This is a genomic window from Paenibacillus guangzhouensis (genome assembly GCF_009363075.1).
In the GTDB taxonomy this organism is placed as follows: Bacteria; Bacillota; Bacilli; order Paenibacillales; family Paenibacillaceae; genus Paenibacillus_K; species Paenibacillus_K guangzhouensis.
Genome location: NZ_CP045293.1, coordinates 2,249,185 through 2,306,855 on the forward strand (window position 1 = coordinate 2,249,185; position 57,671 = coordinate 2,306,855).

48 protein-coding genes and 1 pseudogene (2 of these 49 only partly in view) are annotated in these 57,671 nt (G+C 42.2%); 10 read left to right on the plus strand and 39 right to left on the minus strand.

The genetic code is table 11. From position 1 onward, the window contains the following. From GCU39_RS10045 to GCU39_RS10145, 19 genes and pseudogenes are all read right to left on the minus strand, one after another. On the minus strand, positions 1–1,270 hold the 5' portion of the coding sequence (locus GCU39_RS10045; protein WP_152393382.1) for an ATP-binding protein. Its footprint begins 4,646 nt before the window's first position; only the first 1,270 of its 5,916 coding nucleotides appear in the window; it begins with the start codon at positions 1,268–1,270; its stop codon lies off the left edge, out of view. A 166-nt stretch (positions 1,271–1,436) separates the two neighbouring features. Further along, positions 1,437–1,751: a hypothetical protein gene (locus GCU39_RS10050; RefSeq protein ID WP_152393383.1), complete on the minus strand. Its 315-nt coding sequence runs from the start codon at positions 1,749–1,751 to the stop codon at positions 1,437–1,439. Positions 1,752–2,890: 1,139 nt separating this feature from the next. Then, entirely contained in the window at positions 2,891–3,532 is a 642-nt protein-coding gene (locus GCU39_RS10055) for a DUF3885 domain-containing protein (RefSeq protein ID WP_193726856.1), read from the minus strand. Positions 3,533–3,585: 53 nt separating this feature from the next. Then, positions 3,586–4,194 (minus strand): GNAT family N-acetyltransferase, encoded by a 609-nt coding sequence (locus GCU39_RS10060; protein ID WP_152393385.1) that lies wholly within the window; start codon positions 4,192–4,194, stop codon positions 3,586–3,588. A gap of 176 nt (positions 4,195–4,370) precedes the next feature. Then, complete coding sequence (locus GCU39_RS32500) at positions 4,371–4,532, minus strand: DUF3888 domain-containing protein (protein WP_193726857.1); 162 nt, start codon at positions 4,530–4,532, stop codon at positions 4,371–4,373. Between the two features lie 299 nt (positions 4,533–4,831). After that, positions 4,832–5,590, minus strand: a complete 759-nt coding sequence (locus GCU39_RS10070) for a hypothetical protein (protein ID WP_152393386.1) — start codon at positions 5,588–5,590, stop codon at positions 4,832–4,834. A gap of 29 nt (positions 5,591–5,619) precedes the next feature. After that, positions 5,620–7,539, minus strand: coding sequence for a UvrD-helicase domain-containing protein (locus GCU39_RS10075; protein WP_152393387.1), 1,920 nt, complete (start codon positions 7,537–7,539; stop codon positions 5,620–5,622). Positions 7,540–7,543: 4 nt separating this feature from the next. Continuing rightward, positions 7,544–9,568 carry an ATP-dependent nuclease gene (locus GCU39_RS10080; RefSeq protein WP_152393388.1) on the minus strand — a complete coding sequence of 675 codons (2,025 nt, stop codon included), beginning with the start codon at positions 9,566–9,568 and terminating at the stop codon, positions 7,544–7,546. A gap of 274 nt (positions 9,569–9,842) precedes the next feature. After that, positions 9,843–9,965 (minus strand): annotated as a pseudogene (locus GCU39_RS10085) (SDR family oxidoreductase); the annotation flags it as partial. 338 nt (positions 9,966–10,303) lie between these two features. Continuing rightward, complete coding sequence (locus GCU39_RS10090; protein WP_193726858.1) at positions 10,304–12,160, minus strand: hypothetical protein; 1,857 nt, start codon at positions 12,158–12,160, stop codon at positions 10,304–10,306. 505 nt (positions 12,161–12,665) lie between these two features. Next, positions 12,666–12,938, minus strand: coding sequence for a GNAT family N-acetyltransferase (locus GCU39_RS32505; protein ID WP_152397175.1), 273 nt, complete (start codon positions 12,936–12,938; stop codon positions 12,666–12,668). Between the two features lie 16 nt (positions 12,939–12,954). Beyond that, the gene (locus GCU39_RS10100) at positions 12,955–13,155 is read right to left on the minus strand and encodes a hypothetical protein (RefSeq protein WP_152393390.1); all 201 of its coding nucleotides are present in this window, start codon (positions 13,153–13,155) and stop codon (positions 12,955–12,957) included. A 613-nt stretch (positions 13,156–13,768) separates the two neighbouring features. Next, the gene (locus GCU39_RS10105) at positions 13,769–15,085 is read right to left on the minus strand and encodes an S-layer homology domain-containing protein (protein ID WP_152393391.1); all 1,317 of its coding nucleotides are present in this window, start codon (positions 15,083–15,085) and stop codon (positions 13,769–13,771) included. Between the two features lie 262 nt (positions 15,086–15,347). Continuing rightward, positions 15,348–16,721 carry a TIGR02677 family protein gene (locus GCU39_RS10115; RefSeq protein ID WP_152393392.1) on the minus strand — a complete coding sequence of 458 codons (1,374 nt, stop codon included), beginning with the start codon at positions 16,719–16,721 and terminating at the stop codon, positions 15,348–15,350. A gap of 455 nt (positions 16,722–17,176) precedes the next feature. Further along, positions 17,177–17,398, minus strand: coding sequence for a DUF7695 domain-containing protein (locus GCU39_RS32575; protein WP_152393393.1), 222 nt, complete (start codon positions 17,396–17,398; stop codon positions 17,177–17,179). Positions 17,399–17,822: 424 nt separating this feature from the next. Beyond that, positions 17,823–18,872, minus strand: a complete 1,050-nt coding sequence (locus GCU39_RS10130) for a TniB family NTP-binding protein (RefSeq protein ID WP_152393394.1) — start codon at positions 18,870–18,872, stop codon at positions 17,823–17,825. Next, positions 18,873–20,945: a hypothetical protein gene (locus GCU39_RS10135; protein WP_152393395.1), complete on the minus strand. Its 2,073-nt coding sequence runs from the start codon at positions 20,943–20,945 to the stop codon at positions 18,873–18,875. Then, a complete protein-coding gene (locus GCU39_RS10140; RefSeq protein WP_152393396.1) occupies positions 20,939–21,598 on the minus strand; it encodes a TnsA endonuclease N-terminal domain-containing protein in 660 nt (219 codons plus the stop codon). Before GCU39_RS10140 ends, GCU39_RS10135 begins: the two co-directional genes overlap by 7 nt. A 158-nt stretch (positions 21,599–21,756) precedes the next feature. Next, positions 21,757–23,469: a TniQ family protein gene (locus tag GCU39_RS10145; protein ID WP_152393397.1), complete on the minus strand. Its 1,713-nt coding sequence runs from the start codon at positions 23,467–23,469 to the stop codon at positions 21,757–21,759. Between the two features lie 582 nt (positions 23,470–24,051). Here GCU39_RS10145 and GCU39_RS32510 point away from each other — a divergent pair. Continuing rightward, positions 24,052–24,204, plus strand: coding sequence for an integrase core domain-containing protein (locus GCU39_RS32510; RefSeq protein WP_407671660.1), 153 nt, complete (start codon positions 24,052–24,054; stop codon positions 24,202–24,204). A gap of 191 nt (positions 24,205–24,395) precedes the next feature. Here the strand turns inward: GCU39_RS32510 and GCU39_RS10150 are convergent, their stop codons facing one another. From GCU39_RS10150 to GCU39_RS10165, 4 genes are all read right to left on the minus strand, one after another. Then, on the minus strand, positions 24,396–24,995 hold the full coding sequence (locus GCU39_RS10150; RefSeq protein WP_152393398.1) for a TetR/AcrR family transcriptional regulator: 600 nt from the start codon (positions 24,993–24,995) through the stop codon (positions 24,396–24,398). Continuing rightward, entirely contained in the window at positions 24,970–25,752 is a 783-nt protein-coding gene (locus tag GCU39_RS10155; protein WP_152393399.1) for an alpha/beta fold hydrolase, read from the minus strand. The genes GCU39_RS10150 and GCU39_RS10155 overlap by 26 nt, the downstream gene beginning before the upstream one ends. A gap of 469 nt (positions 25,753–26,221) precedes the next feature. Beyond that, a complete protein-coding gene (locus GCU39_RS10160) occupies positions 26,222–26,995 on the minus strand; it encodes a metallophosphoesterase family protein (RefSeq protein WP_152393400.1) in 774 nt (257 codons plus the stop codon). 33 nt (positions 26,996–27,028) lie between these two features. Then, positions 27,029–27,478, minus strand: a complete 450-nt coding sequence (locus tag GCU39_RS10165; RefSeq protein ID WP_152393401.1) for a hypothetical protein — start codon at positions 27,476–27,478, stop codon at positions 27,029–27,031. A 558-nt stretch (positions 27,479–28,036) separates the two neighbouring features. Between GCU39_RS10165 and GCU39_RS10170 the strand changes: the two genes are divergently transcribed. Next, positions 28,037–29,386: a lytic polysaccharide monooxygenase gene (locus tag GCU39_RS10170; protein ID WP_152393402.1), complete on the plus strand. Its 1,350-nt coding sequence runs from the start codon at positions 28,037–28,039 to the stop codon at positions 29,384–29,386. 60 nt (positions 29,387–29,446) lie between these two features. Here GCU39_RS10170 and GCU39_RS10175 read toward each other — a convergent pair whose 3' ends face one another. The 6 genes from GCU39_RS10175 to GCU39_RS10200 all read right to left on the minus strand — a co-directional run bounded on the left by GCU39_RS10175 (position 29,447) and on the right by GCU39_RS10200 (position 37,648). Then, on the minus strand, positions 29,447–30,835 hold the full coding sequence (locus GCU39_RS10175; RefSeq protein ID WP_152393403.1) for a serine hydrolase domain-containing protein: 1,389 nt from the start codon (positions 30,833–30,835) through the stop codon (positions 29,447–29,449). Between the two features lie 12 nt (positions 30,836–30,847). Beyond that, positions 30,848–31,870: a serine hydrolase domain-containing protein gene (locus GCU39_RS10180; RefSeq protein ID WP_152393404.1), complete on the minus strand. Its 1,023-nt coding sequence runs from the start codon at positions 31,868–31,870 to the stop codon at positions 30,848–30,850. A 161-nt stretch (positions 31,871–32,031) separates the two neighbouring features. Beyond that, positions 32,032–34,020 carry a WD40/YVTN/BNR-like repeat-containing protein gene (locus GCU39_RS10185; RefSeq protein ID WP_152393405.1) on the minus strand — a complete coding sequence of 663 codons (1,989 nt, stop codon included), beginning with the start codon at positions 34,018–34,020 and terminating at the stop codon, positions 32,032–32,034. A gap of 220 nt (positions 34,021–34,240) precedes the next feature. Continuing rightward, positions 34,241–35,410, minus strand: coding sequence for an acyl-CoA dehydrogenase family protein (locus tag GCU39_RS10190; RefSeq protein ID WP_152393406.1), 1,170 nt, complete (start codon positions 35,408–35,410; stop codon positions 34,241–34,243). Positions 35,411–35,541: 131 nt separating this feature from the next. Continuing rightward, on the minus strand, positions 35,542–36,444 hold the full coding sequence (locus tag GCU39_RS10195; protein ID WP_193726859.1) for a phosphotransferase family protein: 903 nt from the start codon (positions 36,442–36,444) through the stop codon (positions 35,542–35,544). 37 nt (positions 36,445–36,481) lie between these two features. After that, a complete protein-coding gene (locus tag GCU39_RS10200; protein WP_152393408.1) occupies positions 36,482–37,648 on the minus strand; it encodes an MFS transporter in 1,167 nt (388 codons plus the stop codon). Positions 37,649–37,769: 121 nt separating this feature from the next. Here GCU39_RS10200 and GCU39_RS10205 point away from each other — a divergent pair, with 121 nt between their 5' ends. Continuing rightward, positions 37,770–38,684 (plus strand): LysR family transcriptional regulator, encoded by a 915-nt coding sequence (locus GCU39_RS10205; RefSeq protein ID WP_227793522.1) that lies wholly within the window; start codon positions 37,770–37,772, stop codon positions 38,682–38,684. Between the two features lie 55 nt (positions 38,685–38,739). Here the strand turns inward: GCU39_RS10205 and GCU39_RS10210 are convergent, their stop codons facing one another. Further along, the gene (locus GCU39_RS10210; RefSeq protein WP_152393410.1) at positions 38,740–39,348 is read right to left on the minus strand and encodes a DUF1349 domain-containing protein; all 609 of its coding nucleotides are present in this window, start codon (positions 39,346–39,348) and stop codon (positions 38,740–38,742) included. A gap of 238 nt (positions 39,349–39,586) precedes the next feature. Here GCU39_RS10210 and GCU39_RS10215 point away from each other — a divergent pair, with 238 nt between their 5' ends. After that, positions 39,587–39,991, plus strand: coding sequence for a RidA family protein (locus GCU39_RS10215; protein ID WP_152393411.1), 405 nt, complete (start codon positions 39,587–39,589; stop codon positions 39,989–39,991). A gap of 88 nt (positions 39,992–40,079) precedes the next feature. On the opposite strand, the gene GCU39_RS10220 is transcribed toward GCU39_RS10215, so the two are convergent. Then, a complete protein-coding gene (locus GCU39_RS10220; RefSeq protein ID WP_152393412.1) occupies positions 40,080–40,844 on the minus strand; it encodes an SDR family oxidoreductase in 765 nt (254 codons plus the stop codon). Between the two features lie 211 nt (positions 40,845–41,055). Here GCU39_RS10220 and GCU39_RS10225 point away from each other — a divergent pair, with 211 nt between their 5' ends. The 6 genes from GCU39_RS10225 to splB all read left to right on the plus strand — a co-directional run bounded on the left by GCU39_RS10225 (position 41,056) and on the right by splB (position 46,307). After that, positions 41,056–42,108: a GerAB/ArcD/ProY family transporter gene (locus GCU39_RS10225; RefSeq protein ID WP_152393413.1), complete on the plus strand. Its 1,053-nt coding sequence runs from the start codon at positions 41,056–41,058 to the stop codon at positions 42,106–42,108. After that, the gene (locus GCU39_RS10230) at positions 42,105–43,520 is read left to right on the plus strand and encodes a spore germination protein (RefSeq protein WP_152393414.1); all 1,416 of its coding nucleotides are present in this window, start codon (positions 42,105–42,107) and stop codon (positions 43,518–43,520) included. Before GCU39_RS10225 ends, GCU39_RS10230 begins: the two co-directional genes overlap by 4 nt. Before the next feature lie 44 nt (positions 43,521–43,564). Next, on the plus strand, positions 43,565–44,704 hold the full coding sequence (locus tag GCU39_RS10235; RefSeq protein ID WP_152393415.1) for a Ger(x)C family spore germination protein: 1,140 nt from the start codon (positions 43,565–43,567) through the stop codon (positions 44,702–44,704). 79 nt (positions 44,705–44,783) lie between these two features. Further along, entirely contained in the window at positions 44,784–44,942 is a 159-nt protein-coding gene (locus GCU39_RS10240) for an asparagine synthase (RefSeq protein ID WP_152393416.1), read from the plus strand. A gap of 86 nt (positions 44,943–45,028) precedes the next feature. Beyond that, a complete protein-coding gene (locus tag GCU39_RS10245) occupies positions 45,029–45,286 on the plus strand; it encodes a transcriptional regulator SplA domain-containing protein (protein WP_152393417.1) in 258 nt (85 codons plus the stop codon). After that, positions 45,279–46,307 carry a spore photoproduct lyase gene (gene splB, locus GCU39_RS10250; protein ID WP_152393418.1) on the plus strand — a complete coding sequence of 343 codons (1,029 nt, stop codon included), beginning with the start codon at positions 45,279–45,281 and terminating at the stop codon, positions 46,305–46,307. The genes GCU39_RS10245 and splB overlap by 8 nt, the downstream gene beginning before the upstream one ends. 87 nt (positions 46,308–46,394) lie before the next feature. On the opposite strand, the gene GCU39_RS10255 is transcribed toward splB, so the two are convergent. The 8 genes from GCU39_RS10255 to GCU39_RS10290 all read right to left on the minus strand — a co-directional run. After that, positions 46,395–46,841, minus strand: a complete 447-nt coding sequence (locus tag GCU39_RS10255) for a YugN family protein (RefSeq protein WP_227793523.1) — start codon at positions 46,839–46,841, stop codon at positions 46,395–46,397. 40 nt (positions 46,842–46,881) lie between these two features. Continuing rightward, entirely contained in the window at positions 46,882–48,810 is a 1,929-nt protein-coding gene (locus GCU39_RS10260; RefSeq protein WP_152393419.1) for an ABC transporter permease, read from the minus strand. After that, entirely contained in the window at positions 48,797–49,561 is a 765-nt protein-coding gene (locus GCU39_RS10265; RefSeq protein ID WP_152393420.1) for an ABC transporter ATP-binding protein, read from the minus strand. The genes GCU39_RS10260 and GCU39_RS10265 overlap by 14 nt, the downstream gene beginning before the upstream one ends. A gap of 132 nt (positions 49,562–49,693) precedes the next feature. After that, positions 49,694–50,677, minus strand: a complete 984-nt coding sequence (locus GCU39_RS10270) for a sensor histidine kinase (protein WP_152393421.1) — start codon at positions 50,675–50,677, stop codon at positions 49,694–49,696. Further along, a complete protein-coding gene (locus GCU39_RS10275) occupies positions 50,674–51,366 on the minus strand; it encodes a response regulator transcription factor (RefSeq protein WP_152393422.1) in 693 nt (230 codons plus the stop codon). The genes GCU39_RS10270 and GCU39_RS10275 overlap by 4 nt, the downstream gene beginning before the upstream one ends. A 202-nt stretch (positions 51,367–51,568) precedes the next feature. Beyond that, complete coding sequence (locus GCU39_RS10280) at positions 51,569–52,891, minus strand: protoglobin domain-containing protein (protein ID WP_152393423.1); 1,323 nt, start codon at positions 52,889–52,891, stop codon at positions 51,569–51,571. A 377-nt stretch (positions 52,892–53,268) separates the two neighbouring features. Further along, complete coding sequence (locus GCU39_RS10285; RefSeq protein ID WP_152393424.1) at positions 53,269–55,656, minus strand: polyprenyl synthetase family protein; 2,388 nt, start codon at positions 55,654–55,656, stop codon at positions 53,269–53,271. Positions 55,657–55,938: 282 nt separating this feature from the next. Continuing rightward, positions 55,939–57,671, minus strand: partial view of a DUF6359 domain-containing protein gene (locus tag GCU39_RS10290; RefSeq protein ID WP_193726860.1) — the final stretch only. It continues 1,876 nt past the right edge of the window; the window shows 1,733 of its 3,609 coding nt (coding positions 1,877–3,609); the start codon falls outside the window, past its right edge; the stop codon is at positions 55,939–55,941.

The following is a 57,671-nucleotide window of genomic DNA, read 5'->3' on the forward strand; positions in this document are numbered from 1 at the left end:
TTATTTCATTTTGGGCTCTTGCAGCATGATCAATGCCATCTATACAAATAATTGTTTTTTCCCTTGTTTTTTCATATAAAATCTTGGCTAAGCGAATCACTTCATTACGCATTTGTTCAACTGTGCAAAGCGCATTCGTTACAGGAATTTCATATTTATTTAACTCCCCTCTAAAATGCCTTCTTAATTGAATTAACAAGTCATTCCATAGTGAGTCCTGTTTACATAAACCTGTATCAGGATTATAAAATTTTTGTTCTGGAGATATTGGTTTAAAAGTATGGTATCTAGCTTTTAAAAAATTGTGTTTTAACTGTAAATAACTAACAATACTTGTTTTGCCACTTCCAGGTTCACCTGATATCCATATCACTCTTTGATTATTCTCTCTAATATTTAATATTAAATCGTTAGCAAATTTTTGACGACTCTCAAAAAAAGGTGTTGGATAAGGTAATTCATGTTCCCCGTGCTCTAAATCATTATTTAATGATAAAGCATCAAATACAGTTTCAATTGTAACTTCAACGTTATGCTCTCTTCTTGTTGTAGTCCAAATCCTCAAATTTGAGCATAGTTTATCAAATAAACCTTTTGCTATTATCTGATTACAACTAAAAGTATTTTGTAAGGATTGAATCATAGAATTTTCTAATTCTTCTAAAGAGCCCTCATTAGCTCTAATTTGAATAGCTTTCAAGAAGTCAATAACAATCAAGTCTTCGTTACCAATCGCTTTTATTAATTCTCTCCATTGGCTTTTTAAATCATCATTTTCTAATAAATTTTCGATATCTTCAATTGAATTTGCATTTGCAAGATATGGTTGTATGATGCCTAAAAATTTTTCTAATGGCAAAGCAATATATTCTTTACCATTGTAGGTTCTTGTTGTTTTGTTCTTTCCCAAATTTCTATTAGTATATAAAATTGGTATTATAACCTTTTCATCTGTTTTTTTTGCATCCTCCCAGCCTAAGGCTAATGCTTTAATTAAACTTACTTTCTCCTTTCCATTTTCTTTTGTTGTTTCTATTAGCTTCGAGAATGTCAAATTTCCTTTTCTACTATCCCCTATTTCGTGTTTAACTTGATAACATAATTCTTTTTTATCCGCATATCCAACTACTACATCATCTATTGTGTTATATGCATCAGATTGAAATGTCACAAAAGATATATTGTTATCTGGATTAATCATTTTAATAACTTGTTCTAAACCCACATACCATTCATACCAATACGGATTTCCAATACCTGGTATCGCCATTTCGCCCTCCTAAGAAATATTTTTTTATTTTTGGAACGGCTACTCAATTAACTTGAGATATGCTTCAATTTTAAATTATCCACTAACCACTATTATTTTTTAGTAAATAGAAATGTATTTTCATCGCATCCCCGGTGAATGTCAGGGCTTTTCTTCTGCATATATTCTATTCTCCACCTAATTCTGAGTACATCTTTCTAATTTCTCCAGTTTCGCGGCCGCCTTCAATATATTCGGCGATCTTCATGTATTTCTCCACATTAGGATTATTTTTCTCAGCATTAATAGTAATTCGAATATGATCCGCAATAATTCCTCGAGTTGAATCATCGACGATACGCTTTTCTACCATATCTAAATATCGTCCAACGTCTTTTAAGACCATATCATCATTTTTCTTAGCATGATCTGGATTCCCTAGTATTACCACAACTATCGCAATAGCAATTATCCCAACCATACCCAACAGCTTGAACTTCATTTCCTCATCCCTTCAATCTAGTAGTTTCCTAAATATTACCACATAGTTTAAAAATGAGGATATAATGAAATAAACATTTTGATCAGGAGTGAGTTAATGTCCATCGAAAGATTCGTATAACTTTTAAGCGATGTGCAACTTCAGCAATGTTTTTAAGAAATAATGTTTACCCGCGAGAACATTCATTTCGATTCAAAAGAATATCAGAATTTATTGGACCGATTTAAAGCCGAGGCCAAAATTGATATTAAGCCAATGCATTCAATGACCGACGCGATCCTGTATGAGATTGCACTAAGGAAATACCGCGAGGACGGCATTAATGTATAAAGCAACTCGAATTTGAACCAACATCACTACATGCATTGATCGGCAGAGTCGAGAAGAACGAGGTACTTGTTGACTTTCAGATTTACATGCCGACCCTACATGACCTTTGAAAACAAAGCCATCAAAAAGACATTAACGTTCCGAATTGGCTCAATGATGCAGCGGAAAACAGAATATCAACTTCTCACATGTGCTACAGGAAGGTTTGAAGAGGAGTCTCGGAATCTATAAGAAACGTGCAAACTGATAATTCACATACGGTCATCACTATACTATAGGGTGTTTCGTTGGATTTCTCTGTTACGCAAAAAAGCCCCGCTTGTTTTATAAACGGGGCTCTCTTCATTTCATCCTGTTATTTCTTTCTCATAATGGAACAGGTAGCGAATCTCGAAACCGATTAACTAGCGCTTATCCTCGACAATAACTTCTAGTAGCCCAAGTAAGAAGTCTATCGCCCAGCCTCCGCGTAACCGGTAACGTCCTCCAATTGATATAATATCCCATTCATCTCTGAAATCACATTTAATTGTGATTTAGTTTGTTCGTCTAATACGTTCATTGTTAAAACCCCTCCTGCCTTATCAATGAAAACGGCAGCTGATCGATGACCAGCTTCCTCTATATCATGATTCAACTATCGTGTCCCGTTAGTTGAATGACAAGTCTATACTGGCTCCGACGGACATAGCTAGTGCGGATATTTTCGGCTACTCCCACTTCCCCGAAATGCCTCTGCCGAGCTGAGGATGCTTGTCCCTCGATGCGTGAACACAGTGTTATATGCTATGGCTGACTTCATTGAGTTACTACAAAAAAGTTTTGTCGATTCTTTCTCGATCGTAATCCAGTATCCAACTATTATACTTAGTGTAGATGTGGATAAGGTCATCTTTAGATTCAGAGATGACATCGCACCCCCTGTCATCATAAATATGAAAGATTGTTCTCTTGCTTATATTTATAAAATACACTCTATGATAAATCATTGGTCTAATTCCGACATCATGATTACATATTGATTTAATTAACTCACTATATCTTAAATCCTTTACTTTACATGTAGTCCAGTATCTATACATATTGTTTCTGGGATCCGGGATCTCATCCGGATCTAGATCAATATCAGGTAGTATTTCTAAGTTCAAAGCCATTAAGGAATCTTTGTTCTTAATATACTTTTTATATAAATTTAACTTCTTCACTTTGTTTTTAGGGATATCAGCAAAATAGGCACTCGTAACAAGTAATAGTTCATCATCTTTGTCATGAAGAGCCTTAAACAACTCTAAAGATCGATAGTAAACCTGTTCCATATAGAGTTCTTTATTAACTCTAAAGAGCGGAGGATTACCTAACTCAAATCTGATGGAATAATCCCACCCATAGAATATGGGCGGGATTAATTTTAGGTTTGGAAAATGATCTTCTAGAAATTGATTTAACTTCATACAGGAAATCTCCGCTCTCATAAATTTGTATTTCAGCCATTGAATATAACGTCTTATTCACGAACTTCGCAAATAACTCCATATGTAGGGTATTCGCGAAACTTTTGAACTATCCTGCCCGTTACTTTAACAAAAGAAAAAGGAGCTGCCTCCATGCAAGCTCCTCTACTCTCGTGTCCCGCTAGCGAAACAAAAAATGATTGCTCTAAACCAGTTAAGGCTAATTTCATACCTTCGTGACTAGATACAAAACCTAATCTTTCATAGAATCGATGAGCTTCATCGCGTTTTTTATCCGTTGTTAATTGAATTAGACCGCAACCATATGCCTTTGCGGAATCAATGGCGTGGCGAAACAGGGCTTCTCCAATCCCCTTTCTACGATACAGTTTATCTACACGTACACCCTCGATTTGAGCACGTGTCATTCCGAAACGTGCAAGTCCTGGTATGAATGTAAGTTGAAGACAGCCGATAACTTTCTTGTTATCTATAGCGACAATTATTGAATTTCCTATTTGCTTTTCGATTGCAGAGAAAGCATCTATGTAAGCTTGAGGGATTGGGATTTCAAATCGTTCACGGCTTATTCCTAACTCATCATCAACCAATAAGCGGACAATTCCTTCAAGATCACTAAGTAATGCTGTTCTTATTTCCATACTTATGGCACCCTTCGCGAATGAAATCAATAATTAACTCAATATCAGCAACATATAATTTCGCTTTACATATAAGAATCCCTCTTAGCCTGTAAGTGTTCCGCTATCCTGCCCTTTAGCGAAACGCGGCTGCAGATCTAAGCCAGCAGCCGCGTTTTATTTATTAAGCTATCGTGTCACGTTAGTTTACCCCATACCTTTCCAATTTTTAGAGTTAATTCAAAATCCTTAATATGTTCAAACCCTATGACTTCTACCCCTCCCATATTGTCAATCTTGAAGAAAATAAAATCAGATCCAACATCAAGATGAGGACCGATATAAGGTGTTACCGTCACATTAACGACGATTAGGAATCATGATATCCAATCAATACGTTTAATGGATCAAGGAATGGTGCAAACGTAGGCATTTCATTCAGTTTATCCTTGTAATAAAGATCTAATTGTTCTTGTATCTTGGGCGTTAACATGGTAAATATAACCCTGTTTGGGTCTGCATTCGTTTTAGCTCTTGAACAAAGTAGTAAAGTTGCTATGACTACCTCACTTTCTTATGGCTAGTCATTACTGGGGCGGATCAACTTATATTTCCACTGAACTCGCTTCTTTACAATTTAGTTTATCTGCCAATACAATTACTTTTCTTTCTTGAACCAAAATACTTTTAATGTTTCCTTCAAGTTCCTCATAACTTTGCTTTCTCTTTTATTTTCTTTGGCAGTCATCCCTTTAAACACCATCATCAATCCAAAACAACCAAGAGCAATAAAGAAACAAAGTAGAGCGGTAGTCATATCCCACCAATCAGGAACCCATTGAAGAGGTGATATAATATGAGCTAATGTAAAATATAGAGCAACAGCACAAATCCAAGTTATAAATACCGAAAGATGATAAAAAAATCTGAGTATACTACCAAAAACAACAAATAAGGGGTTCTTAAAAGTATCACTAATAAACTGCTTGTAATCAACATAGATAGTATCGTGAGCATTCCAGTATTCATCATCAATCCTATTATAAAATTCTCTTACTTTTTCCAACAATTCATGCTCGTTTATTCTGTTATTTTCTTGTTTATAGGCTATGAAAACTTTCCTGAATTTATAAAAATCAGTCAATACAGATGATGATGCTATAAATCGAACTTTTGAATCTTTACCAGAATACTCTCGTAAGAATATATCTATCATTTCTAATTTCCGCTTTTTATCACCTGTTTCCATAATAAGGGATAATAATTCATGCATCGGAGCATAAACCTCATTATAGCAATTACCCAATTCCTTAAGAAATAATTCTCTTTTCTTCGATCGAATATTAAATTGATAACCTATATAAGCCGTTATTAAAGCAATAATTATTACTGAGATATCAATGCCAATTACTTTCAAGTTCTAACCCCCACCAAAATGAATTAATATCACACAATAATATCTCTTACTTCAACATTAGCATTTTGTAATAGTTGATATAGAGATGAAATATTATTACTGAATTGGGGTCTAACCTGAGCATTCCCATAACGCAACGTTTCTCTTGACGCACTGAAGGTGAAGAAACATTGTTCCTTTGCTCTCGACAGTGCTACAAAAAATGCACACATATCAGCATGTGTCTGAGTTTGGAAACTCCAAAATGCGTCGTCTTCAAGTCCTAAGAATATGACAGTATCATACTCGAGTCCCTTGCTCTTATGAATAGTCATAATAGGAACACTAAATACTCCTAAAAAATCTGAAATGCTATCATTCCAATTTAAATGTTTTAAATATGCAGTTGTTAATTTATCAATTGTTCCATCGATCAACTTGTTAAAATACGTTCCTTTGGAATATTTAGGATATAATCTAAATAATCTTCCTAATCCAACAAAAGATAAAATCCCTTTTACAATGTCACTAATCCTTCGGCTGCATTGTTCTTTGCCATTAGATATTTGATTTAACTCACTTTTTATTTTCATAATGTAATCATTAAGTTCAGTTTCCATTACTAATATTTTTTGATAGTCCTCTTCTAAATTATATCCATGCACATAAGCCAACATTTCTGAAACCCTTATCCAAGAGTCGTGCTGTTTTTCTAGTGATGCTAATTGTAAAAAATCTATGATGAGTTGAATACACTCTTCTGCGAGCAAATCTTGATATTCCTTTTCTATTCTTGCGTGAATATCGAGTTTTATTAGTTCTTCAATTACAGCAGAAGCGTAAACATGTTCTTGTTGCTTCACAAGTATACAAATATCTCTAGGTGAAATATTCTTTTGCTGAATTCTGGTTGCAATACTTGATGCAACGAAAATAGCTTCATCTATATGGGTCTGAAAATTCCAGATCTGACAAAACCCTTCTAAATCACTGTGCTGACTAGAAACCTTAGCCTCAATCGAGTTTTCATTTATTATTTTTGCTAAGACATTTTGAATCTCAATGAGTCTTGGAGCTGATCTATGGTTTTGAGTTAGCTCAATCTGTCCTGCATTAAAATCACGTATAAATTGTTCAAAAGAATCCGATAAAGCGCCTGCCCAGCCCATAATTCGCTGCTTATCGTCACCTACACTAGTTAAAACTGCAGAAGATCCTTTGAAAATTTTCTTTACTAACTCGTATTGCAGAAAAGTCGTGTCCTGGAATTCATCAAGAAAAACATGACTATACGTCATTTGTAGGGCTCTTTTTATATAAGGATTAACCTCTAGCAAGTAATAAGCAAGTTTAGAAACCATAGGAAACGTCAGATGACTTTGAAGTCCACTACGCCCATGAGTTAAAATATCCCAAAGTCTTACCAAAATCCAAGTATAGATGTCTTGTCCATCATCATAGATAGGTAGAGTATCTTCAGACAAACGTCTATATAAAATATTAAAATTAATTTCGTGCTGCCAATTAGGTTGATTAGGATGGCGCTCTTTTATGTATCCAATGGCAATATTTTGAATTTCACTTTTAGTAAATCCTATATTGTAATCCTTTTCCGGTCTATAGGTTTCTGGTATACCTAATCTAAAACGATCGAGAAGCTGTTTTGCAAATGAATCAAATGTTCGCGATTCGAATCTCGCAGCAAGTTCCTTGTTACATCTTAGCTCTACTCTCTTTTTCAAGTTTTCTGCTGCATCTGTTTTAAAACTAATCGCCAGTATTTTTTGAGGAGATGGACATAAATTAGTTTGTAATAAGTAACATGCACGTTGTGCGAGCAGCTCCGTTTTTCCGGCTCCTGGGCCAGCTAAGATGAGATTATTCATTTCAGTTTTAATTGCTATTTCTGCAGCTGGCTCTAATATTAATCCATCTGTCGGTCTCCAGTGTTCTGAACTAATATATGACATTAGCCTATGCATTCCTTTCAAGTAATTCCTTCACTCTAGCAATAATTTTGTTAAAAACATTAGGCATATTAGACTGCAAGTCATCATCGGCTATTTTTAACAACGCCTCAATATGTGTACTCGGTTTGCTTCTACCAAGAAATAAAGTATTATACCAGACCATAAGTTCAAGCTGATCTTCGGAATAAGTCTCACCTGTTGCTTTTTCATTTTTTAAGGATGCTACAATGCCGCTTCTTATTTTTTTAGCGTAACCTTCTGGATCTTTGAAACGATTAGGAATATTGGGTCCTCTTGGTACTGTTTCTTTATAAGCTTTAGGGAATGTTTCCAGCATTAGAAAGTCCAAATCCATAGGTGCCGAGAAAAATACATTATTTTTATCTTCCATCAACCTTGGCAACCAAATATCATTCATAGATTTTATCCACTCAGAAGTTATTGGATAACTATCAAATTCTTCTTCAAGTTGTACTTCAGTAATAATATCCTCTCTTAAACCCGTACCTTCTCTATACCATACTTTTAATATTTCCTCTCCTGATCGACCGTTTAGTAACAATTGTTTTATTGCATATTTAATTCTACCCCAGCCACCACCACCTCGTTCTCGATCTAAATCTAATAAAGTAATATGAGGTATATTTAATTCATTAAGTAATTTCCACATATGGTTAACATGTCTACCTCCAAGAGGTACTATAGATATTCCATAATCATCAGGGTATATTCCGTTAATCTCCAAAATCCTTGGAAGAACTATCTCTTCTGAGTCGCCTTCACCTAAAATGACTAATCTTGAAAAGTATATTTCAGGATAAGCTCTTACGGCTTCTTTAATATACGTATACGCTTCTGATGTACTATCTGGAAGAACAATATTATTCACTACAGTTGTATAACTATTTTGATCAATTCTTAAATGTGCTAAATTCTCTGGGTATATCCGTTTAATAATTGAGGCACTATGTGATGTCAAAACAACTTGTGCATTATTTTTATTTGAAATATTTTTCAAATTATCCATCACTCTACCAAGTAAATGGGGAGATATATGATTTTCTGGCTCTTCAACAGCAAGAAGAGTAAGAGATGCATTTGATTTCCCGGTAATTTCTACTTCTGCTTCAAGTAATGATGATACCATTGATAAATAAAATAATGATCGAAGTCCATCACCCAGCTTGTCAACACTATATTCGCCTAAATCATGAGTTGGAGAAAAAGACACCTCAATTTTCTTCAATATTGAAGCTAATGTTGAACTACTAAATTGCAATTTTGCATCCTGATACCGAATATCCTTGTGGTACTTTTTCCATTCATCTCCAATAATACTTCTTATTTGTGAGACCCCATTGATTCCATTAAAGAGTTCATCTACTGGTTTCATTTTTTCCTTTATTGTTTCATCAATGTTATCTGGCCAAGAAATGTTATTCAAAATTCTCCATAGAATTGTTCCTGATGCGTTTCGAAGTTGTGAGGATGGCTCCCTAACTGCAGGTACATAAATAACTTGTATTGTCGATCGTTGATGCGGAGTAACAGGGACCAAATCTTCATCTGTTTCATCTACTCCCTCCGCAACAGTTACAAAATATAATTTTTGTTCAATTTCTCCCTCAGGAGTATTATCAGCCGTCCACTTCGCAATTAAGCGTACACGCAAATAAGGAGCTTCAGCTGTTGCACGAACAACAAGTTGATTAAAAAAAGGGGGTATGCTTACTTTACTTTGCTCATTTTTTGAGTTATCCAATAACTCTGGAAAATCAATTCGAGCTTCTATCGACAGATGAAGTTCTTTTGTATCTTTCACAGCCGTGTTTTTAGGAATATGGAAGTCAGACTTATCTAGAGCCCGTTCATGAGAGGACACCCCAAATAGCTTAACTAATCCATGTATTAGTGCAGTTTTACCTGCAGAGTTCTCACCTACAAATCCCGAAAGTTTATTTAGAACTATTGTAGTCCCATCCTCACCAAAGCTTCTAAAGTTCGTTAATTTCAATGATGATATTTGCAAGCAGTTCTCCTCCTTAAAAAAATTCTATGAATAGGTTGAATATTCGAAAAACTTAATACTTATTTCATAAGACTATACTACTAATTTCGACATTTTTCCTTATTATCCCTTTTAAATCACTTAAGTCATCCCTCCATCAGCGTAATATTGCTCTTTTAGGGAGATTATCCATACAAAAAATAAACCACTATATTTCGAGACTGGCTTGATTATAAGAGAAGCCCCCAAAACTAATTCAGGGGCTTTGGTCGTTCATGTAAGTTTTACTTTTCAACTAACCGTTCACTATTACTCCGCCATTTACATGTAGGATTTGCCCTGACATATAAGATGAGTCATCAGATGCCAAATATACACAAGCAGGTGCGACCTCATACGGTTGGCCGGCTCTCTTCATCATTCCACCTTATTTCCACGACATCCTGCCCCTTTGCTTAATAAAGCTTCGAGTCTAATGCTTTATTTTCTGAGTCTAACACTTTATTGGACACACGAAGCTGCAGCAGTTAGCACACCCCGTGCCGCACGTTCTGCCGGCTTCGTTTGGAAGCATACAGGTGAGCGGAGTTGCAGTAGTTGGCCACACCGTACCGGAACCAGTGAGAACCATCAAAATCGACGAACTGCAGCTTTGCTGCGTAAAATGAGAAAGAAACCCAAAGGTCAATGACCTGGGTTTCTCAATAGTCTTTTTAATTTCACTTAGTCCTGATAGGTTTGTTAATTCAAAATACTTTATAACAACTCTTTAACCTGATCCTTCATACGGCTTACAAGGATAGCATCTGGAGTTGAGCCATATATTTTAGCTTGAGTCTTATCCAAAAAATCACCGACCGGTTTTGAACTTCCACCAACATATTCTATAGCTTCTCCAATAATGTTCATCATTAGTCCTGCTAACGGTATCGTCATATCTGCTGCAGTAGTACCAATGTCCACTAATACTCCCTTGATGTCCCAGAAATTAGTTCGTTTTTTATTTCGCTCAAATGATTTAACAGTTTTATTAAATGCTTCAATGATCTCATTTTGCTCCTCAGGAAGTTGATGTTGTGAGATTCGTTGAATCATATTTTGGAATCGGTCAATATCTGTGCCTTTAAAGGCGTTGGCCAACTCCAATACGGGTACATCCCTTGCAATAGTAAGTATGTTCTCTGTTGCTAAATTTGGTGAACTCATTAATTCCATCTTCCGGCCAGTATTTACGCCTGAATACATATTGGCTAGCGTTTCTGTATTAGTTATAGTCGTCTTATCACCTACAGGACACAAAGTTGAATTTAATGCTCCTGCCCACTCCACTGAAGTAGACGATGTTATTAGCTCAAGAGATAAGTCTTGACCTGTTTGACTTTTAATCATTGCAGCAATGAGTGCTGCATACCCCACTTGTCCAGTACCCATGGCCCCTCTGAAGGATATCGAAGAAGTTGATTCATCCCATATTCTTGAGAGTTCAAAAGCTAAGGATTTTAACCAAGATTGTAAATTATGATCTTTCACTTTTAAAGCAGCATTATGTAAAAAGGCAAGTAAAAGCTGTTTTTCATCTGTCTCCAAAATTGGATACAGTAGTGGATTTCTATGACGACTATCAATAATTGTTCTAAGGGCTAACTGTCGAGAAAACATAAGACTATCCGGAGCCACACCTGCTAAATTCTCAAGGAAATTTCGATTGTACCGTTCAATATTTTGAGGGAAGAGAAGCTTAACTTTACCCATTATTACTAGCTCGACTAGTTCTTCTTGTGAAACATTTAGTGATAGCAAAACCCTTTCATGAAAGCTTGCTAATGGAACCACGATGTTAATAGTTCGATACATTGTAAGGTAGTTTCGAATATCATGTGAAGTTGAAATCGAAAGGTCTAGTAAACAAGCAGCCCCTTTTTTATGCCAAGTTCTTGGCAGCAGTGATTCATTGAAGTCGTTTGAAGATAACACGGATATCGATTGATCTACCCATAATTGTTCATCAATTTCCCAAAGCCTTTTTAATTCAGGAGTAACTGATAAAGATGTTCTTCGACTCGGTATCAAATCCAAACCAGTCATTATCTTTTGGTGCTTAGCAGAGACATTTTTTTTAACTTCCACAATAATGTTTTTAGGTTTGGCAATTAGTTTCGTAAGAGAGGATATAAAGGATTGATATTCTGAATCCGATATTGTTTTTTCCACTTCTAATATCCAACCCTTGCCCTGCTCAAAACCAAATCTATATGGTGGAAAACTTGGAGGTATGAGTAAGGCTAGTTGATCATCAAAATCATTTTGATTAAGTACTGTCCCTACTACTTGAACAACTTCTTGTAAAGATCTATCATTTATTCTTTCGGCACCTTCAGGAACTTGTTCGACTAATTTCACTAGGGTGCCCATCACTCTCACTTTTTTTGCGAAATAATCTTCTAAACATAACATTTCTTCATTGAGAGGCATAACAGATAAATCAGCACATTTTATGTAATAAATATCGTTGTAAAACCATAGTCCTTGAGTTTCAACATGTGGTTGTGTGGTTCTCAGCCTATCATAAGACAAACGGGAACTATAATAGTCGTCATCGTATTCCATCTCCAACTATATTCACCTCTTTGAAGTAGTTATTCTACTATTACGCGCTGCTCTATTAATGGTTCCTAATTTAGGAGGCGATCTTTTCTTTCTTTAATTCAGCCTACACATGAATCTGCTGTAGCCTTTTCTTGAGTCTTCCACGAGTTTCGAATAAAGAATAAGCAAATATTGTAAAATATGATCTCGTCTTCACCTATAGGTACGCAGTGAAATACCCCCGTGCTCCCCGCGAATAAAATATAGTATTAGACTGAATGTCTTTATTTCACACGGCATTTTAATTGTCATATCGTCAGACTCCATGAAATATTAGACCGACCCATAAAATTAAAGTAGCGACAGCCAAAGAGGAAATAAAGTCTTAGACTGTCGCTTTTTCGTTGGACTAACGTGTCCCGTTTGCTTAATCATCCGATCTCTCATCAAGTTATTTAACCATAATCTTCGCGTCATTGTACACGATCGTTTCCATCAGTGCAAAAGAGCTAGCAGGTCCCGTATTATGTTGCTACATGTACGAGTCACTTTTCTTATACTTCATATCTGTAAATCTTGGTCCTGCAACAAACCCAAGCCTTTGGTATAAGTGTTCTGCTGGATTTCCAATTAAAATATGTAGTTTTATAACCGGCGTAATCGAATATGCCGCTGTAATAGAGTATTTTATCATAGCTTGCGCAAGTCCTTTTCCGCGGTATTCCGGTAGTACAAACACATCATTTATACCTGAAAAATTGTTAACTATCTCCGGATATACACCTGCAATACAGCCGCCTATAATTCTGTCTGTGCTTTTTTTATTTTGCTACCACTACTTGATTAAGTGAATTAGTTGCTGTGTACCATTCGAAACAATTACTTATTGTTTTATTAATTTCTTCAATACTTTCTTCCCCAAAGAATTCATATACTATTCCACCAAGAAATGAATTCCTGAGGGCTCTAGCCATTTCTGGTATATCGCTTTCTTTTGGTTTCGAGGAAATAGCAATCATCAAGTGTGTAGCTTAATTTGTCGGTCGGCACATAAATTGTCTCGGTCGCCAAATTTCTGCACCGAAACTCATTAATATATCAGTATTTTCTGTAAGTATACCTTTTAATTGGATTTCCCCTTCTGAGCTCATAGCTTCTCCTCGCAGCAATAACAACTTCCAAAATAATCTTCTGTCACAAAAAGGTGCAATTAGAAAAACGATTAATTCATCGTAGAAATTGGAGTTACTTTTGCGTTATTTACCTAGATAGAACAAAAGCCCATCTAGATATATTTATTTCGCAATTAACACCTTCAATTCAAACTTCTATTGCTCTAATAATCATGCAATAGAACCCTAATAAATGGAAGATTGAATTTAATTAAAGCCGTTCTTTACTGCTCAATATTCATGCGGAGGCATCAGTCTGCCACCACGCAATCCTGCCCGTTAGTTCAATAAAAAAAGACGCTCCCACACCTTCTCTTGGGCTACGTCCTCCTCAATAAATTACAAATTTTCAATTTCTTCCACGAATATCGTATAGTGCTTTTAAAAGAGGCTTAACTCAACCTAAGCACAAAGAATAGACTTTATTTTCATTTAACAATTGCTCAATTATTATCATTTTTAATCATTTTTTTTGGGCGACATAATATTCAGTACCATCCTTAGCTTTGAGTTGTACCTCAGAAAAGAATATATCATCAAAGCGTAGTAAGCCAATTCCCCAATAATGTGGATTCTTTACAGTAAAAACACCTCTACTCTTAGTAATGTCATTGGTATGAGGTAACGAATAATCTTTATAAGCTTTCGACGAAGGTGATTTTAATGGATCAATAGCGGGAGCATTAAACAGATTACCAGCTTGTGTTTGACTCATAGAGTCCCCCTTAATTTTCATATCAAACTCTGCGAAAGAATAAAAAGATCCATTTGAGGCGGTAGCTCCCTCATCCAAAAATACAGGATAGTAAATACTACGCTGGTCACCTTTTGCATATGGACTTACGACAATCCAGTTTTTCACTTTTGCTGTTGCATAATCCGCGCGTGTAACCAATTCTTTATTTCGAACTTTAGAAAAGTCGTCGGTTATTTTGCTGTAGTCGTAGCTTTCTGGTAATCTCTCTTTAGGCCATTTTTCATAAGTGGGTGCGATTACCTTCAAGTTTGTTCCAGTCAATCCTACCGCACGTAATTCTTGTAAACCTTTAAAGTCATCCGGTTGTTTTTTTGCAACAGCCGTATAGCGTGCAATTAAAGTTGCTACCTCTGCCCGTGTTGTAGTCCGATCCGTTCCAAAATTTTCATCACTACCGACACTCATTAATCCAGTTCCCATTGTTACTGCAACGCTATTTTTTTGAGTTTCAGGTAGTTTTCCTGTGAAATATTCCTTAGCAGGGATTACAGTATTCGTAACATCCGAAAGGGCAACCTTATATTCAGAGTTAACGACAGCCAGCCCTTGGGCTAACCAAATAGCCATCTCACCACGGGTTAATGCTGCATTAGCATCTAACTTACCAGAATATTTCGAAGGATCAATAAACCCTTTTTCTACTGCAGCTTTAACGCTTTCAGTAGCCCAAGCAGGCAAATCAGTAAAATTAGCATTATATTCGGTTATAACCGGTTGTTCGGATATACGTCCCAAAATGGTGGCCATCTCTGCCTTTGTTACAGGTGCGTTTGGCTTAAATGAACCATCTGAATATCCTTTGAAATAGCCATTATTTACAGCTGATTGAATTGCAGAAGCAGCCCAATGAGTAGCTGGTAAATCTTTAAATTTTTGAATGAGGCTGCTCACAGTGGTTTTTGTAGTATTTAGGACATCCTTAGCCCCGTCTACAACACCGGCTTCTGCATTAGTTGGTACAATTGTTAGAGCTCCAGCCAAAAGTGTTGCAGCAGAAATTGCTGAAAGTAATACTTTTTTCATCTTATTTCCTCCAAATGGTCGTGTTGTTTGTTGAAGTAATTTCTTCATTTCTTATCTCTATCATATGAGGTAATATCTAGGGTGCGCGAACTTCGTCGGTACACAAAATAATATCGGTATATTTGTTTGAGATCGTTATTGCAGAGCCTGACCAACCTGAGCCATGCTGATTTCATGAAGAATACATTACCGATCTTGGCCGGTCGTCTACGATTATAACGCTCGGAGGACTGCGAATTCCCGCGGCACACGCGGCAAATGCTCATCGACATCGATGAGCAGGCGCCCGGTGTGATCCGCCGCATGCAGGCAGCGGTTTTATAAGCTCTAAAATCTTTTGGCGCTGGGGTCTTGCCAATACTGGTAGCTCTGCCATCTCTATCTTGTCCTCTTGAATGAGTAGTAGAAAGCTTTGCTTGATCTCTTCCTGCTCCTTCATGTACGATTCGAGCAGTTCTTTTTGCTTGGTTTTGTTGTTTGCGATTCCGCTCATTTTACCTTTGGAGCGATAGCCCGGTTTCCGCGAGCCGAGCTCAATTGGCTCCTGATCAATGTCCCAGAAGCATTCAATCCGTCCCGAATTATCGTTTTCTTCGCAGGCAAAATGCTTAGTATGGGGGACGCCAATCACAAGTGAAGCCAACTCGTGTGCCTGTTCATCGTCGCTTATCTCATAGAAATGCTGTGCTAGGTCCCAAAATTCCTGTTTGCGGCTGCGCAAATACTGCTTGCTTTCCATGAGACGACTAGCAAAGCGTAGCATTTTTCGGATAATTTCTCCGGTCTGCGTCATAATGTTCTTAGCATCACTGTCTTCCCCACAAAACCAGATATAGATGGAACTCCATTCATCTCGCAACCTTTTTTTCACAGCATCGGACGACAATTTTTCACCGAACCGGAAAATTGATAACTGGTATTCCACGACCTGTTCGATGATCTCACTGATCCATTCATCCTGAAACCTTTCCTCCAGCATGTACTGCAGCATTGGAATCTTCTTTTGGAGTAACAATACGAAATCTCGTAAATAATTCACAAGATCTTGTCGACGGACTAAAAAGGCCTCGCTGAGCATTTCATCCTCAGCCTGAAACGATGAAATACGGGCCAGATAGTCGCTCGTTTTCCGGTCGAGTCTGCGGAAATATTCCATTAAGTCTTCCCACCTGCGATATACCTCTTCGGGCTGAGTGGCGTGATCTATCGCAAGCAATTGCTTAAGAGCTTCCATAATCCGATCAAACAGCGTTTTATCGAGGGATCCACCACCAAAGTCAGTTATATTAGTCTCCAGTGTCTCTAAAAACCGCTCGATCTGAATAGTGTAATGTGTGGCTTGGTATTTAAACCGTTTAGATTTGAACTCTTCGATGGTGTAATAGTCATTCGCTTCTTGTCGCGTGGTAATGTTCTTCCAGCCTTCAAGCACGTCCAGGTCTTTTTTTAGATCATCAATGGTATAGGACTCAAAGTCATCAAACTGCTTTAGATGTTGTAGGATATCTTCAGCTTTTAGATGCGTTCGATAGCCGTGCTGCTCATAAAAAAAACGCAGGATTGGACGGTAGCGCCAGGTATTTCCTGTGTTCAAATAATTCATTTCTTCTATTTTTGATGTGTATATGTTCTGCAATCGAGATCATCCTTTAATTTACTTATCTAGTACTATTATACCATAGACGAAATAGTACCTTTTATTTATCACATTCGACATGTAAACGCTTTGTAACACTAGAAGATAACTAATTAGCAAATAGCTAAATAAAATAAACTGGTAGTCCATTGACGAGAGATTCCGCAATTGAGTTAAAGGCAATCTAACAAGGTACTGTGTTCTTTAGAGATCAAGGTAGTGTATCTATGGTGATCGTTAAAACAAAAATAAATTCGCTTTTAAACAAATACTAAATAACCAGTCGCCGAAAAATACTCGACGACTGGTTATTTAAACTTAAAGGTGATTGATCTATACCTCATGAACTTGTGTCAGTCCAATATGTCCCAAAAAATCGCCTCACCGTATATTCACATATCTTTTTTCCGTTTTCCATATAAACAAAGGTGCACCCTTAGAAAGTACATCATCGCTCATTTTTTTCGAAATATTTCATTCCACTCTTCGTGGGTAGACATACAGCGGGAAAGTTCTTCGTAATCTTCTATTGATCCTATTCGTTTTAGATATTGTCGACCACCATCCACACCAACTTTCCCACAACTACAAGTTTTGAAGTCGTAAATGGTCGTTGACTCTATGGTTTCATTACAATTTAAGCATCTAACTGCATTGCGCAGTATTCTCCTTTTCATACTATCTCTCCTTTTTAAATAACAAAAAGATCGAACTATTTCTATCTTCTCTTACGAGGGTCCGTACCCTTTGTATAGTCAACAATCGGACTATTATTTAATTCACAGTTAGGTGAATTAGCCACTTTAAGCTATACTTATATTGGTGGTGTCAAAAGAGCAGAAATCAATATCTCCGTCCTCAACTTAACTAAGATTGCATAAGCTCTGAATGTAGTATCAGTTGATATATTTGCTTATACACGGATTAGTAATCAATCAAAAGGCAAATCTAAAGACATGGATCAAATCATTGACCTTCTTCTTTCAATTAGTCTAAAAAGAAGTAAGAAAAGCAAAAAATAACTTATTGGAAGTTCTCGATATAACATAAACGGCGACCTTAGTGGGGGCGCCGTTTTTAAATCGTGTACCAGTTTCTACATTAAGAGTTTAGCACAGGCATGTTATTTTTTTGTACCCTTTTTCCTTTTTTTCTTTTAATCATAAGTTTCTCCTTATACTTATTCATTGCATCTTCCTCAGTTTTAAGTGCAGCCTCTAAGTCAAAATGCGGCTCATTAAAAGGGTTTCCAACAAATGGTCTAGCTACCTGTTTTACTTTCATAAGTGCCTTAGCCAGATGTGATTCAGTTATATTATCAGAACCCGTTTTAACAGCAATATAGGTCGCATACTCAAGTAACTTCATTACATAAAAAGGTACCCCGTTCGAGATATAGTATAGCTTATCTGCTATTCGTGGATGAGCTAGATTCGCTAATTCAGCAAGAGGAAGCAGTGTGTCGATTTTTTGAAGAAATACCCTAAAAGTAAGAATCTCCTCAACCGTACCATATGCAAAAGGCTCTAACGCAACTTTATTACAAAATCTTCGATCCAATTGGGGATTACTAATAAAAATTTTTACTGATTCTGGCATTCCACAAAGAATAACAGCAATGCCAATTTCTTCAGTAAATGTTTTAACCCAGTTTGATGCTGTAGCTAGCACATATTCGGTGTCTGCATCAATTAGATGCTGGAACTCGTCAAAAATAATTACTTTAATCCCCAATTCCTTGACAAAGAAATGGATTCGACTTGTCAACTCAGATTCAGATCCTTTATGGCTAAACGGATCCCCCATATCTTCCAGCACTTTCGATGCCAGCATCCTCGGTGTTGCTTTTGGAGGAACGACCACTCTTAGAATAGGAATGTGTGTATATTCCCGATCGTCAGTCACTTTAATTTCGCGAGGATATTTTGCCGTAAATTCTTTGGTTACAGTAGTCTTACCGGCTCCAGTTGGCCCAAAAATAAATAAGCCATCCGGACTTACGGATCCTTCAGACAAGTCTAGGATCATTTCCATTTCCTCAAGAAGATTATCATACTTTGGGTGGTGGACAATAATCTTTTTGACATGCTCAACACGTCTTTTCAATTCCTTTAAATCAGGTACTTTTCCTTCTAATCGCTCAAACTCCAATTAAACCATCTCCTTTCGACCACTCCCCCAACTGTCTGCAATTTTATCTAGGTCTACGTTGTCAACATGCAAGGCACCAGGTTTAGGTTGTTCAATAATAGATTCATCCTGATTATTAACCGATTTGGATGGTTTTATAACTCCGCTACTTTCCTCAGGACTTAGAATCGAGATATTCATAGATTCTACAAGTCCAGGGAGCTGTTCGATCGGTACACCTTTAATTGCACTTGCTACAGTCTCTTTGGCTGCCGCTTCCCTTCTTTTTCTTCTTCTAATCCCTTGGTATTCTAATTTGCACTCTTGTTGAATCTCTTCAATGTTTAGTCTAGCCCTACCCTGCAGCGAAGAATCATAGTCATTATAAGCACTACCGTCCTTGTTCGTAAGATATGCCAACAATTCTTCATGGATCGGATAATTCTTGTTAATCTTTTTTCTTTCCAGGCCTCCATTTTTTATGAAGGCTTCAATATAACGTTTATTGAATTCATCTTTTACATAAATAACCCTCATATCAGAGCCATATCGAATTAATACTTCGCGGCTCCTACCTTCGCGTTCCAAACGCTTTCTTAATTCATTTAATTCTTCACTAAAAAAGTGGTGACCCCTGAGTTCTATTCCACGAGGACCGATTGTGCGGGTATCACTGTTTGAAGAGAAGATTAGTTCTAAGTACTGACGGTTTTGGGGGATTCTCGGGTGGATTTTCATTTCTTTTAATGTTCTTGACCATAGGCGCTCTGGCACCTCTTGAATATTTTGCCCTCTATTGAAGTTGTTGGCGACCATGTCGACTATTGCTATATGTGCGATATGATACAAACCTTTAATATCAACTACTGCTTTCGCTGCTGAATCATATCGCCCTTTTTCCTCTGGATTTGAAAAAAGTGATCCCACTAATCCTTGAAAAGCTTTATGATTTAGATTCCCTAACGCTTGTTCAACAGATCCTTTTTGATGACCAGATGCTACCTCGCAATATCTAAGGCCGATGCGAAGAGCCGAACAAACCTCCTCTACTTCTTTTGCGTCATTCACCCTTGCATTATCCAAAAGTATAGATTGAGGAACCCCATAGGCCGTCCAATTCTTCTCAACTCTTGGGTACAACTCTTTAAAGCCAGTCTTGGGTAATATGCAATGTAAAATTAATTGTTTCCAGTCACCAGCATCAGGCTCTTTTTTATAGATGATATGAAATCCCATTGGTTCACCTGTTGCCTGATCCATTCCGTACATTAAGACTGGACGATATAATTCGTCAAGTTCAAAGTCTACGATTAAACAATCAATTGGCGTCCAATCACATTCCATACATTCAAGGGGCCGGTTTGCTCTTTTATTTGAATGTACGCCATTATGTTTTAGATCTGCTTGATTTCCCCCCATGAGTTCTTTATCACGCTCATATGTATCAACCATTCCCTTCCGTATCCTTCGATATGTCGATTCTGAAACAATCTTTATATGCGCATGAAATTCTCTAGTCAGATTGATATTATTTATTTTGTCTTCAAGAACGTTATATTCATCTTTAATAGATAGGTATTCCGCCTTGTTTCCATATTTAAAAATGATGGAAGAAACTTCGATCATTACTTCACTAGAGATTCGATGATCTTTTGGCCCCCTCGTTTGAGGAATTAAATCTAATTTATTTTCGCGCTTATACCATAATTTAAGCCATCTATAAATCGACGCGGAAGAAATCGATCCATTGGGCTTTAATTCCTCTGGGTAGTTATCAACATAAGCCTGTATCTGTGATGGCTTTAATCTACCTTGAATAATAGGCTCAATAGCCTGATATCGTTTCTCCATGATATCTTTTTGGTCACTACAATAATCCTTTATTTCGTATTCAATTACGTTAGTATCTTGCCCTTCGTGTACAAAGATTAACTTCTTCTCATTGTAAGAAGTCAAGATCTCATTAAGAGGTAGTAATTCCTTTATGTCATGTGATAAATTAAGCACTTCAACTTCATCATCCCTATATCTGAGCACTTCATATACGTTTGTTCCAATACGAAATTGCGTACCATACTTAATATCAGTTAGCATAAACTGTTCTCCTCCCTAACTGCAACACGTAAAATTGAATCATCAGATAGCTTTACATTTACTAAATCGGTTGAAATCTCTTGTAGGTAAATCAACTGATAAACAGCCCTATAGAAACTTTCTTCATCAATTTCGGCACAAGACTCCCTTAATTCAAAAAGATACATTTGTCCTGTTAAGTCCAATTGATCCAGAACATGATCCATAATTTCGTCCGACACTTCTTGAGTCCCTAAATGACGAAGCAATGAAAGATTGGTTTGAAAGTACCTTTGGTTTATCTCCTCCTCTGTGAATACCGCGTAATGCCACCCCTGAGATTCGCAAAACTTTCGACCAACTTCATACTTAATAACATTTGTAGGGTAGTTCTTAAACCGAACTGCTTTCACCTCAATTATGAAAACACGGTTATCATTTAGGATTAATTTAAAATCTGGAAAGTACTTATGCTTTTTACCGTTCAATAAATAATTGATGCATATTGGCTGATAAAAAATTTCTTCAACTTGCTGATCAAAGTCAGCTAGTCTAATAAAGTCCCTTTCAAGGAAACTTTCCCAATGAATCATATCACCAGTTTTAAGATATGGTTCTTTTCCACGGAATCCTTTTCTTTTCGGCTTAATTTTTCGAGCTGGTTTGTACGGCATTTCCTTTCACCTCTGTTCTTTTCATAATTTATGATAAAAGTATTGACTTTTTTGAGGTCAGACAATCATTGTTTTCAGACTTCAAGTAAATTTAATTAAAAACAAAAAAGACAGTAACTAGATTTATCTAGACTTACTGCCCCAATTACTTTATAAATTTATGTTTTGTTTTCCAAAATAAACTGTTCAAGATTTGATGATCTTTTTAATAAATACAAATCATCGCAAACAATCTTCTCGTTTACAGGAGTTATGCCAATCTTTTTCAACTCACGTAATATCTTCTCTGTTGACTTATATTTTGTTACTCCTGTTTTCACAACCATGACTACAGGAATATAATTATTCTTAAACTCTAAGTAATCACATATATTAATCAGTTGTCTACTCTGTTTATTTACTTTTGAGACTTTAATAAAACCATTGCTTATCCACCTCATTACACTGCTATCTTTAACTCCTAGATCTTTTGATATCTCTTCGGACGAAAGAAAATCACCTAATAATTTTTTTCTTAGTTCATTTTTATCAAAGTAAAATCGATTTAACCCCAACTCAGAACTCTTTATTTGGGAAGGATTTATTCTCCCTTCTTGGAGCATTACCAAAAAATCTGTTAAATCTAAATCATATGAAAAACAAAGTTTTGTTGCTTCTCTATATGAGATTAACGATTCTGAATGATTTGAACTACAACGCTCTTCGATTTGTCTGATAAAATTAACAATCTCCTCCTCATTAAAACTATATTCTGCCTTCCCTTCAATTTTACAGTCAACGATAGGTGTAAGTATTTTTTTTTCAATAATTCTTCTAACTTGACTTTGGCTAAGCCCCAACAATCGTACAGCTTCTTTTCCAGTTATTCCTTTCTTTATTCTCTTGCTTGGTAAATCGATAAGCTTAATTTTATTATTATCTTTATTTAAATACCCCGATCTCCAATAAGTTTGTATATACTCATCTAGCGCATGTTCTATAAACTCAAATCCAGTTAATCCTATAAAATTATCTAAGAAGCTGGATTTAATAGTATGCTTCCTATTTCTCTTGGCAATACCATTTAGTGCTAGTAATCTACTCTCATCATTTAATTTATAGAAATTAATTGGCCAATTTTCATATATTTGAAAGGCTCTCTCACAAGCTGTATATAATTCCCCATTTTTTAAAGGTTGAGATGCGTGGCTATGCTTTTTCCCGTTCTCACCATTGGCCCATCTTACTGAAAATATCAATAAATAGTATAGATTCTCAAATGATAATTGGCCTAAAACTTCATTTGAGTCAGATTTATTGTTTCCCAATAACCTTTCCATTAAATAACTTGAGAGTTCTCCTTGAACTTTTAATACATTTGTATATCTGAAATCAAACCCACACTCACACCTACTAATATCAAACTTTACTGGATTAAGCAGTTTTCCGCATTTTTCACATTCCTCAATTAATAAACACATATGGATCGGGCATGAAACAAACAAAGAAAGCTCCCACAATAAACTATGAACTTTTCTGTCCTCTAGACATAGTGGACAAATCCGAGGTCTCGTTAAACACGATCCAAACTGCCTGAACAAGAACTGCATGTTATGGGGTAATTCGTAATAATTTTCAGAAATCCTAAATCCAAGTATCATTTTCTTTATCTCGTTGTCTTCAAGTCGAAACACTCTCTTGGGAACAAAAAAATCAATAACTTGACTCGGAAAGATCAAATTCAATGTTTTATTATAATGCTTCCATCCTGCTAATTTATAAATCCAAATTGGTTCATTATAGTGATTCTCCTCGGTTGTTCTTCGGACAAATCCTCTTAGGCTTTCATCTATTTTTGGTTTTGGAGTTAATAAAAGCTGATTTTGCTGCATTAGGGACACCCTTCTCTTTTTTTCAAATATTATTCACTCTAAATTTCATATTTAATCTCTAACTATGTTAAAGTGATAAATTTCAAGGGGATCTATGCAAAAAAATACGAAAGAACGCATGCAAAGAAGCGGCACACTGCCTCTCCTACTATGTAAAATTATATATATTAGCCTGTCGCGGTAAAACAATAATTATATTTTTTTATACTCCAATATAGAACAAGTTGTACTATGTAAATTCTTTCTATCAATCTCAATTGGAAACAAACTATTATTCTAAACAGCCAGCGTTTTTAATACAACTAAAATATTGTCATCTATTTAGGTTAACCAAAAAAGCACCTCGGGGAACTTACAGACAAATTTGAGCAGCACCCCATTTATTAGACACCATGGAAAAAGTTTACTAAAGACACAGGGAGATAGGCCCACGCATCAGTGTGAGCCACAAAGCTCTTGAAAATGGGTAACTCTTTACCGAGCTAATGGAATGAAGGATTTCTCCAAGAGGTATGCAACATGCTCAAAAGCGTTTAAACGTATTGAATCGAGTCAGGGATGTCAGTTTTATAAACAGCTGCAATGTTTAATATTCCAGCACCTTCAACTATTCTGCAGTGGAAGAAGGTGCTGGATCTGCGAGATGAAGACTCCCTATATCACAGTCGGATTAAGGCAAAACTAAAGGGCATGAGCCCGGTACAATACCGGACTCACGCCCTAAAAGCCTCCTAACAAAATAGTGTCTAACTCTTGGGGGTAATATCAATTGATGGCATGTGGATCTTTTTTTAAAATTATCATTCCCGTATATACAATATATTAGTCAGGTTAGTTCATAGGCGGTAGCATGGGCTTTCTCATGCCAATATCAAAAAACCGCCCTTCTCAGGGCAGCCTATTTCATGTTATGTCATGAAGCCTATCTATTCCACGATCGTTCCATCACAATATTCATGCATCATCTGGACCTTAATCTCTTCCACCGGGAAATCACCTGGATAGGTCGTCATCATTAACATCGCGCCTTGCAGCGCGGCGGAGAATTGGAGTGATCTCATGCGAGGCGATGGCACCCCAAGCTGCTTGAAAATCTTGACTTGCACTTCGAACTGCTTACGCGACTCTTCGTTCAATTGCGAACTATACGTTGCAAGAATATGATCATCTTCCGGCTGGGTTTGCAGATTCAAGAAGAAGCGGTAGATGTCTGGGCGAGCACTAACGTTATCGATGGCGCCAGCAACAATCTGTCGAAGCTGATCTGCAGGGGACTGCAGCTCCAAGGCTGCATTCATCACTTCTGCCACCCCTTCAATACGAACCTGAACCATGGCGGCTAGCAGCTCTTCTTTTCCTTTGTAGTAATTATATAAGAGTCCTTTGGATATCTGAGCGAACTTGGCAACATCATCGATCGACGTGGCATGATAACCTTTCTTTACGAATAACGTCATTGCTGCCGTATGAATTTTCTCTTTCGCGGCTTGGCGAATGCGCTCATTCTCTTCCGGGGTACGTGGCACGGCTATATTCATCCTCAATAAATTCAGTAATAGATCGGCAGAGTTCTTCGGGATGCGTTAATGTCGGCATGTTGTCTGCATCTTCCATTTCAATAACACAAATGTCCGGAACCGCTTGAAAATACTCCGCAATGCGCAGTTGATCGGCTGCGTCTTTCTTGCCTATGATGTAACAAGTTGGGGCGGCAAGCTCATGGAGTCGCTCAATCGCTGGCGGCTGCGGCCATACGGATTCCCACGATCCCCATTCCATCATTCGGGATAAGTTATGCTTCAACATTTGCTCCAAAAGATCACGTTCAGGACTAGCCATCACGACACGATACGAGCAGGCTTTTAATGAGATCTCCATCATCGCATCGACATTCGGGAAGACCGCCTGGGTCTCCTGCATCCGCTCGGCTAGTGCCTCGCTAGGAACATAGCCTGATAATTCTGATCCGATCAACACAAGCTTATGCACTCGCGCGGGATAAGTCAATGCAAAATCGGTCGCGATCCGCCCTCCGATTGCATGACCGATAATCGTGGCTTGCTCCAGCTGGTGATGATCGAATAATGTGCGTAAATCCTCCACATAGTTCGCCGGCTTCATTGGAGAAGGTGATTTCCCGCAGCCCCTTCCATCAAATGCAATGACTTTGTAATTCTTGGCTAGTATCGGCACAACATACATCCAATCCCTCACATCTGATCCTCCACTGTGCACGAGTACGACGGGTTTTCCTTCACCTGATACCTCAATATGCAAATCCATGAACAATCCCTCCTGGATAAATTATTCAAACCTTTTATTACGTTCTTTCAAATCGAATAGAACGTAGCAATTACATTAGAAAAATAGGAATGTTGGGCTCTATAAATGTGAGAACCTTTCCGTCAGTCACCACCTTGGATTCTACTTCAATTCCAAAAAATAAATTGTCGATGACGCCTATGTCCGCTAACAGGCAAGATCCGCTTCAAGTATAACCGGCACGCTGTTCACAGCATAAACCAATGTATATCGATGCATAATTATACATTTGTCATTAATTATGAAATTTTATTCTCAATAATTTGGAAAATTTTCTCAATAATTATGACGCCACACATCCCGGAACGAAATGATTGGTATTTACTGACATTTTATTATTGAATGAACGTTTAGTCAATATAAAATATATTCATTTTGAAATAAAAACAGCCACTCTCCTGAATCAGGATAAGTGGCTCACACTTGACTCTTATTTTCTATTCATCGGGTCATAACCCGCGTCACTTACCAATGCCCTGCCGGTACGTAATGCGAATGCGTAATCCTCTCGCCCATGTTCTCTTGCGATCGCACTCGCTCTGTCCCAATCATAAGGAACCAAGATATGCTCGATGCGCCAACCATCTTGCGTCTGATGCGCAATCACATAGTCGGCATCAGGTGTCCCAGATTCCATCACATGAGGAGAAGGAAGCTCATCATCATAAGCTGGCAATCCAACGCTTCCCGCATTGATGACATGCTTGCCATCCGGCAAATATAACGCCTTGAACACATGACTATGTCCACAAAAAATATATCGCTGTGAAATCGCTTCGAGTTCTTGTGCCAGTTGACTAGGATGCTTCAGCTTGACGCCCTGCGCCCCTACATCCTCCATTAAGTATTGATGATTCACAAAGGGTGTGCCGTGGCAGAACAGAAGATCTTCGAATACCCAACTTGACCGAAACGATCTAATCCACTGTTCAATCCCTGAATGCAGCAGCGGCTTCACATATTGAAACGTTGCGGATGGATGATGCGATTCTAGCAGAATTTCATCACAGTTACCCATGATATGAACGATATTCTCGCTTGCCATTAATAACTCAGCCGTACCTAACGGATCAATCGGTCCGAATAAGCTGTCTCCCAAGTTAACGATATGCCGAATGTTCCGCCCGGATATATCCTGTAGAACAGCTTCTAAGGCGAGACTATTGCTATGAATATCAGAGATGATGGCAATCGAAGTTCCCATAACATCATTTCCCTCCCTCTTACAATCAAATCATTAGACGCGTTCTGCCTCTTGTTTCTCCTGATAACTAAGCAATTCAAATTGGTATACATAGGTTCCGTTATCGGAGATCCGTAAGATGCATGCGCCTTTTGCTTTGAGCTCGTCCAACGCTTTGCCGGCATCCTCCAAACTAAGTTCTGAGTTCAGACTTATCTCTGCTGCCGTAATGTACCCTTTATTCTCCGCAGCTAGACGCAGAATTAACTTTTCGTTCCGTGTCTGCTGTTCGATTTCTGCCCTCAGCTGCGTTTTTTGCTTTCTCATGTACCTCGCATAAATATAGAATCCAGCGACCGACGCAAGTGCGACGATTAGCACTATCAGAATGCCTCGCCCTTCATTTGCGAGCCACTGCCCGAGTTTGATCAAGGTCCCGAGTAGAGCTAAAGCGAAGATCAGCCCCATACAACCGAGCCAAGAAAATCGGCTATTCTCCCCCATGTCCATCCCCCGTTGTGTTATCGATATGTACTCCTATCATTAGAATTGATCACACCATATCTTGTCAATGCTTGCCATGATTTCGACATCACTTCATGTAACTAACCTATGGTCAACATTTACTGAGGTTGATCCTGGAGGTCCAGCATCACATTAGGACTGATTAGTACGAAAATTATTTCTGTCTGGATATAGAACGTTCAGTAATTATATTGCCAGTTGTACATTTTATGACGTTCACGCACTTAAACCAACCAAATTTAATACGAAAATTTTTTTCATGAATTCAATCATTTTAGAGTATAGTTTAACATAAACTGGATTTAGTCAATGGGCCCAAAGGATTGCACCCAAAAGTTAAAGCGTATTCAACTTTGATCCGCTACGAAACTTTTCCTTTCCAACTCTCTCATTCAACATCAACTTAGCCGTATATAAGCTCTCCCAGAGTTTATATAAATATGACGATGAAGAAAGGAGCATTGGTGTCAACCGCAACAACAGTTCAAAATGGTAAGGAAGTATCGCATTACCCACAATATAGGAGGTTAAATAAACATGTCATCGATTCGTTATGCACGTTCGCCATTTTCCAAGGTTGTTACGTATGTTGCTGCTATGCTGATCGCGGTCATCTCGATGGTGCTCATCGCTGAAAAGGCTTTCTCACACGGATATGTGGAAGGTCCCGCAAGCCGCGCTGCCCTCTGTAAATCCGGTCAGAATACGGATTGCGGCGCCATTGTCTACGAGCCTCAAAGTCTAGAAGCTCCAAAAGGATTCCCGGCGGCAGGCCCTGCAGACGGTAAAATTGCAAGTGCGAACGGCGCCTTCCCTAAGCTCGATGAGCAATCGGCAACACGCTGGACGAAAGTAAATATGAACTCCGGACAGAATACATTCACGTGGAAGCTGACGGCAGCACACGCCACAACGAGCTGGAAATATTACATTACGAAACCGAATTGGAACCCGAACGCCGCACTCACTCGGGATTCCTTCGATCTAACGCCATTCTGTTCCGTGAACTATGGCGGTGTTCAACCTCCATTTTCCTATTCGAATACATGTAACGTTCCTGCGCGCAGCGGTTACCATGTCATCCTCGCTGTATGGGAAATCGCTGATACAGCGAACGCTTTTTATAATGTCATCGACGTGAACTTTGGCGGCAGCAATCCCGTCGATACACAGGCGCCAACTGCGCCAACAGGTCTAACAGCAACGGCCAAAACAACTTCCAGCGTAGCACTAGCATGGAATGCATCGACAGACAATGTCGGCGTCACCGGCTACCAAGTATACAACGGCTCGAATCTCGTCGCTACCGTATCGGGATCGACTTTAGGCTATAATGTGACGGGGCTATCAGCCAACACGGCGTACACCTTCAGCGTAAAAGCTTTGGATGCTGCGGGGAATGTATCCGCTGCGAGTAATGCCCTGAACGTCACAACGGATTCGAATTCGGGGCCTGATACACAAGCCCCTACCGCACCTGGCGGCCTACACGTGATGGGTGCGCCAACGTCCACTGGGTTGCAGCTGATGTGGAGTCCTTCAACTGATAATGTCGGCGTAACAGGGTACCGCGTCTACCAAGGATCCACATTACTAGCGACGGTGCCCGGAACGGCAACTTCTTACAATGTAACGGGCCTTAGCCCAAGCACGACTTATTCGTTTAGTGTATACGCCATTGACGCTGCAGGAAATCAATCGCCTCCCAGCACGGTGAACGGAACAACCGCTGCGGAATCGACTGCACCAGCATGGGCGCCGAACACCGCTTATACTGTCGGAACATTGGTAACTTATAATGGCTCCGTCTATGAATGCCGTCAGAACCATACATCACTCACAGGATGGGAACCATCCAATGTTCCTGCTTTGTGGCAGTTGAAATAAATAAACAAATCCACGAGGATCTTTCCTCGTGGATTTGCTGTGTCGATGTCAATTTTTTATCTACTTACCTGCATTCGAAGAAGGATTCAACCATTGCTTCCGAAGCTCTCGAAGATCCGATGCTTCCGGATCTAACTGAATCGCGAGCTCTAACACTTTCATGGCATGCTCAGGCTCGTCGTTATGGAATAGATGATGTGCGATATAACGGTAACTGTAGTCTTCGTCAGAGGAGACATAACCGAGCGTGAACCGTTGATCCGTACCGGAGCAATGTTCCTGCAATGCGGCTTCCATGCCCTGCTTCGCAAGGATCCCTGCGACATGCATCGTGAAAGAACGCGGAATGACCTGAACCTGTTCACCTAATAACACATCCAAGATCGCATTGTTCACGGAATGGAGACCAAGGTAATCGGTATTGAACATGATCGTAACAGCAATTCCTTTCTCAGGTAATAGAACGAGATTCGAACGGAAGCCCGTATCCATGCCTCCATGAGCTTTGGCAACATTGCCTTTGTAATGTCCCATGAACCAACCCAGCCCGATCCGTTGATAATATAGATAGTCATCTGCCGGGGCGGTCGCTTGCCATACTTGCTCGACGCTGGATGGTTGAAGAATGGTTGCTTCGTTCACGCTTCCTCCGTTCAAATAAGCCATGGCGTATGCACAGGATTCGGCAGCGCTTGTGAGCAGTGTTGAGCTTGGACCATGCGCGCGGTTGTAAGGAAATACCGGACTAACTTTGGCGCCGAAGTGCGACGCCATCCCCAACATATGCGGCGTTGCTAGCTGCTCATAATCCACTTCCGGCTTGAAGAAGCTGCTGTGATTCATTCCGAGCGGCATAAGAATATGTTCTTTCATATATTGTTCGAAAGACATACCCGAGACCTTGGCGATCACGTCACCCAATATTTCAAAAGCGATATTACTATAAGCGTATTGACCGCGTTCAGGCTCCCACATGAGCTGGAGGTTCGAGACTTGCCGCACATATCGTTCGAGTGCTTCCTCATCGTATTGCGGTCGATCCCATTCATAATCCTCTTCGTCTGGCATGCCGGACGTATGACTTAGCAGATGCCTGACGGTGATATCGCGATATCGTTCATCCTGCAGCGAGAAATAAGGCAAGTAGGTCATGATCATCTCATCAAGCGCGATCTTTCCCTGTTCGACCAATTGCATGATCGCAGTTGCAACATAAGTCTTCGATACGGAAGCCATGTGGAACAATGTGTTGCCATCGACAGGTTCACCCGTCTCGATGTTCTTCACGCCAAAGCCTTTGGCATAGATCGGTTGATGGTCATATACGATACCGACGGCGATGCCCGCAGCAGCACGGTCTTTTTCAATATAATCGTTAAGCAGTGAATCTAACTGATCAATGATGTGCTGATATTTTTGCATCATGCGTTCCTCCTCTTGTTCCTTCATGAAGTAACCTCTCTATTTCATCCTATGATATAAGCTTTCATCGATGCTGCGTGTAATGGCACCGGCACCACTTCCGTTATTGGATAGGATATGGCACTGAGCTGACCACTTGGGATATACAGAGGACGTCATCTCAAGACCCGGATCATTCCCCATCACGTAATATTTGAAAATTTCCTGGTGCAAGACCGTCATCCACACGCCATAACCATAATGAATGTGTGCATCGACTCCGATCTGTGGGGTCAGCATCTCATTGGTCATCGCCTTCGATAATAACTCACAGTTCAGGAGGGCATGCCAGAACTTCTCCATATCGTGTACCGTCGTAAAAGCACCGCCATCAGGCCCGCCTACGATCGGTAAGGCATATATATTCGAGCGCCACACTTCCCCCTCCTCAATATAACCGACTGCCGTCCGTGCAGGTAATTGATCCAACCGATCATACGCCGTATCCGTCATGCCACAACGCCTGAACACATGTTGCACCACATAATCTTGAAATCTCATTCCCGTCATCTGCTCAACGATCCACCCCAGCAGAATATAGCCAGCGTTACTGTAGGAGAACCGTTCTCCAGGAACAAATTTCATCGTTTTTGTCTCGAACAACGGTAGGAATGCCGCTATTGTCGTCATCGAATACATCGGAAGATCTGTCCACAGCTCCGAATAATCATGCATGACTTCTTCGTCAAAATAATCAGGAATTCCTGAACTATGAGTTAACAAATGACGAACCGTAATCGCAGGATCGAAATTCGGGAATCGATCTGCTCCGCAATCGCATAATCGCGTATCTAGCGTTAGACGGCCCTTCTCAATTAACTGTAAGACTGTAACTGCTGTGAATATTTTGGAACCCGAGGCGATGCCGAATCGCGTGTTTGCCTCATTCTTCAACTGTTCACTCCGATTGGCATAACCGTAGCCTTGCTCGAAGATGACCTGATCTTGTTCTATCATGCGTATCGTTCCAGAGAACGGCTTATAATCATTATTGTATGACGTTATAATTTCATGAATGTTCATTTAGAAATACCAACCGCCTTTACTTGAAAACTCTCGTTATCTCATAATTTGATTCTATCTAGGCTCTCGATCGATGCATAGGCTCAGAATGATTTAGGACTATTTTCTGCACATGGAAAAGAGAGCGGAAATCGCCGCTCCCTTCATTTATGTTCGAAGATCTACTGCACGGTTGAACGAAATAGTCCTCCGAACCGATCCATATAAATGTACTGGTCATTCTTATAGAAGAGCATATGCATCTCGAACTCAGCACCGCTATATGCAAATTCCCCTAGTCTTGTCCAATGCACACCATCCTTCGATTCCGCGAGATATTGCCTATAGGAATCAGGGCCTGAGGATTGCACACCAATGAATCTGCTTCCTTCCCAAATCGCGTTGTCTATGTCCCACGATCCTTTCGGCATGACATGTTTATTCCATTTCACGCCGTCTAGCGAAGTGTAAGTGATGTCGTCCCCCCAGAGATAGAAACGTTTGTTCACGGCAAGCATAGCATGGATATCTTTCGTCGTTCTAAGACGCTGTTTCCAGCTCACCCCATCAATAGACGTGGAGAATATTTTCTTCTCATAATCGTAACTATAGAACATCTCACCGCTATATCTTACTTGATAGAAGTTCGATAAGGTTGAGGCGATGGGATGATCGGTCCACTGACTGCCAGTTGCAGAGCTGAATTGGATCATTTTCTGCTTGGAACCATCTGAATCATTACGAAGTACGGCGAGCACGATGAATTTCGAACCTGACCAAGCCAGCAAATTCGGATCAATCTGAGTGTTAGACGTGATTCGCTGTTCCACCCACCCGACACCGTCCGTCGACTTCACGAAATATCCGTCGGTTGTTACGGCGAAAAGACCTTTCGTCGTTGCGATCATCGAACTGATCCCAACACGATTCCCTTTTGCATCAAATTTTGAATAAGCCAATTCCCAGTGGCTGCCGTCTCTAGATCGATAGATTCCACCTTGATTATCATCGTGCCCTGCATCCGTCGATACCCAATATTTACCAGCCCAATACATTTGAGTGAATTCATGACTCATTTCGCTTGCTAGAACCAATTCTTTATAAGTACTTGCCCACGATACCCCATCTTCCGATACGAGTACGTTACCCGAATCGCCGACACTAACGAATTGATTGTTAGCCCAGATCACTTGATAGAGACCTGTCTCGATATATGGAAGCTCCTGCACGCTCCACGATACGCCATCTTCAGAAGTCGCCGTGATCGCATAATACTTACTCCAACTCTTTTGAACGACGCCTACAGCCGTATATTGCTGACCATTCCATACGATGCTATTGAAGCGCGTTTTATCCTTTTGCGCCGGCTGCACGGGGATTTCCCCAAGTTTTACCCATTTCTGCCCATCCGGTGATTGGTATACGAGATTGTTCAGGCCGACCGCAACGAACTTATGAGAATCCCAGAGGATATCCCATCCGGCGTCGCTTCGATAGGCATACTCGTCTTCTCCAGGCTGCATCGTGTTTTGCCAATGCGTCTTATTTGTTGAAAATGCGCCAGCCACCTTCATTTCACCAGAATAGTCCGAATATCCGCCAAGACTGACGAATCGATTGCCATTGGATGCGACCGCATTCAGCCAACTGGCATTCTTCTGTGATACGCCCCAGTTCACGCCATCCGTGGAGGTAATGAATTGAACGCCTCCCCCGTATTCGCTCATGGACACCACACCAATCACTTCTTGACCGTCAAAGAATAAATCTCTTAAATATGGGGTTCCATATCCATTCTTCAGCTTGAGAATATCTTTCTCTAGACTTGTCACACGCCAAGTGAGCCCATTCGATGAAATCACCATTTTATCCCTTGCGTGTCCAACAAATTGCTTACCATCCCAAATCACATGTTGTATCGAGTCATAGGAATCGATCTGCGGTAATTTGACCGATTTCCACTGCATGAGATCCTTCGATACGAGCACTTGACCTTTTGAAGCGCCAGCAACATAAACCTCACCATTATAAGCAACACTGTGCAGATCATTATTCGTTACCCGTTGTTCTACGAGTGTTGATGCTGCGAAGATCCTTGAATTTCCAATCCATAAACCTATAATGCATAGCATTAGAAATACAAACCAACCACGCTGTAAAGCTTCCTTCACCTACTCTTCCCCCTAAGATGTATTTATCTAATAATGATTCTAAATGTTAAAATTCGACAATTTCTGACCAATCCCTCTGAAATGATGTAAAGATTCGTCAACAATAATAGCGTCAAGAAAGTCCGCCGAATCCTGAGCGTAATAAAGACCCACCGGCATAAACCGATGGGTCTTACATTTATTTTCAAGCAAATGAATTGTGAATAATCGATCTTGAGGATCAAGACTCGCGTATTGCACGCTGAACCAACATCGCCATCACAGCGTCATCCATTGGCGGATTATGCAGCCCTGCACGGACATCACGGTACATGCGCTCAAGCGGCAGACTCCGTGAGAGGCTAGAACCACCCACGATTCGCATGGCAAGATCAACGATTCGCATCGCAGCATTCGTCGCTACGGTTTTGGCTAGACCAAGCTCTGGCCTCATGGATGCCCGCTCCTCAGGGAGTCGATCCCAGCGGTCAGCGACGCTGTACAACAGAGAGCGTGCGGTAATCCGCTCTGTTTCCATTTCTCCAATTTTCTGTTGAATATGCGGTAGATCTACAATGGATCCTGGCAAGCTGTTAGGCCGATATTCCTTCGCGAACTGAATCGCAAAATCCCGTGCCGCCCAGGCAATTCCAAGATAACATGCCGGAACATGCAGCAGACCGCCTCCGTGATCAGACATGACTTCACCGTTCTCGCAGTTATTAATGCGATGCTCTTCAGGTACATAAGCACCCGTCAGCACTAGATCATGACTACCCGTTCCTCGCATCCCAATCGTATCCCATGTCTCATCCATGCTCACGCCGGGACCCTTGCGGACGTAAAATGTTCCTAGCTGATTCTCCTCTTCAATAAAAGCCGTAACCGTAAATTGATCCAAGATTGGAAGCAACGAACTAAATGTTTTACGTCCCGTTAAGAGGTATCCATTCTCTGTTCGAACCGCAACGGTCTGCGGTCGACCTCCGCGGCTCGGGCTGCCCGTTGCTGGCTCGCTCGCGAACTGATTGATCATCGCGCCTTCCTCAACCACTCGCCTACAGAAATCTGCATACAATGGCTGCGGCCATGACTGCTTAATCCGCAATTGAAGGACTTGACTGACATGCCAGCCTACCGCAAGTGCTGTAGAACCATCGCCTCTAGCAAGTCGTTCCTGGGCAAGGATCATCTCATACAACGAGGCTTCTTCGCCTCCGAATTCCTTTGGCGCGGTAAGAGCCAAGTAGCCTTCTTCTCGCAAATGCTCAAAATTTTCAAAAGGAAATGACCCTTCTCGATCATGTAAAGATGCGTGTTGTTCTAATATGGCGGCAAGCTGATCTGATCTTACGGCAATCGCTTGTTCACGTTCATTTCGAATAAATGGATCTGATGGCATTGTGTTCATGCGGCATTCTCTCCTAACTTCTATCATTCCTTATATTGTATACCCGAATAGTCTGAATTGTCTAAGGTCGTTTTGTGTACATGACAACGAATGCAAAAAAACCTCCTTGTAGCCCAAGGAGGTTAACTGTTCTATGTTCGCTTGATCAGGCTAACCGCCTGTTGAACGAACCCATTATGCCGCTCGCGCATCCTATCTACAATCTGAACATCCAAACCCCATTCAGCAAATCCTGCTAATCGAACAGCCGCATAGATATCCCAAAAAGCTAAATGAGAAAGATCCAGCCTCGGCATCAAGGCAACGTATTGGTTCGTGAACTGTTCCATCGCCTCTACGCCATAATAGAATAACATTTCCAACCTTCCATTGGCGAGATCTGATAATGGATCTCCGAATGCTGCATCTTCCCAGTCGATCATCGCGACGAGTTGTCCATCCTTCCACATGAGATTGCCAGGCCAAAAGTCGCCATGGAGGATGGCCGCTCGGTTCTTGGAAGGTGTATGCAAGAACGCAAGAATCTTCTCGTGAATAACTGCATCACCTTCGATGTGAATCTTTTTTAATATGGCTATGTTCCGTAATTTCCGATCATGGTCAATCTGCCTAGGGAGAAAAGAAACATCTACCTTCGTACAATCGATATGGTGAAGCTTCGATATCGCTGATGCCATTTGCTTGATGTAGTCGTTCATATCCGTAGGGGCGAACTCCGTCTGACCCTCGATATACTCAATAAGCAGCGCGGGTCTATCGAATAATGAGCGTGAATGATCAACTACGTAAGGCTTCGGTACCAATACACCTTGTGATCTTAGAACTTGTAATAGATTGAATTCATCGGAAGCGACGGAAGGGTTATGTTCGATATCTGCATCGCCATGAACCCGTGCAACCAACTTCAAGTTCTGTTCATCGGCTTGTGCGATTTCAAGGCCGATCACTTGTGCTGAAATACCGCCTTTTAACTTCCACGAACGCAGCAACTTCCACGTAGGATTCAACCGACGTATCCATTGTCGTAAATTCATCTCCTCATTTTCCATGCGCTTGATTCGCCTCCCTTGATCAAAGAGTCACATGTCGTTCCTTCACATGTGTTGTGTTCGGGCGGGTTAGCAGCCACTGTACGGTTATCATGGCGATAATAACGATTAGCATGGCAATTAACGCAGGAACAAAGCTGCCGCTATAATCGTAGATCATGCCAATCATAAGCGGCCCCATAGCGCCAATCATATACCCTCCACACTGCGACATGGCGGACCATGACCCAGCTTCTTGCGCTGTATTCGTCTCTACGATCGGAAGCATAAGCGCCAGCGGGAATAATCCCCCTGCTCCAATCCCAAGACATATCGCTGCCGGCAGTATTGGCCATTGAAGTAATAAGATGATGATTCCCACAAGCTCGAACAGACTGCATAGAATCAAATAGAACCTACGATTGCCGGATCGGGATACGAGTCCGGGAATCGTCATCGATACAGGAACTTGAATAAGTGTGAATACGGTGAGCAGCATGGCCGAATCCGCTTTGCTATACCCGTAACTTTGCGCAATTGGCGAGATCCAGGCGGTAATGGAGTAGAACATGCTCGCCATAAATCCGAAGAAGATGGTGAGCAGAATCGCACGCTTATTGCGGATAGGCAATATTGTCCGTTCTGTACTTAAGGTCTCAGACTTCTGAGGCAGAAACCGTGCCCAGCTTATTAATGCAATGATCCCGAGTACTGACCAACATGACAATGTTAACGTTAAGTTATGATCGCTGCTGTTAAAGATCGGAATGGCCAATGCAGATGCAATCCCAGCACCTATGGTCATAGATACAGAGTATACACTGACGATTCCGGGTTTCGTTGGGAAATACTTCTTAATAAATCCTGACAAGAGTGGACCTGCGAGACTAATTCCAATCCCTCCGATCATCGCTGTAATCACCAATAAGCTGACGGAGCTCGAAACGCCTCGCAGCGCGGTTGCACCCGTAACAAGCACAATGGCCAAGAAGATCGTGCGCTCAAGGCCGATGCGATCTCGTAATACCGTGGCGACAGGTGCGAATATCCCCATACATAAAACAGGCAGTGTTGTTAACAAACTCGCCGTGAGGCCATCCATACCGAGCATGGATTGCATCGAATGAAGCAAGGGAGCGACAGATGTAAGAATAGGCCGTAAATTCAATGCCGCAATGAATATGGCAAATAATAAATATAGTTTTCTCATTTGTGTAAACCTCCTAACCTTCTGTATCTAACCATTAGTATAGTGATTTACTTTACATTGAACAATTCTATAATTTCTATTAACATAATAGATATTCACTATTATAAAAGGAGCTGTACCCTTGGACACGCGACATATCCAGTATTTCATGGCCGTCTATGAGCATCTGCACTTTACCAGAGCCGCTGAAGCGCTTGGCATCACCCAACCGACACTCAGTCAGCAAATTCGTGTGCTGGAGGGTGAATTAGGCATGCCCTTCTTCGATCGGATCGGCAAGCAAGTCGTCGTAACAGAGGCCGGAGAGCTGCTCCGTCTTCATGGCGGAAGAATGTTGGATGCAGAACGAGACGCCAAGGCGGCGATTAAGGAACTATTGACTGGCGAACGAGGAACTGTGCGCCTTGGTGTATTGCCATCCGACCTAGACTTCCAGCTGGTTCCGCTGTTCACCCATTTCAATGCCGAATATCCTGACATTCAGCTGCAGGTCTTCTCATCGATTGCGATTCAAGACGAAGTGTTGACGCAACGCGTAGATCTCGGGATTGGACTCGAGAGCCCTCCAGATAAGCGATTCGTTCAGATCCCGCTTGGCTCTGAACATTACCATTTATTCGTTCGCGCAGATAGCGAGCTTGCGAGTAAGACAGAGATCAAGCTCATGGAACTACAGCATCTCCCGCTGGTGATGTACCCCCAGGGATTCCTTGGACGCGATTTGGTAGATACGCTGTGCAGAGCACAAGGATTCCAACTCACTACTGTGATGGAGACCTCCTCCGCGACCTCACTGCTTCAGCTTGTACGGGCTGGGGTTGGAGCAACGATTCAACCCGAAGGTTTACTTCGACAGACAACTTCCCAGACCGAACTTGTGGCGATTCCAATCATTGAGCATCCGCCTGTTCGCAGGCTTGAGCTCATCTACATCGCTGATCGTTATATCAGCAGGGCGCACCAACAACTAATTCAATGGCTGATCGACTTTTTCAGCAAGCTGCTGAACCATTCGAACGATACCTCCCGTTCATAAGTTCAAATGACCAACCAAGATCCGTTCCTTGATTGGTCATTTCTTTTCTACACTATTAAGCTGTCTCATTAATTGTAAATGTATGGAAGTGTGTATCGAATCCATCGCTATCCTGCATTGGACTGCAGCAATAGATCCCTACCTTCACGGGATTTGTACCTGGATCTTCATGAAGATGCGCGATCCGAATCTGTTCCCATTCATTTGGATTGGTAGGCGTCTTGGTGAAAATCGTATAATCGCTTGCGTTCCGTTCAACACGGAACGCAAGCGGCTCCATCACAAGCGAATTCGCATAGTTCTGTGTCGACCAATCGGAATAACCATGGTTCGTCACAACCGCTCCTAAATGTGAAGGGCCATCAGGTATGTATTCAAGGGATGTCTTGAGCCAGCAAGTATCCGAGACCATAATGAAGAGCCCAGCTTGATCATAGGTTGCTGCTGGTCGCATATGAAGCGACACCTCCGCATTAAAATCCGCTGCAATGGATGCATGTAAGACATGACCATTCATGACTTCAAATCCATAGTGCGTCTTCAGCCAGAAATCTGTGCTCGGATGGCTGCGGACGACGAGCGAATCTTCGACGACCTGCATGTTCGCTGGCTCGTTCATGATCGTCAACTTCTCGATGGATGTAGGAATAAACGTATAATTCATTGCAGTATAACCTCCGGTTTTCGTTTGCTTTTCATTGTACTACAATAACGGCAAATGACCAGTCATCTATGATATAATTTTCCTGTTCAATCATTCTCAAGGAGGAAATACCTGATGAAAAAGAGATCCATCCAAAGCTTGTCTTCGGGTATTGGGTATTCGACGGCTGTCTTCTTCTAGAATGTCTGACGGATTGTTGATAAATGTGCAAAATGCGAACTTAAAGGAGTAGATATCCATGCAGAACAACCGTCAGACCGTCATTCAACGTTCGAATCCAGACCCAATTGCGAAGCCCGTTGGCAGCTATAGTCATGTAACCAAGATGAATCGAGATGCCGACATATATGTATTCTCCGGTCAGATTGGGATTGATCAAGAAGGCCAGATCCCTTCGGAGATGAATCAACAAGTTACACTTACGATGAAAAATATCGTTGATATCCTTGCCTCACAGCAGCTCACACCCGATCACGTCGCTAAGGTGAATATCTGGGCGACAGAGCCGATCGATTGGGACCATTTCGATGACATTTGGAATCGTGTATTTGGCGAGACGCCGCCATCCATGACCATCGCTTATGTCCAAGGGCTAGGCTTGCCCGAACTTAAGATTGAGCTCGATGTCTGGGCTGCAGGTTAACAACCGCGTCCGCTATCATCCCCATCTGATTCATAAGTAACGAAGGGCTCTGAACCTAGCCATATGCCTGGTTCCAGAGCCCTCTTCATTATAGACGTGATCCCCCGCTTGCATCAATGCATTGACCCGTTACCCAGCGGCTGTCATTCGAGGCTAGGAAAGCAGCAATATCAGCGATATCTTCAGGTTCTCCCCAACGATTAAAGGTGGATAAGCCAGCAGCGTATTGCTGACCGTCCTGATGCTGCAATGTCCCTGCGTTCATCTCCGTATTAATGATACCCGGTTGAATCGCATTCACGGTAATGCTGCGATTCCCAAGCTCCTCAGCCAATGCACGCGTAAACACATCAATGGCTCCCTTCGACATGCTATACGTAAACACACTCGGTGAGGCGACGCGCGTAACGAACGATGAGATATTAATGATCCGTCCGCCGTCCCTGAGTCGTGGCAAAGCTCGTTGTGTGACGAAGAACGGCCCTTTGACATTCATATTCATGACCTCATCGAACGAATCCACGGTTGCTTCCTCCATCGTCAATATTTGACCGATGCCAGCGTTATTCACCAGAATATCGAACCGATAATCCCCTCGAAGTTCGCGAAGGGCAATATCTAATTCGCTATACAATTGATGAATGCCATCGATGGTACTCAAATCTGCACCAATGGCAACCGCTGCCCCCCCATGCTGTTGAATCTCGGAGACAACTCCCTCAGCTTCATGCCGTCGTCTGCCATAATGAACGACGACGAATGCGCCATCTCGCGCTAATCGTAACGCGATTCCCCGTCCGATCCCTCGGCTTGCGCCCGTCACGACTGCAATTTTACCTGTTAACATCCCCATACATTCATCTCTCCCTATGTCGATTTCATGATTAGTTATATCACAAGGGAACTGTTGAAATGTTGCTCTCTCATTCGGCAATCGGAGAACCATACGCGTTGCCGAGGGAATAAATCATCTAAATAATGCCATTCTAATGTGAAAGAGCAGGCGAGGTTATTGAAGGAGGTAGAGGAATATAAAGCCGAATATATCTTTTATCCAGTCCATCATGATCATCATGCTGAGCACGGGACTGCTTAATCATGTCATTATCATCCCTATTATCTTAGACGCAGCCAAACGCGACGCCTGGATCTCCGTATTGCTCGCAGGTGCCTGCGCGCTAGTCTGGATTATCCTCCTCCATCTGGGAAGCAACCGAATGAATAAGCAGCATCTGTTCGAGTGGTTACAACATGCTTACCACCCCGCCGTTGGACGGATTCTTGCCTTTTTAGCTGGGATTTATCTGCTTACCATTTGCACGTTGACGACCAGAGATACGATCTATTGGATCCACCTCACCTTTTCACCAGAAACACCGATCCTTGTCTACACGTTGATATTTCTACTGATCTCCGCTTTCAATGCCTATCGGGGGATTCAGTCCCTCGCGAATACCGCTAGTATTTTATTGCCCTTTGTTGTTATTCTCGGTTTTTTTGTCATGTTGTCGAACACGCCGCACAAAGATTACACCTTATTGAAGCCCATCCTTGAGCACGGCATGCAGCCGGCCTGGTATGGAGCCATGTATGCCGGAGCTGGATTTGTTGAAGTGATCATGCTCCTCTTCCTCCAGCACCACATCAAGACACGATTGTCGTATAAGTCTTACATGATCATGCTCGTCATATTGATAGGACTTACGATGGGCCCCATTATCGGAGCAATCGTGGAATTCGGCCCTGTCGAAGCCGGCAAACTCCGCTTTCCGGCTTATGAAGAATGGAGGCTGCTTACGATCGGGCGCTATATAGAGCACCTTGACTTTTTCAGCGTATACCAATGGTTCAGCGGCGCCTTCCTGCGTATCTCCCTTGCTCTGTTCCTCTTACTTGATATCTTCCAAATTCAGAGTAAGAAACGCAAGTTATGGATGCTGGGGAGTATTTTCATCTTCATCGTGATTATGACCGAGATCCCGTTCAGTGACCGATTTTTCTTGAAAATGATGTCGTCCTATATACTCCCTTATTCCGTGTGGGGGATGCTTATTTTCTCGGTCATTATTGCAGCTCTAGTCCATCTTGCACACCGAAGGGGGAAAATCAGCTCATGAATGAACCTAGAGAGGAAGCGATAGAGGCTCAACGATTCGAAGCAATGGCCAGCAAATTATTCGATACGAGCTCAGATATTGTCAGAATGTCAATGCCACTCTCGAATCAAGATTTCGCTGTGCATCTAATTTATTGTCAGGGGCTATGTGATGTAAATACCTTGCACCAGTCGATCATTCCCGAGTTGAAACATATCTCGGAAGACATCCTCTTAGCGGATACATTAAAGCTTCAGCAGAAAGTTCCATTCCATATGTACGCGCTTGCTGAACAGGATTTAGAACTTGTGATGAGAGAGATTGTGTTAGATGGTGATCTGCTCCTTCGGTTCACACCTTCAAATCGCATGTATGCAGTCGCCTTGTCTGATCCACCTAGACGGCAACCTGAAGAGCCGAATACCGAAGTCTCGACCCGAGGACCACGGGATGGCTTCACGGAAGAATCATTTACCAATATTGGCCTGATCCGCAAAAGACTCAAGACGGATATGCTCGCGGTTGAGGAGTTTACGATTGGATCACAGACGATCACCAAAGTTCATCTCCTCTACCTCAAGGACACGATCGATCCTCTCGTATTGCAAGAAATTACAGCGAAACTGAACCAAATTGACGTAAAAGGCCTTGTTAGCAGCTCACAGCTCGAAGAGAACCTAACGGGATTCTCACTCTTTCCAATCACGTCTTATGCAGGAAGACCAGATTTTGCAGTGAACGCTTTGATGCACGGGAAATTCGTTATTATCATGAGTGGATCGCCGACCGTTATCATCGCTCCTGTCAGCTTCACCTTTTTACTAAATACATCCGAGGATGCCAACCTTGTGAATATGTTCGTCGCATTTACGAGATTGCTTCGAATTAGTGGTGTGCTCCTCTCCTTGTTCCTACCAGGGTTTTGGATCTCGCTCTTAACATTTCATCAAGATCAGATCCCGTTTACATTGCTCGCGACGTTAGTGAACTCCAGACAAGGCGTTCCTTTGCCAGCTCCCTTGGAAGCGGTGGTCATGCTATTGTTGTTCGAGATCTTTCGGGAGGCCGGAATGCGTATGCCTTCTGCCTTCGGGCAAACACTGTCTGTCGTCGGGGGATTAATCATTGGACAAGCCGCCATTAGTGCAGGCATAGCTAGCCCTGGGACAATTGTCATTATTGCGATTTCAGTTCTGGCTACATTCACCTTGGTGAATCAATCCTTGGTCAGCGTTGTCAGCATATTCCGCATTATCGTGCTGCTCATTAGCGGGATTTTAGGTCTATTCGGAACATTAATTTGTCTCTTGACCTTAATCCTCTACATGGTCAATCTCCGATCTTTCGGGACGTATTATTTGACCCCCTTCGCCCCGCAGCAATTCAAAGCGATGTATAAGGTGTTATTCCGAATGCCTTGGGGCAGAAAGTAGTTAGACTGAACCTTACACGATTTCATAAAAAGGATGAATACAGCATGAAATCCATCCCATGTCTCCTTGTCATTGTACTCATCTCAACCCTGCTTACGGGGTGTTGGGGTGCGAAAGAGATTGAACATATGATATACGTCAATACACTCGGGATCGATTATGTGGATGATCAATTTGTTGTGTATGTCCAAATGGTTAATTTCAGTGGAATTGGTAAGAAGGAATCTGGCGGTGCAACACAAGAGCAGAAGACATTCGTCGGTCAAGCACGAGGAGATTCATTTGATACGGCGATTTTCAATCTCTATGCTTCGAGTCCGCAGCGAATCGTCTGGAGCAACATTAAGACACTTGTCTTCAGTGACAAAGCACTCAAACACGGTATCATCGATCAAGTGCTGGAGGTATGGGACCGCTATTATGAATTCCGCTACACCGTATGGGCCATGGCAACAAAAGAGCCGATGGAAGAGGTGCTTAACACGCCGTCGATTAGTGATCTATCCGTGTTGTACTCGCAGCTTAACAGCCCAATGCGCACCTATGAGCAGAGCTCCATCATTGCACCGATCTATCTATATAAATTCATATGGAAATGGAAAGAGAAAGGTCAGGTCGTACTGCTGCCCTATTTGGACATCGTTCATGGTTGGACGGATAACAATAAACCGTCCCCGAATCTTAGCATGGCTGGTGTGTGTCTTCTCGATGATCAACAATTTAAAGGTTGTCTGAAGTCTTCCGATGCGCTAGGGCTGCGTTGGTTGGAGAAAAAAACAATTCGAACACCTCTCGTAATCAAGGATAAGAAATCTGTCAAAGCATTAATGGTTATGAACAAAATCAAATCCTCCATCAAGTTGAAAATCAAACGTGGGAAACCTGTCTTTGATATTAACGTATCCATGCAAGCGACGCTGCCCCAGTTAAATATAAGTTTGCAGAAAACGCTGCTCGAGAAGGAAGCCGTCAAAGAGGTTAAAAAACAGATTATGGATACCTATCTGAATGGATTGAAGCACAAAGCGGATGTATATTCGCTCTCCGGCATATTGTATCGCCAAATGCCCCGTTTATGGCATGAGTTGTATACAAAAGAAAAATTCCCGCTGACGCCGGATAGTATTGAGAACATTCATGTGAAGGTAAATCTAGTCAGTGGTGGCATTTCGAAAATGAGATAAAACCGCGTCTGAATAATTACATTGTGACTTGACTACAATAACCCATGTCTTCCATCACATTGCAATAGGAGTGATATTTATGCGTGAAGGCTTGATTCCTGCGGTTCTTGGAACGTTGGTCACGGCTTCGGCTGCGTCACTGCTTGGGAGCAAGTATAAACTTGCTGCTGCCGGTGCTCTTGGGTTTGGACTCGCTCACATGGTCCTAGGAGCCATCGACTTGGTCGAACATCGATAGTACCTTGGAAGACGGATAAGGGAGGTATTCCCTCCCTTTCCCCTACACACAACGTTGTATTTTGTATACGAAAGGGCAGATGATCTATGGGATATCATGAAGCATTCGTACCGGGGCAGATTGTCTATGTCATCATTCGCAATCCGCATGCACAGAGTGTCGCGAACGTTCAGCAAGCTGCCGTCGTTCATCATCCGGATGCGCCGAATCAATTGGCTCTGTTCTTATATGAGACCTACTACCCGCTGACCGAAGAGCTCGCCGTCTACGCATCGATGTATGAAGCTGAATCCGCGTATCATGACGCTTTTGGGTTAGGTGGAATCGAGGAGTATTATGGTTAAGCCCTTCCTTCCGCAGCTGGTCTATGTCGAGCCCGGGGCACTTGCGTATCCGCTCGGGCAAGAGCTATTACATAAATTCGAACAATTAAATATAGAGATTCGTCAGACGACCTCCCACAATCAAATTCGCAATTTGCCTGGCGAAACGGAGTTTCAGCGCTATCGCATCGCGAAATCCACCCTTGTGTTAGGTGTCCGCAAAACACTTAAGTTCGATACATCAAAGCCCTCGGCTGAGTATGCTCTACCGCTTGTGACAGGCTGCATGGGCCATTGTCATTATTGTTACTTGCAGACGACAATGGGCAGTAAACCATACATCCGTACCTACGTGAACCTCGAAGAGATTCTAGACGCAGCGCAACAATACATGCTAGAACGTGCGCCTGAAGTGACACGGTTCGAGGCATCTTGTACTTCTGATATCGTCGGTGTTGATCATCTCACCCATACGCTCAAGAAGACGATTGAATATTTCGGCAGGTCAGAGTATGGCAAGCTCCGATTCGTCACGAAATTCGCCCATGTGGATCACTTGCTCGATGCCAATCATCAAGGACGAACTCGCTTCCGGTTCAGTATTAATGCGGATTACATTATCAAGAACTTCGAGCCAGGAACGTCAAGTCTTACTGACCGTATTGAAGCTGCAGTGAAAGTTGCAAATGCTGGGTATCCATTAGGTTTCATCATTGCCCCGATTTATCTCCATGAGGGTTGGCAGGAAGGTTATACATCCATGATGAAGAAGCTCTCCGAACTACTGCCCGATTCCGCCAAACGTGGACTAACGTTCGAGATGATTCAGCATCGATTTACGAAACCTGCCAAACGCGTAATCCAGCAAAATTACCCAATGACAAAGCTCGAACTTGAAGAATCTAAGCGTAAATGGAAATGGGGCCGCTACGGGATTGGCAAATATGTCTATACTGACATTGAGCAAGAAGAGATCAAAGATACGCTCGGGCACCTCATCCACACCTATTTTCCAGAATCAACCATAGAATATTTTACTTAAGCGAAGAAACATCCGCTAACATATAAAACCCCTTAACATCAACGGACAAGCAAAGACTTCTCCATGATCGTAAGGGGTTTGTATCATTTAATGCACGATGGTCTGTTCCAACTGATGCAGCAATTCTTCTGCTTGAGTCACCCATCTGGACTTTACCGGTGCATCCGGGTCGACTGGGGCTTGAAATTGATTGAACAGACCGCCAGTCATCGAGATATTAGCTTCATCATCCAATCCTTCGTTGTAAAGGTGATTCAAGACATAGGGTTTGCCGAGCTTCACTATTGCATCGCACCCGTCACATTCGCCATCTAGACGCCCGCTCATCACTTCAAAGGGGACACGCAGCCAAACTTTGCGTTCCGCATCCAAAAACTTGTCGAAGATCCCTTTCTTATACTCCCAATTCCCGCTTAGGCAAAAATTCATCTGACAGAAATATTCGTTAAGATCGCAGTACGTGCCTTGTATATTTTCGATATGAGAGTCTAAAGGAATCATGATTGGATCACCATCCGTTTTTAATACTAGCATGATCCTATCGTGTACATTTTATTCCAGACGTCAACGTACGTTAGCTGCTCATCTCGTTCAGATAGAGCTCTTTGAACATCGCGTTCTTGTATTTGGAGAGCACGCTTAGGAAGCCGGCGATCTGAATGATCAAGAAAATAGACGTGCTAATCAGCGCAACAATGGCATACGTACCAGATGGTCCGCTCATTTCATGGCTTACGAGCCATATCATCGCCTGCGTCAGGATGATGGCCAGCAGAAATGGCACGAACATGAGAATCGCCAACTGACTGGAAATAATCGTTGACAGCTCTTTGCGGGATAACCCCAGCTTTACGATCCCTTTGAATTTCAAGGACTCCTTCTCCTTCTCCGTCATCATACGGAAATAGATGAAGCTGGATGCTGCGACGAAGAAAATGATACTTATGAAGCTGCCGACGTAGAGCATCAGATTCTTGCCGGTCTGCTCAACTTGGTAGAGATTGTAGCTATCAAAGAATCCAAAAGCATACGCATCCGCTGGCAACATCTCTTGCTTTAACTTCGTGCCCAAAATAACCGAAGGCTCTTTATCTCGATCCCATTGGTCGATGTGATACGCAAAAACATGCATATACGATCCGAATGACTGCATCGCCCGTTCCATCAGGTTATCCGGGATGACATACAGAGTCCTCACATAATTCTCCACCAAAATGCTGCGATTGCTGATGCCAAGCAATGACGGGGTTAACCCATGTGTTGTATAGAGATCGGTTATAAGTGAGTCTGGTCTAAATAATTGGTCCGACGCAGCATGTCTGCTGGATTGGATTACGAACATTTGATCAGGCTGAAGAGAGATGGCTGGTTGTCCAATCCCTTGCGCTGCGGCGTTATAATCAGATTCCGAGACCGCTCCAACCCCTTTCTGATCCTGATGATAAGCCATCGTATACGTGTACTCTGCATAACCCGGTTTCCCCTCAAGTGTCGTCCGAATCATCTCGATATGTTTGGATTCAAGGGGGTTATCCTGGACGGACACATACATATAACTGAATGGAAAGACGCGCTGAACATTCTTTCTCACGTCAGTGCTTACGGAATAGAGCATATTGGTAAGAAGAAACGTGGCTGTGAACAGAAGTGTAACGAGATACATGACATTCACATTGGAGCGCAGCTTGGATCGAAGTTCCGCAATGATTAACATATTCGTCTTCCGCTTATAGAGCCGTCTACTCCTCAGCAAATTCAGGATCATGACAAATCCTTGTCTGTAAAAGAGATAAAGCGCCAAGAGAAATGCTGCAAAACATCCGAACGTTCCGATCGTGTTGCTCAGAGCATCCGTAAAGACGAGTACCACACCGATCCCTCCAAGCAGCACCAACCCGAGCAGCAATTGCAGCATTGAGAACTTGATCTCCCTCTCGCCCTTGCGATTCGCTGTGAGCATTTGCATGATTGTCTGCTTACGCAGGAACATCGGGGTAACATAGGCAATCATCGTGAACAGTATGGTGAATACAACAACCGTCAACAATATAGCCTTCAGTGGAAAATACATGGCGAATCCATCCGCATTGAGAATATGTCTTGCGACGAGCAGCAACAGCGGGGATAGAACAAGCCCGACAATGACGGCAACGATAATCGCTGCGGTGCCAATCAGCATGTTTTCTTTAAAGATCATCGCATTCATCTGCTTCTTCGATGCACCTGTAATCATGAACAGGCCGAAGGTTTTGATGCGTGATCTAAGAAAAGATCGAATCGAATATGAAATAAAGCAGAAAGAGAACAAATAGACTAAGATATTCCCGAAGATCATGACCATGGAAAGCGAAGAACCATTCTGGATCAACGATAAATCCGGATGGAACATGGCGACCGAAAATGAGAAGAACACAAAAACAGAAAATGCGCTGTTAATAAAATAGGCAAAATAGGTCCACTTATCACGGAGGACGTTATTCAGCGCCAGTTTATTTAAGTTCATGTCTTCGGCCTCCTAGGAAGCTGAGCATATTCATAATATTCTGGTAGAACTCATTATGACTGTCCCCGCGGTGAATCTCGTTATAGAGTCTGCCGTCCTTAATAAACAACACCCGATTGCAGAAACTCGCGACATATGGATCATGCGTTACCATGAGTATGGTTGTGCTCAGAACCTTGTTCACCGAGACGAACAAATCCATCACATCATCCACAGCCTTGGAATCGAGATTCCCTGTTGGTTCGTCAGCGAGGAGCAGCGAAGGCTGATGGATAATGGCTCTCGCAATAACGGCGCGCTGCGCTTGTCCACCTGAAATTTCATAGGTTCTTTTGCTCAGCAGATCGGTGATATTCAGCAATTCCGTCGATGCACTTAGACGTTTCTGCATTTGCTCTGGTGGAACGGAATCCAGTGTCAGTGGCAGGAGGATATTCTCCTCCACCGTCAACGTGTCGACCAAGTTAAAATCTTGGAAAACAAAGCCAAGCTCTCTTCTTCGAAACTGGGCAAGCGCGTCATCCTGAAGCTGATGCGGATTCTGTCCGTTCACCAGTATCTTCCCGCCCGTAGGTGTATCGATCGTGGAAAGGCAATTCAATAAGGTCGTTTTTCCGCTCCCTGACGGGCCCATAATGGCGGTGAACTCCCCTCTCATAAGGTCAAAGCTTATCCCTTTTAATACCGCATAATTCATTTCCCCGGTATAGGTTTTCTCGACCTCGATAACTTCTAGAATACTCTCATTCATGACTTCCACGCTCCAAATCAAATCTTAATGATGAATACCCTTATCTTATCTCTGACGCGATAGATCAGCTATCTCCGAATCTAACATCATCATTACATTATTGTCATACAACGCGAACAAACCATGCGGTAATCATGGTTTATTGGCGCGAAACGTTACCGTGAGTGTCGTCTCATGTCCGGGTTCAGAGACCACCTGAATGGTATGCCCCAGCATCGTCGTGATTTGGCGAGCCATGTATAATCCGATGCCAGAAGATTCTCCTTGTTCACGTCCGGTATCGCCAGTGTAGTACTTATCAAATACGCGGCGAATATCGCTTTTCTTAATGCCAATCCCAACATTGGTGACGGATAGTTCAATGCCATTTGGCGTCGCCACGGCAGTCATATGTACACTTTTTTCTGCATCGCTATATTTAATCGCATTGTTCATGATTTGATACAACGCACGTTTTAGCCATTTCTTATCAGAATAAATCAGGACATGTTCCGGAATATTCACCTTAGGAAAGACGGAGCGGGCAATGAAATAAGGCTTAAGCTCATTCACGACCTCTTTGACGATCTGCAGTAGTGGGATATGATCAATCTTAAAGTCCCGCTCATACCCATCTAGTCGAATGTACGTCAAGAGCTGGGCTAGATTGTACTCTAGCCGACGTGATTCCACCCTTACCTTCTGAAAGTCAGAATTCTCTTCATTCCGCTCACTGAGCAGACTGATGACCGATACAGGCGTTTTCATCTGATGCACCCAAGTATCGAGCATATGTCGATAATCCTCTTGCTTGCGCTCCAATTGATTAATCTCACTGGATAATAGCATTCTGTATTGAATCATTGTGCGTGCAAATGCATGCTCTAAGCTGGTCCGCGGCTCCAGAATCAAGAGTTCATCTAACTGATCCGGCTGTACGGAGAGCTTATTCAGAAGCGGCTTTAACGCAAAATAACGATAGATAAGGACACAGGCAAGCAGAAAAATATTCAGAAAAATAAAGTACCCGATTCCTGCCTCGAATCCGCCGAGCCAGTGATAGACGGTCACGAGACCGATGAAGGATACGAGATATAATACAACGATCCAGAGGTGCTCTTTGATGAACAACTTCATGAATGGACCTCTACCATGCGGTAGCCGATGCCTCGAACGGTCTCGATCTCCACATTGGAATCGATCTCGTCTAATTTCTTGCGCAGTCTTGCGACATTGACGTTAAGCGTGTTCTCCTCGACGAAGCTCTCATCATCCCAGAGGGATTCCAGCAGCTTTTCCCGCCGCAGCACTTTATTTCCATTTTCCATCAATAGCGCCGCCAGTGCTGCTTCTTTTTTGGACAACTCCACTTGCTTGCCATTGTTCTCGAGCGTAAGATTCTCATAATCATAGGTTAACGTTCCAATTCTCACGCGCCGCGATACCGCTAACTGCGCATACTCCCCATAGACTCTTCGCAGCTGGGCATTGATTTTGGATACGATCAGATCTGCTGAGAACGGCTTGGTCACATAATCGTCTGCACCATGATCCATCGCGCGAATCATATCAATATCCGTGTTGCGTGCGGAAATAAAGATGATCGGACAGGTCGTCATCTCTCTCAACTTGCGGCACCAATAGAACCCGTCGAACTTCGGCAAATTCACATCGAGCAAAACAAGATGCGGTGCAAACGCCTGATATTCGCCGATGACATCACTGAAATCATCAACGACTTTCGTTGTAAACCCATATTTAGCCATATAATCAGATAGAATCTCCGCCAAGGAATGATCATCTTCAACAATTAAAATGCTATACATAGAAACTCCTCTCCTGTTGCAGAAAACATACATTTATAAGCATCATTTCTTACCATAACTACAATCCTCACACGATAGCATAATTCACGAGGAGCATCAAATCGAGGCTGTTAGCATCTATTCTGGTCAACATTGCGTATCGTTAACATGACAAGCGGCGATCTTCAACCCTCTCCAACAAAAAAAGACGTGTAGAAAAGTTCTACACGCTTTGCGCTGCCTGATTTAATTGCTCTGCGGAAGCGACGACTTTCTCGGTCGCAAGTCCAATATCTTCAATGCTCTGAACAAGCACCTTCATACCTAACTCGACCTTCTCTACATCCGTGAGACTATTTGCCATGGAGGATACGATTCGATGGAAGGCAATTTCCGTCGCTTCGGATTCAGCCTGACTCTCCTCCACGAAGGTATGGACTTCTCGAATCGCGGCTACGACATCTTCAGAATATTGACACGTCTCCTCAATGTAAGATCGAATTCGTTCCACGGACTGATTGGTCTGCTCTGACAGCTTACGTACCTCTTGCGCGACAACGGCGAACCCTCTTCCATGCTCACCTGCTCTTGCAGCTTCAATCGCTGAGTTCAGCGCGAGCAAGTTCGTCTGACCGGCGATTTCCTGTACGAGATTGACGATTTGACCAATTTCTTGCACCGAAAGATTCAACTGGTTGACGATCCCTTCCATCTTATTCGTGCGATGGAAGATCGAACGAATGCGTGATTCAAGCCCCGCGATCTTCGTCTGCCCATCCGTCGCGAGCAGTTGCGTATCTCTAGAGGTGGATGCGCCGCGTTGAACGGAGTCGTTCACCTCGTTGCTGCTTGCAATCAGCTCTTGTACTGAGGTACTGGTCTGTTCGGTGATCGCGATCATTTCCTGACAGACGAGTATAATCTTGGTCCTGAGATCTTCTTTCACTTTCTCATATTGCAGGCGTCTCTGGCGAAGATTTTCTTTCTCATAGGCTTCTAAGACAAGCTGTTGCTCGAAGTTCAGAATTTTCGTGATGACTTTATTAATTTTGAGGCTATCGTCTCGATTGTCTATGTTTTGATGAACGATATCTAATAATATACTCTGTACGTTCTGGAATGCCCCCATATACCACTTCGGTTCCAAGCCGATGCGATAATGGATATTGGCGACGCGCGTTCGTTTGTTCAAGAATTCTTCATCGATCCTGCCGTCGAACATTTCAATCATGTGGGTCGCAAGCGTAGATCGCAGTCGTTCAAGGGTGCTATGATCAAGGATGATCTGCTTCAGCTCATCGATATTCGTTATTCTCTGATAAAATGCAGTGACGATCTCTTCGATATGCTCTTGTATGAGACACTGAATTGCTTTGGCTAATTGGATCTCTTCCACGGTCAAATCAATCATCTCAAGCTGTCTTCGTACCGTCGGATCTTGAATGTCCAGGATCACTTCTATGTTTTTTGCACGATCCATCCAACCCGTCGATGATCCAGCTCGCTTCTTCCCGCCAAAAAGATTCTTCATATTTATTTTCCCCATGGTCTATTCTCCTGCTCCTATCCCATTCCGTATCCTAATCCAATTGTCCTGAGACGATCCTCCTTTGTTCATGACGGCAGGACGTTTCACTCTGACCTCATCACCCGGTTTCGGCCATACTTGTTGCCGATGGCAGCCATTTCCTCCCATTAAGCGTTCATTCTATCACGCGACCAACATCTGTTGATATGATCGATTATATAATAATTCGATTATTATAATTTTTAATAATTGATGAAGAGTATCGTTGCAACGCTGAAAAGCCCGCAAGTTTACCGTCGTGCCCACGTACATATTTCGGATGCCACGGCTAGTCCCAATCTGAAGCCATGGAAAAAGAAAAAGTCTTCCTAATGGAAGACTTTGTTGACATTTGATTAATGGTCTCGGTTGACGAAATAATTCAATAAATGCTTCAAAAATGAGATGTTGCGCGGCAATGCTCTGAGCGCTTCCATCGCCAGGCAATAATGCTCCCACATCGCCTTTTTCGCATGTTCCTGACCTAGAATCGATACAAATGTCGAGGTGTTGTTCTCAAAATCCTGCCCTGTTGGTTTGCCTAGCAGCGTCAGATCTCCTTCCAAATCCAGCAGATCATCCTTGATTTGAAAGGCAATGCCAGCATGATAAGCAAACTTTTTGAGTGCAGCAATCTCGGATTCATTCACTTCTGCGAGAATAGCCGGCATGACAAGCGAAGCTTCAAAGGCAATACCTGTTTTATAGAAGCAAATCATATTCAGTTCATCAAGTGTTAACGTTTTTCCTTTGGACTCCAGGTCCATCGCCTGCCCCATGCACATTTCTTCTGTTTTCTGAGCCGAATAGTGGATCAATTCTAACACCGTACTCGCATTGTACTGTCCTAGTGAGGATTGTTCATTGATCGCACGAAGGATTAAGAAGAGACCCGTTAATTCCGCGGTCGCGACGTTATGCACCTGATGCAGCGTCGGGCGTCCTCTTCGCGTTGAAGCATTATCCTGCGAAGGCAAATCATCGAAGATCAAGGATGCGGTGTGCATATATTCCAATGATCGTAACAGCGGCACAATGGCTTCTGGTTGCAATCCGTATTCGTTTACGCCCATCATCCAAGTCAAAATCGGACGAATGCGTTTCCCTGAGCCCTCCAGACTGTAGTTCGCAGCATCGATGAGCGGCTCTTGCATCGGAGAGATCCCCTCAGGCTTCACAACAGGAAGGACACGATTAATATGCTGACGGATCGTATCGACGCTGCGATGGAATTCTTCTTTTTCTTGACGATCATTTTTGAGCGTCGTAACCATCTGATCTCGCAGGAGCTTATCGAAGAAGTCTACTTGATCTGCTCTCTGCACCATATACTGGATCAGACGATTGAATTCCGGATGGCCGGATGAGAAGATGGCCATGATCTCATTGTATTGTTCTGTACCGACACGCACCTTACAGCGCTTCAATCCATTAATTGCACGATCCAGAATCACTTCACGCGTCTTCGGATCGGAGTCGTGCACGTGATGGATCAAATGAGAGATGACAGACCAATACAATTCGAACGGGTTCATGAGATCCGGACGTTGATCACGATATTTCAAATAGTAAGTATATGGCGTGACCGCTCCATCTTTCATATCGTCGAACATGTCAGCGAAGTCATCTGCCAGCTGATTGTAAATGCCATTATAGAACGTGCGTTCATCAAAGCCCTCGTCGGCTGGCGCACTAATGACAGAACGGACAATAAGGCGCGAAGAAGATGATTTGAGAATAATTGGTATATACAGCTCTTCATTCGTATAGCTCGCATCCGCTAAATCCTTCGCACGATCGATCTCTTGCGATTGAAAGAATACATACGACTGTTCGAAGAATATTCGTTGCGTCTCTGAACGCTGATAATCGCGAATGTACTCGAACGCTTCGCGAAGTTCCGCATGAATATATTGAATTAACTCCATGTTGCTGCCCGACCACTCACTGAGCTTCGGTACCGTTCCAGTGAGCAGCGAAGTGCGGATCATCCGCGAGTACTGCTCTTTTTCTGCATCAGTTAACACGGCTGAATCGAGCAGATCATCGATGAAAGGATAGGTTAAGCCGTATGAGTAGCCAAGTCGGATCGCTTCACCCAACCGTTTCGCTCGCTCCGCTACCGTTAACGAATCGTCCATATCTTCTGCCACATGCAAGACGACACCGAAGATGATTTTAATCAATTTGCGCTGGGCATGCTCGGCACTGATTTCTTCCGGTACATGAATGGATACCATTCGAAGTTTGTTCATCAGCCAAATGATATCCGATTCGATTCCTTTCTTCTGCCCCCATCGATACAGTCCATCAAGACTCATCGAATCTAGTCCGTTCTCCTTACGCTTGTGCGAGGATGTGGATTGTATCAAGTGACGCTTGATATCAGCAACGACGTGCTGAATCCGCGTCTGGACCGCTGGCGAATTCAGCGATTTGCCTAGATCCCGCATATACATGTAGGATACGCTTCGATCCAAGTAGTCTTCTAATTTTCCAGTCGTTGTCTGCCATTGAATATATCGGTGATAATCCCGTGTATCCGGCTTTTTCTTCCCCCACGAGAAAAAAGATAGCCATGCAGGATGTATATGATTCTTCTTCCACATGTGAAAATCTTCTGTGAGGGTAGACACATACGATTTTTCCTGAACCTGCACCTTGAGTGCTGCAAAATATTGTGCTGCCTTCTCCTCAGCGCGCCGATATCCAAGATCGGCATAATCTTTAAACGCCACATTCATAACATGGTTCCCTCATCTTTATCTAGAGTGTTAGTTCTGCTGTTCATTCGTTGTTGTTCACTTAATACGAGGAAGTATCTTTTTGGTTACAAAATCGTTCTAACCCTTCCTACGATCGTGCATAAGGAAGGACAATTCTGATCTTATCACCAATGGCTCATAAGACAATAGGCGTCATGGCTATATGAAGCGTATATGCAAAAAAAAGACCGCCGATCATCCTGTACAGGAATGATCGGCAGCCCATGCTGTTAGAAACCTCATATCATTGCTTGCGTATTATTAAGAACCAGTATACCAATTGCCTACGATGAGCTGCGCGATGGCTGCAAGCGAACGAATAGTAATCTCGTTCTCATTGAGTATGTCTGCCTTAGCAATGCTGTTCCAGTTCGGATCCGTTGATTTTACCCCGAAGTATTTCGCAGCGATCGAGAGGTCATTGATTGTTATCTTCGTCGCACCCGGTACAAGCGTGATGAGTTTCGATTGGAACGTAGCCGTTGCGGTATGCAATGTCGACACCGCCGCATCCACTTGCGACTGCGATGCAGAAGCTTGATTCAGGACATCCGTTGCTGCTGCGATAGCTGCTTGCAATGCTGTCTTCGCTTCAGCTGGGTATTGACCCACTTTATTGCCTGTGACCGCTTTATTCAGCATACTTTGTGCATTTGTGATCGCTGTTGATAATGCCGATTTATCCGCTGGTTGCGATGGATTTACGCTATTCTTGAACGTATTGACCGCCGCATTCAACGCTGCGAGCGCAGTATTGATCTGCTCTTGTGTTGCAGATGCGTTATCACGGACCGTACTTGCTGTCGTAATCGCATCGAGCAAAGCCGCCTTCGCTGCCGCAGGGTATTGACCTGGAGCTGAACCGACAACAGCTGTATCATGAAGCTGCTGTGCATTCTGGATTGCCGAGATTAATGCTGCGCGATCGGCCGATTTCACATCGATCTGCCAAGAAGCCTGCGCAGTATTCAGCACACTGGACACGCCATCCTTCGATACGTCGAAGCTGGATAAGGAGAGCGATGTAGAACCTGTCGCTGCAGTGGATTTGATTTTGCCGTGCAAGGTGACAAGTGTACCTGATCCTGTGATAAGCTGATCTGCTCCAGTACTGCCGACAAGGATTAATATTTGTCCTAGATCCTGTTTCACACCTGTCGCTAATACACCCGTGTTATTCAAATTCACACTATAAGCAGTGTCAGCTAACATTAAGGTGCCATCCGAATTCGATTGTGTCGCAAATGTCCACACGTTCGGATCATATTGAACGACGATGCTTCCGACTGTGAATCCATCTGTTACATTCTTCATGCCAATTGACAAATCCGCAGTACCGCCAACATACGTTGCGGTTGGTCCTGTCAGTGAAGCCGCATTACTCGATCCCTGGGATGCAGGCGTAACCGTTATGGATACGTTCATCGTGGCTTCGCCACCTTTTCCATCCGTCACGAGAAAAGCTGCAGTATAGTCGCCGGCTGTTTGCGGCGTCCACGAGAATGTACGGCTTGAAGCATCAAATGCCGCATTCCCTGGAAGTGATGGAGCAGAATACGTTAGGCTATCACCATCCGCATCGGTCGCTTCGACTTGGAAGGATAGCGTCTGCCCTTCTGTTACGCTTTTCGCCTCAACCGCTTGAAATACCGGTGCTTGATTGGCTTGCGCTGCTGGTTTTACATCTTCAAACTTTAACAATTTCAATTGATAAGTGCCTTTAAAAATCGATGAAATGCCTGTGATGTCGACCTTTGTCCCCGCAGGGAACAACTGTTTGAAGCTATCTGCATTGATATTCGTTCTGCTGTCTACCCGAACACGAGTGGTTATACTATCTTTCACCAGATCAAATTCGAGCGAGTTCGTCACGATCGCATAATTCTGGATGGCTGCATCCTTAAGGGTGATGATGGTTCCTTGATTATTGTCATTGACTGATGTCTGCACGGCCGGATTCGCTGGTGGAATATTCGCATTCGCATCCAGCTTCT

Excerpts from the sequence above, each read along its gene's own strand:
- GCU39_RS10240 (WP_152393416.1), top strand. The coding sequence starts at position 44,784 with ATGCGTGAAGGCTTGATTCCTGCGGTTCTTGGAACGTTGGTCACGGCT.
- GCU39_RS10275 (WP_152393422.1), bottom strand. The coding sequence starts at position 51,366 with ATGTATAGCATTTTAATTGTTGAAGATGATCATTCCTTGGCGGAGATT.
- GCU39_RS10245 (WP_152393417.1), top strand. The coding sequence starts at position 45,029 with ATGGGATATCATGAAGCATTCGTACCGGGGCAGATTGTCTATGTCATC.
- GCU39_RS10135 (WP_152393395.1), bottom strand. The coding sequence starts at position 20,945 with ATGCTAACTGATATTAAGTATGGTACGCAATTTCGTATTGGAACAAAC.
- GCU39_RS10075 (WP_152393387.1), bottom strand. The coding sequence starts at position 7,539 with ATGTCATATATTAGTTCAGAACACTGGAGACCGACAGATGGATTAATA.
- GCU39_RS10235 (WP_152393415.1), top strand. The coding sequence starts at position 43,565 with ATGAAATCCATCCCATGTCTCCTTGTCATTGTACTCATCTCAACCCTG.
- GCU39_RS10180 (WP_152393404.1), bottom strand. The coding sequence starts at position 31,870 with ATGAACATTCATGAAATTATAACGTCATACAATAATGATTATAAGCCG.
- GCU39_RS10280 (WP_152393423.1), bottom strand. The coding sequence starts at position 52,891 with ATGGGGAAAATAAATATGAAGAATCTTTTTGGCGGGAAGAAGCGAGCT.
- GCU39_RS10255 (WP_227793523.1), bottom strand. The coding sequence starts at position 46,841 with ATGCTAGTATTAAAAACGGATGGTGATCCAATCATGATTCCTTTAGAC.
- GCU39_RS10060 (WP_152393385.1), bottom strand. The coding sequence starts at position 4,194 with ATGGAAATAAGAACAGCATTACTTAGTGATCTTGAAGGAATTGTCCGC.
- GCU39_RS10155 (WP_152393399.1), bottom strand. The coding sequence starts at position 25,752 with ATGGATTTGCATATTGAGGTATCAGGTGAAGGAAAACCCGTCGTACTC.
- GCU39_RS10160 (WP_152393400.1), bottom strand. The coding sequence starts at position 26,995 with ATGGGAACTTCGATTGCCATCATCTCTGATATTCATAGCAATAGTCTC.
- GCU39_RS10285 (WP_152393424.1), bottom strand. The coding sequence starts at position 55,656 with ATGAATGTGGCGTTTAAAGATTATGCCGATCTTGGATATCGGCGCGCT.
- GCU39_RS10190 (WP_152393406.1), bottom strand. The coding sequence starts at position 35,410 with ATGAACACAATGCCATCAGATCCATTTATTCGAAATGAACGTGAACAA.
- GCU39_RS10170 (WP_152393402.1), top strand. The coding sequence starts at position 28,037 with ATGTCATCGATTCGTTATGCACGTTCGCCATTTTCCAAGGTTGTTACG.
- GCU39_RS10200 (WP_152393408.1), bottom strand. The coding sequence starts at position 37,648 with ATGAGAAAACTATATTTATTATTTGCCATATTCATTGCGGCATTGAAT.
- GCU39_RS10195 (WP_193726859.1), bottom strand. The coding sequence starts at position 36,444 with ATGAATTTACGACAATGGATACGTCGGTTGAATCCTACGTGGAAGTTG.
- GCU39_RS10230 (WP_152393414.1), top strand. The coding sequence starts at position 42,105 with ATGAATGAACCTAGAGAGGAAGCGATAGAGGCTCAACGATTCGAAGCA.
- GCU39_RS10105 (WP_152393391.1), bottom strand. The coding sequence starts at position 15,085 with ATGAAAAAAGTATTACTTTCAGCAATTTCTGCTGCAACACTTTTGGCT.
- GCU39_RS10225 (WP_152393413.1), top strand. The coding sequence starts at position 41,056 with ATGATCATCATGCTGAGCACGGGACTGCTTAATCATGTCATTATCATC.
- GCU39_RS10260 (WP_152393419.1), bottom strand. The coding sequence starts at position 48,810 with ATGAACTTAAATAAACTGGCGCTGAATAACGTCCTCCGTGATAAGTGG.
- GCU39_RS32575 (WP_152393393.1), bottom strand. The coding sequence starts at position 17,398 with ATGAAAAGGAGAATACTGCGCAATGCAGTTAGATGCTTAAATTGTAAT.
- GCU39_RS10165 (WP_152393401.1), bottom strand. The coding sequence starts at position 27,478 with ATGGGGGAGAATAGCCGATTTTCTTGGCTCGGTTGTATGGGGCTGATC.
- GCU39_RS10265 (WP_152393420.1), bottom strand. The coding sequence starts at position 49,561 with ATGAATGAGAGTATTCTAGAAGTTATCGAGGTCGAGAAAACCTATACC.
- GCU39_RS32510 (WP_407671660.1), top strand. The coding sequence starts at position 24,052 with ATGTTTAATATTCCAGCACCTTCAACTATTCTGCAGTGGAAGAAGGTG.
- GCU39_RS10220 (WP_152393412.1), bottom strand. The coding sequence starts at position 40,844 with ATGGGGATGTTAACAGGTAAAATTGCAGTCGTGACGGGCGCAAGCCGA.
- GCU39_RS10215 (WP_152393411.1), top strand. The coding sequence starts at position 39,587 with ATGCAGAACAACCGTCAGACCGTCATTCAACGTTCGAATCCAGACCCA.
- GCU39_RS10050 (WP_152393383.1), bottom strand. The coding sequence starts at position 1,751 with ATGAAGTTCAAGCTGTTGGGTATGGTTGGGATAATTGCTATTGCGATA.
- GCU39_RS10140 (WP_152393396.1), bottom strand. The coding sequence starts at position 21,598 with ATGCCGTACAAACCAGCTCGAAAAATTAAGCCGAAAAGAAAAGGATTC.
- GCU39_RS10210 (WP_152393410.1), bottom strand. The coding sequence starts at position 39,348 with ATGAATTATACGTTTATTCCTACATCCATCGAGAAGTTGACGATCATG.
- GCU39_RS10055 (WP_193726856.1), bottom strand. The coding sequence starts at position 3,532 with ATGAAGTTAAATCAATTTCTAGAAGATCATTTTCCAAACCTAAAATTA.
- GCU39_RS10270 (WP_152393421.1), bottom strand. The coding sequence starts at position 50,677 with ATGAAGTTGTTCATCAAAGAGCACCTCTGGATCGTTGTATTATATCTC.
- GCU39_RS10145 (WP_152393397.1), bottom strand. The coding sequence starts at position 23,469 with ATGCAGCAAAATCAGCTTTTATTAACTCCAAAACCAAAAATAGATGAA.
- splB (WP_152393418.1), top strand. The coding sequence starts at position 45,279 with ATGGTTAAGCCCTTCCTTCCGCAGCTGGTCTATGTCGAGCCCGGGGCA.
- GCU39_RS10175 (WP_152393403.1), bottom strand. The coding sequence starts at position 30,835 with ATGAAGGAACAAGAGGAGGAACGCATGATGCAAAAATATCAGCACATC.